53 protein-coding genes are annotated in these 54,104 nt (G+C 73.8%); 37 read left to right on the forward strand and 16 right to left on the reverse strand.

Annotated elements, in window-relative coordinates:
* Positions 1–70 precede the first annotated feature (70 nt).
* Positions 71–1,654 carry an ABC transporter substrate-binding protein gene (locus tag AAC134_RS14890; protein ID WP_339949897.1) on the reverse strand — a complete coding sequence of 528 codons (1,584 nt, stop codon included), beginning with the start codon at positions 1,652–1,654 and terminating at the stop codon, positions 71–73.
* A 396-nt stretch (positions 1,655–2,050) separates the two neighbouring features.
* On the opposite strand from AAC134_RS14890, the gene AAC134_RS14895 reads away from it, so the two are divergent.
* On the forward strand, positions 2,051–2,281 hold the full coding sequence (locus tag AAC134_RS14895; RefSeq protein ID WP_339949898.1) for a hypothetical protein: 231 nt from the start codon (positions 2,051–2,053) through the stop codon (positions 2,279–2,281).
* A gap of 4 nt (positions 2,282–2,285) precedes the next feature.
* Here AAC134_RS14895 and AAC134_RS14900 read toward each other — a convergent pair whose 3' ends face one another.
* Positions 2,286–3,053 carry a glycosyltransferase family 2 protein gene (locus AAC134_RS14900; protein ID WP_339949899.1) on the reverse strand — a complete coding sequence of 256 codons (768 nt, stop codon included), beginning with the start codon at positions 3,051–3,053 and terminating at the stop codon, positions 2,286–2,288.
* A 166-nt stretch (positions 3,054–3,219) separates the two neighbouring features.
* Here AAC134_RS14900 and AAC134_RS14905 point away from each other — a divergent pair, with 166 nt between their 5' ends.
* From AAC134_RS14905 to AAC134_RS14915, 3 genes are all read left to right on the forward strand, one after another.
* Positions 3,220–3,813 carry a VPLPA-CTERM sorting domain-containing protein gene (locus AAC134_RS14905; RefSeq protein WP_339949900.1) on the forward strand — a complete coding sequence of 198 codons (594 nt, stop codon included), beginning with the start codon at positions 3,220–3,222 and terminating at the stop codon, positions 3,811–3,813.
* 305 nt (positions 3,814–4,118) lie between these two features.
* A complete protein-coding gene (locus AAC134_RS14910) occupies positions 4,119–5,822 on the forward strand; it encodes a bifunctional sulfate adenylyltransferase/adenylylsulfate kinase (RefSeq protein WP_339949901.1) in 1,704 nt (567 codons plus the stop codon).
* A gap of 270 nt (positions 5,823–6,092) precedes the next feature.
* The gene (locus tag AAC134_RS14915; RefSeq protein WP_339949902.1) at positions 6,093–7,193 is read left to right on the forward strand and encodes a GGDEF domain-containing protein; all 1,101 of its coding nucleotides are present in this window, start codon (positions 6,093–6,095) and stop codon (positions 7,191–7,193) included.
* Between the two features lie 170 nt (positions 7,194–7,363).
* Here AAC134_RS14915 and AAC134_RS14920 read toward each other — a convergent pair whose 3' ends face one another.
* Together AAC134_RS14920 and AAC134_RS14925 are read right to left on the reverse strand one after the other, a co-directional pair.
* The gene (locus AAC134_RS14920; protein WP_339949903.1) at positions 7,364–8,257 is read right to left on the reverse strand and encodes a cytochrome c biogenesis protein CcdA; all 894 of its coding nucleotides are present in this window, start codon (positions 8,255–8,257) and stop codon (positions 7,364–7,366) included.
* Between the two features lie 103 nt (positions 8,258–8,360).
* Positions 8,361–9,572, reverse strand: coding sequence for a hypothetical protein (locus tag AAC134_RS14925; protein ID WP_339949904.1), 1,212 nt, complete (start codon positions 9,570–9,572; stop codon positions 8,361–8,363).
* 188 nt (positions 9,573–9,760) lie between these two features.
* Here AAC134_RS14925 and AAC134_RS14930 point away from each other — a divergent pair, with 188 nt between their 5' ends.
* Both AAC134_RS14930 and AAC134_RS14935 read left to right on the forward strand, forming a co-directional pair.
* Complete coding sequence (locus AAC134_RS14930; protein ID WP_339949905.1) at positions 9,761–9,991, forward strand: sulfurtransferase TusA family protein; 231 nt, start codon at positions 9,761–9,763, stop codon at positions 9,989–9,991.
* A 312-nt stretch (positions 9,992–10,303) separates the two neighbouring features.
* Complete coding sequence (locus AAC134_RS14935) at positions 10,304–12,658, forward strand: calcium-binding protein (RefSeq protein WP_339949906.1); 2,355 nt, start codon at positions 10,304–10,306, stop codon at positions 12,656–12,658.
* A 37-nt stretch (positions 12,659–12,695) separates the two neighbouring features.
* On the opposite strand, the gene AAC134_RS14940 is transcribed toward AAC134_RS14935, so the two are convergent.
* Complete coding sequence (locus AAC134_RS14940; RefSeq protein WP_339949907.1) at positions 12,696–13,733, reverse strand: ChaN family lipoprotein; 1,038 nt, start codon at positions 13,731–13,733, stop codon at positions 12,696–12,698.
* A gap of 260 nt (positions 13,734–13,993) precedes the next feature.
* On the opposite strand from AAC134_RS14940, the gene AAC134_RS14945 reads away from it, so the two are divergent.
* Both AAC134_RS14945 and AAC134_RS14950 read left to right on the forward strand, forming a co-directional pair.
* Positions 13,994–14,896, forward strand: a complete 903-nt coding sequence (locus tag AAC134_RS14945; RefSeq protein WP_339949908.1) for a DUF2927 domain-containing protein — start codon at positions 13,994–13,996, stop codon at positions 14,894–14,896.
* Positions 14,893–15,864: a DUF2927 domain-containing protein gene (locus tag AAC134_RS14950; protein WP_339949909.1), complete on the forward strand. Its 972-nt coding sequence runs from the start codon at positions 14,893–14,895 to the stop codon at positions 15,862–15,864. The genes AAC134_RS14945 and AAC134_RS14950 overlap by 4 nt, the downstream gene beginning before the upstream one ends.
* A gap of 21 nt (positions 15,865–15,885) precedes the next feature.
* Here AAC134_RS14950 and clpS read toward each other — a convergent pair whose 3' ends face one another.
* Positions 15,886–16,194 (reverse strand): ATP-dependent Clp protease adapter ClpS, encoded by a 309-nt coding sequence (clpS, locus tag AAC134_RS14955; RefSeq protein ID WP_339949910.1) that lies wholly within the window; start codon positions 16,192–16,194, stop codon positions 15,886–15,888.
* A gap of 241 nt (positions 16,195–16,435) precedes the next feature.
* Here clpS and xylB point away from each other — a divergent pair, with 241 nt between their 5' ends.
* A complete protein-coding gene (xylB, locus tag AAC134_RS14960; protein ID WP_339949911.1) occupies positions 16,436–17,905 on the forward strand; it encodes a xylulokinase in 1,470 nt (489 codons plus the stop codon).
* Positions 17,906–17,911: 6 nt separating this feature from the next.
* Here the strand turns inward: xylB and AAC134_RS14965 are convergent, their stop codons facing one another.
* Complete coding sequence (locus AAC134_RS14965; protein ID WP_339949912.1) at positions 17,912–19,117, reverse strand: MFS transporter; 1,206 nt, start codon at positions 19,115–19,117, stop codon at positions 17,912–17,914.
* A 337-nt stretch (positions 19,118–19,454) separates the two neighbouring features.
* Complete coding sequence (gene pepT, locus AAC134_RS14970) at positions 19,455–20,723, reverse strand: peptidase T (RefSeq protein ID WP_339949913.1); 1,269 nt, start codon at positions 20,721–20,723, stop codon at positions 19,455–19,457.
* A 205-nt stretch (positions 20,724–20,928) separates the two neighbouring features.
* Here pepT and AAC134_RS14975 point away from each other — a divergent pair, with 205 nt between their 5' ends.
* The 3 genes from AAC134_RS14975 to AAC134_RS14985 all read left to right on the forward strand — a co-directional run bounded on the left by AAC134_RS14975 (position 20,929) and on the right by AAC134_RS14985 (position 25,013).
* Complete coding sequence (locus AAC134_RS14975; protein WP_339949914.1) at positions 20,929–22,512, forward strand: AMP-binding protein; 1,584 nt, start codon at positions 20,929–20,931, stop codon at positions 22,510–22,512.
* 539 nt (positions 22,513–23,051) lie between these two features.
* Positions 23,052–23,813, forward strand: coding sequence for an SDR family NAD(P)-dependent oxidoreductase (locus AAC134_RS14980; RefSeq protein ID WP_339949915.1), 762 nt, complete (start codon positions 23,052–23,054; stop codon positions 23,811–23,813).
* A 66-nt stretch (positions 23,814–23,879) separates the two neighbouring features.
* Entirely contained in the window at positions 23,880–25,013 is a 1,134-nt protein-coding gene (locus tag AAC134_RS14985; RefSeq protein ID WP_339949916.1) for an acyl-CoA dehydrogenase family protein, read from the forward strand.
* Positions 25,014–25,158: 145 nt separating this feature from the next.
* On the opposite strand, the gene AAC134_RS14990 is transcribed toward AAC134_RS14985, so the two are convergent.
* A complete protein-coding gene (locus tag AAC134_RS14990; protein ID WP_339949917.1) occupies positions 25,159–26,118 on the reverse strand; it encodes an NAD(P)-dependent oxidoreductase in 960 nt (319 codons plus the stop codon).
* A gap of 156 nt (positions 26,119–26,274) precedes the next feature.
* On the opposite strand from AAC134_RS14990, the gene AAC134_RS14995 reads away from it, so the two are divergent.
* Positions 26,275–26,796 (forward strand): GNAT family N-acetyltransferase, encoded by a 522-nt coding sequence (locus AAC134_RS14995; protein ID WP_339949918.1) that lies wholly within the window; start codon positions 26,275–26,277, stop codon positions 26,794–26,796.
* A gap of 285 nt (positions 26,797–27,081) precedes the next feature.
* Here AAC134_RS14995 and phnF read toward each other — a convergent pair whose 3' ends face one another.
* Positions 27,082–27,876 (reverse strand): phosphonate metabolism transcriptional regulator PhnF, encoded by a 795-nt coding sequence (phnF, locus tag AAC134_RS15000; RefSeq protein WP_339949919.1) that lies wholly within the window; start codon positions 27,874–27,876, stop codon positions 27,082–27,084.
* A gap of 104 nt (positions 27,877–27,980) precedes the next feature.
* Here phnF and phnG point away from each other — a divergent pair, with 104 nt between their 5' ends.
* The 13 genes from phnG (at position 27,981) to AAC134_RS15065 (ending at position 38,450) form a co-directional block, all read left to right on the forward strand.
* A complete protein-coding gene (phnG, locus tag AAC134_RS15005) occupies positions 27,981–28,454 on the forward strand; it encodes a phosphonate C-P lyase system protein PhnG (protein ID WP_339949920.1) in 474 nt (157 codons plus the stop codon).
* Entirely contained in the window at positions 28,451–29,050 is a 600-nt protein-coding gene (gene phnH, locus AAC134_RS15010) for a phosphonate C-P lyase system protein PhnH (protein WP_339949921.1), read from the forward strand. The genes phnG and phnH overlap by 4 nt, the downstream gene beginning before the upstream one ends.
* Positions 29,051–29,053: 3 nt before the next feature.
* Positions 29,054–30,154, forward strand: coding sequence for a carbon-phosphorus lyase complex subunit PhnI (locus AAC134_RS15015; protein WP_339949922.1), 1,101 nt, complete (start codon positions 29,054–29,056; stop codon positions 30,152–30,154).
* A complete protein-coding gene (locus tag AAC134_RS15020; protein WP_339949923.1) occupies positions 30,151–31,062 on the forward strand; it encodes an alpha-D-ribose 1-methylphosphonate 5-phosphate C-P-lyase PhnJ in 912 nt (303 codons plus the stop codon). The genes AAC134_RS15015 and AAC134_RS15020 overlap by 4 nt, the downstream gene beginning before the upstream one ends.
* Positions 31,059–31,832, forward strand: a complete 774-nt coding sequence (gene phnK, locus AAC134_RS15025; protein WP_339949924.1) for a phosphonate C-P lyase system protein PhnK — start codon at positions 31,059–31,061, stop codon at positions 31,830–31,832. Before AAC134_RS15020 ends, phnK begins: the two co-directional genes overlap by 4 nt.
* A 226-nt stretch (positions 31,833–32,058) precedes the next feature.
* Positions 32,059–32,757 carry a phosphonate C-P lyase system protein PhnL gene (gene phnL, locus AAC134_RS15030; RefSeq protein WP_339949925.1) on the forward strand — a complete coding sequence of 233 codons (699 nt, stop codon included), beginning with the start codon at positions 32,059–32,061 and terminating at the stop codon, positions 32,755–32,757.
* Positions 32,757–33,317 (forward strand): phosphonate metabolism protein/1,5-bisphosphokinase (PRPP-forming) PhnN, encoded by a 561-nt coding sequence (gene phnN, locus AAC134_RS15035; RefSeq protein WP_339949926.1) that lies wholly within the window; start codon positions 32,757–32,759, stop codon positions 33,315–33,317. The genes phnL and phnN overlap by 1 nt, the downstream gene beginning before the upstream one ends.
* The gene (locus AAC134_RS15040) at positions 33,314–34,492 is read left to right on the forward strand and encodes an alpha-D-ribose 1-methylphosphonate 5-triphosphate diphosphatase (protein ID WP_339949927.1); all 1,179 of its coding nucleotides are present in this window, start codon (positions 33,314–33,316) and stop codon (positions 34,490–34,492) included. Before phnN ends, AAC134_RS15040 begins: the two co-directional genes overlap by 4 nt.
* 178 nt (positions 34,493–34,670) lie before the next feature.
* On the forward strand, positions 34,671–35,804 hold the full coding sequence (locus tag AAC134_RS15045; RefSeq protein WP_339949928.1) for an alpha-hydroxy acid oxidase: 1,134 nt from the start codon (positions 34,671–34,673) through the stop codon (positions 35,802–35,804).
* On the forward strand, positions 35,801–36,457 hold the full coding sequence (locus AAC134_RS15050; RefSeq protein ID WP_339949929.1) for a glutathione S-transferase family protein: 657 nt from the start codon (positions 35,801–35,803) through the stop codon (positions 36,455–36,457). Before AAC134_RS15045 ends, AAC134_RS15050 begins: the two co-directional genes overlap by 4 nt.
* A 32-nt stretch (positions 36,458–36,489) precedes the next feature.
* Positions 36,490–37,254, forward strand: coding sequence for a hypothetical protein (locus tag AAC134_RS15055; RefSeq protein ID WP_339949930.1), 765 nt, complete (start codon positions 36,490–36,492; stop codon positions 37,252–37,254).
* Positions 37,255–37,321: 67 nt separating this feature from the next.
* Positions 37,322–37,684, forward strand: coding sequence for a DMT family protein (locus tag AAC134_RS15060; RefSeq protein WP_339949931.1), 363 nt, complete (start codon positions 37,322–37,324; stop codon positions 37,682–37,684).
* 16 nt (positions 37,685–37,700) lie between these two features.
* Positions 37,701–38,450 carry a gamma-glutamylcyclotransferase gene (locus AAC134_RS15065; RefSeq protein ID WP_339949932.1) on the forward strand — a complete coding sequence of 250 codons (750 nt, stop codon included), beginning with the start codon at positions 37,701–37,703 and terminating at the stop codon, positions 38,448–38,450.
* A gap of 126 nt (positions 38,451–38,576) precedes the next feature.
* Here AAC134_RS15065 and AAC134_RS15070 read toward each other — a convergent pair whose 3' ends face one another.
* Complete coding sequence (locus AAC134_RS15070) at positions 38,577–39,275, reverse strand: type 1 glutamine amidotransferase (protein ID WP_339949933.1); 699 nt, start codon at positions 39,273–39,275, stop codon at positions 38,577–38,579.
* Positions 39,276–39,411: 136 nt separating this feature from the next.
* Between AAC134_RS15070 and AAC134_RS15075 the strand changes: the two genes are divergently transcribed.
* The 8 genes from AAC134_RS15075 to AAC134_RS15110 all read left to right on the forward strand — a co-directional run bounded on the left by AAC134_RS15075 (position 39,412) and on the right by AAC134_RS15110 (position 47,073).
* Positions 39,412–40,803, forward strand: coding sequence for a glutamine synthetase family protein (locus AAC134_RS15075; RefSeq protein WP_339949934.1), 1,392 nt, complete (start codon positions 39,412–39,414; stop codon positions 40,801–40,803).
* 354 nt (positions 40,804–41,157) lie between these two features.
* A complete protein-coding gene (locus AAC134_RS15080) occupies positions 41,158–42,447 on the forward strand; it encodes an FAD-binding oxidoreductase (RefSeq protein ID WP_339949935.1) in 1,290 nt (429 codons plus the stop codon).
* 138 nt (positions 42,448–42,585) lie between these two features.
* Complete coding sequence (locus tag AAC134_RS15085) at positions 42,586–43,782, forward strand: pyridoxal phosphate-dependent aminotransferase (protein ID WP_339949936.1); 1,197 nt, start codon at positions 42,586–42,588, stop codon at positions 43,780–43,782.
* Between the two features lie 162 nt (positions 43,783–43,944).
* Entirely contained in the window at positions 43,945–44,292 is a 348-nt protein-coding gene (locus AAC134_RS15090; RefSeq protein WP_339949937.1) for a hypothetical protein, read from the forward strand.
* Complete coding sequence (locus AAC134_RS15095; RefSeq protein ID WP_339949938.1) at positions 44,289–44,891, forward strand: glutathione S-transferase; 603 nt, start codon at positions 44,289–44,291, stop codon at positions 44,889–44,891. The genes AAC134_RS15090 and AAC134_RS15095 overlap by 4 nt, the downstream gene beginning before the upstream one ends.
* A 4-nt stretch (positions 44,892–44,895) precedes the next feature.
* Positions 44,896–45,618: a GNAT family protein gene (locus AAC134_RS15100; protein WP_339949939.1), complete on the forward strand. Its 723-nt coding sequence runs from the start codon at positions 44,896–44,898 to the stop codon at positions 45,616–45,618.
* A 176-nt stretch (positions 45,619–45,794) separates the two neighbouring features.
* Positions 45,795–46,373, forward strand: coding sequence for a nitroreductase (locus AAC134_RS15105; protein ID WP_339949949.1), 579 nt, complete (start codon positions 45,795–45,797; stop codon positions 46,371–46,373).
* A 4-nt stretch (positions 46,374–46,377) separates the two neighbouring features.
* Positions 46,378–47,073 (forward strand): EI24 domain-containing protein, encoded by a 696-nt coding sequence (locus AAC134_RS15110; protein WP_339949940.1) that lies wholly within the window; start codon positions 46,378–46,380, stop codon positions 47,071–47,073.
* 28 nt (positions 47,074–47,101) lie between these two features.
* Here the strand turns inward: AAC134_RS15110 and AAC134_RS15115 are convergent, their stop codons facing one another.
* The 5 genes from AAC134_RS15115 to AAC134_RS15135 all read right to left on the reverse strand — a co-directional run bounded on the left by AAC134_RS15115 (position 47,102) and on the right by AAC134_RS15135 (position 50,045).
* Positions 47,102–47,236: a hypothetical protein gene (locus AAC134_RS15115; protein ID WP_339949941.1), complete on the reverse strand. Its 135-nt coding sequence runs from the start codon at positions 47,234–47,236 to the stop codon at positions 47,102–47,104.
* A gap of 178 nt (positions 47,237–47,414) precedes the next feature.
* Positions 47,415–48,539 (reverse strand): TonB family protein, encoded by a 1,125-nt coding sequence (locus AAC134_RS15120; protein WP_339949942.1) that lies wholly within the window; start codon positions 48,537–48,539, stop codon positions 47,415–47,417.
* A 6-nt stretch (positions 48,540–48,545) separates the two neighbouring features.
* Positions 48,546–48,935 (reverse strand): biopolymer transporter ExbD, encoded by a 390-nt coding sequence (locus AAC134_RS15125; protein ID WP_339949943.1) that lies wholly within the window; start codon positions 48,933–48,935, stop codon positions 48,546–48,548.
* 5 nt (positions 48,936–48,940) lie between these two features.
* Positions 48,941–49,318 carry a biopolymer transporter ExbD gene (locus AAC134_RS15130; RefSeq protein WP_339949944.1) on the reverse strand — a complete coding sequence of 126 codons (378 nt, stop codon included), beginning with the start codon at positions 49,316–49,318 and terminating at the stop codon, positions 48,941–48,943.
* Positions 49,308–50,045: a MotA/TolQ/ExbB proton channel family protein gene (locus AAC134_RS15135; RefSeq protein WP_339949945.1), complete on the reverse strand. Its 738-nt coding sequence runs from the start codon at positions 50,043–50,045 to the stop codon at positions 49,308–49,310. The genes AAC134_RS15130 and AAC134_RS15135 overlap by 11 nt, the downstream gene beginning before the upstream one ends.
* A 667-nt stretch (positions 50,046–50,712) precedes the next feature.
* Here AAC134_RS15135 and AAC134_RS15140 point away from each other — a divergent pair.
* The 3 genes from AAC134_RS15140 (at position 50,713) to AAC134_RS15150 (ending at position 54,013) form a co-directional block, all read left to right on the forward strand.
* Positions 50,713–51,696: a hypothetical protein gene (locus AAC134_RS15140; RefSeq protein WP_339949946.1), complete on the forward strand. Its 984-nt coding sequence runs from the start codon at positions 50,713–50,715 to the stop codon at positions 51,694–51,696.
* A gap of 195 nt (positions 51,697–51,891) precedes the next feature.
* On the forward strand, positions 51,892–53,031 hold the full coding sequence (rodA, locus tag AAC134_RS15145; protein ID WP_339949947.1) for a rod shape-determining protein RodA: 1,140 nt from the start codon (positions 51,892–51,894) through the stop codon (positions 53,029–53,031).
* A gap of 28 nt (positions 53,032–53,059) precedes the next feature.
* Positions 53,060–54,013, forward strand: a complete 954-nt coding sequence (locus AAC134_RS15150) for a glyoxylate/hydroxypyruvate reductase A (protein WP_339949948.1) — start codon at positions 53,060–53,062, stop codon at positions 54,011–54,013.
* The last annotated feature ends 91 nt before the right edge of the window (positions 54,014–54,104 follow it).

Below are 54,104 nucleotides of genomic sequence, written 5' to 3' on the forward strand. Positions count from 1 at the left end.
ACGGGGGCGCCGGACCCGCGCGGGCGACGGGCCGGGACGCCTCGCGACCGGCGCCGCGGGCGGATCGAGCTCATTCGCCCATCACCACGAAGCGCGGGCGCAGGGCGTCGTCGGGGCAGATCGGCGCCTCGACCCGGTCGGAGGTCGCCCAGGCGATCACCTGGTGGTGGAGCGGGGCGTAGGGCGCCTGGTCGCGCACGATCTCCCAGGCCTCGGCGATCATCGCGTCGCGACGGGCGAGGTCGGTCTCGGTCGCCATCGCCGCCACCAGCTCGTTCAGGCGCAGGTTGTCGAAACCCGTGGCGTTCCAGGCGCCCCCGGCCTCGACCAGGTAGTCGAGCACGAAGGCGCTGTCCAAGGTCGGCGTGCCCCAGCCCAGCATGTAGAAATCGGTCTCGCGGTTCTGGATCCGGGGGAAGTGGCGGGTGCGCGGCTGCAGGTCGAGCGTGACCTCGATCCCCACGCGCGCCAGCATCGGGACCAGCGCCTGGCAGATCTCCTCGTCGTTGTTGTAGCGGTCGTTGGGGCAGTCGAGCCGGACCGAGAAGCCCTGCGCATAGCCGGCCTCGGCCAGCAGGGCGCGGGCGCGCTCGGGGTCGAACGGATAGGGGGCGTCGATATCGGGCGTGACGCCGTGCACGCCGGGGGGGGTCAGCAGGCCGGTGGGATAGCTCAGCCCCTCCATCACGTGGTCGCGGATCGCGAACCGGTCGATGGCGTGGTTGATCGCCAGGCGCACGCGCCGGTCGCCGAACGGGTTGCGCCCGACGACGTCCGAGCTGCGCAGCTCGGCCGAGGCCTGATCCATGCCCAGGAAGATGGTGCGGATCTGCGGCGCGCTGGTCACCTTCATGCCCTGCGCCGCGCGGATCCGCGCGAGGTCCTGCAGCGGCGGATCGAGCACCAGGTCCACGTCCCCCGCCAGCAGCGCGGCCACGCGGGTCGCGGGGTTGCGCATCGGGCGATACTCGATCCGCGCGAGGTTGCCGGGGAACAGGCCCCTGCCCCACCAGGCCTCGTGCGCGGTCAGCACCGTCAGCTCGTCGGGGCGTCGCTCCTCCAGCGCGAAGGGGCCGGTGCCGTTGGCCTGGCGGACGGCCGGCGTCTCCTGGCTGGCGGCGTAGTCCTGGGGGACGGCGGCGCCGATCGCCTCGGCCCAGCCGCTGTCCATGATGAAGACGTTGGTCAGCTGGTTGGGCAGGATCGGGTTGGGCCCCGAGGTGCGCAGGATCACGGTCAGGGGGTCGGGCGTCTCGACCTCGACGATCGAGGAGAGCTGCTCGCGCCAGTCCGAGCTCGGCGCCATCGCCCGGCGGATCGAGAAGGCGACGTCCTGCGCCTCGAAGCTCTCGCCGCCATGGAAGCTCACGCCCTCGCGCAGGCGGAAGCGCCAGCCGCCCTCAACCGGCTCCCATTGCGTGGCGAGTTCGGGCTGCAGGGTCATCGCGGGGTCGCGGGTGACCAGCGCCTCGTAGATCATGCCGGTCAGGGCGATCGTCGGCCCCTCGTTCTGGGCATGGGGGTCGAGGGTCAGGGCGTCGGCCTGGGAGCTCCAGCGCAGCGTCTGGGCGCTGGCCGGCGCGCCGAGCAGGCAGAGAGCCAGGATCGCGGCAAGGCTCCCGGCGGCGGCGCGGCGGGCGAGCGGGAACGGCATGGACCCCTCCTGGCGCGCCGGCGGGGATCTCCGCGAGGACGGGGGCGGGGACCCTCGTCGCGCGGACCGGCGCTTGAGACCGGCACGGTAGCCTGAACGCGCCTTCAGACTCAAGGCAGTGCGCCGGGCCGCGCCGGCTCCGAGGATGACCCGACCGCCGTGGCCGGGCAAGCGTCTCGACGCCTGTCGGGCGGCTGGGGCAACGCCGGGGCGAGGGGGGTTCGGCGGCCGGGTCCCGGCTGGCGGGGTCCCTGCTGGCGGCGTTTCGGCGGCGGGCTCCAGGGTTGCGGGCGGGCGGCGCGGCGTCGGCGCCCCTTGGCGACTCGGCGCGATTGGGCGACATGCGCCGGCGATGTCTGCCTGTGCTCCCCCTCCCGCCGCCGCGGCGCGCGCGTCATGCTGATCGAGGCGCTGACCGGCGCCCTGATCGGCGTGCTGTTCGCGGCCGGGTTCCTCGGCATCGTGCGGCTGGGACTGGACCGCCTGAACCAGGGGCTGGCGAGCTCGGCGGGGCTGGCGCTGCTGGTGGTCTGCTGTCTGGTGTTCGACGGCTGGATCCTGACCGCCATCCCCGGCTTCGCGCTGGGCGCGGCGGCGATGCTGGCGATCCGCTCGGCGCTGCGCTGAGAGCTCAGCGGCCCTTCCGGCGCGCCTCTTGCCGCTCGATCATCTTGGCGACCCGCAGGAAGCGGGCGAAGGCGATCGCGACCGAGAACACGAAGCCGTTCCATCCCCCCAGCACATGGCCACGCGCGAGCCAGGATTTCAGGAACACGAACGGCCCCTCGACCAGCAGCCGCAGGCGCAGCTTCCACAAGGCGCGGGGCCTGGCCGCCTGCGCCTGGAAGGAGGAGTAGGCGTTCTCCTTGGCCACCAGCCCGTGCCAGTCGAGGAAGGGGAAGTGGAAGATCGGCGCGCGCAGGCGACGCACCGGACCCTCGGTCTCGACTCTGTCGAACAGCGGATGGTCGCGGTAGCGCCCCACGCCCCGGTGATAGAGACGCACCACCGCGTAGTCGTTGGCCAGCGGCCGCGGCCGCTCGGCCCCCGGATAGACGTTGAGGATGCGGATCACATAGGCCCCGGGCGCAGGGTCGGCGGCGAGCGTGGCGCGGATCTCCTCGGCGAGCTCGGGCGTGACCACCTCGTCGGCGTCCACGTTCAGCAGCCAGTCGTGGCGGCACTGATCCTCCGCGAAGCGCTTCTGGGCGCCGTAGCCGGTCCAGTCGCGATGATGCGCCTCCGCCCCCGCGGCCTTCGCGATCTCCACCGTCGCGTCGGTCGAACCGCTGTCGACCACCACCACCTGATCCGCCAGCCCCTGCAGCGCGGCGAGCGTGCGCGGCAGACGGGCGGCCTCGTTCTTGACGATCAGGAAGGCGGAGAGGGGCGAGGTCACCGGGGCGGCATCCAGACCTGAAGGAGGAACATCGGCGGCGCGCCCGACCATAGGCCGCGGCGCCGGGCGTCGAAAGCCCCCCGGCGAACCGGCCGACCGACAAACAGTGGACGCCGCAGAAGATATTCACCTAGATGACAATCAGAGCAATTGAACGGAATCGTCTATGAAGACCCTGATCTTCGCTGCCGCCGCCGCGTCGCTGGCAGCGCCCGCCCTCGCCCTCCCCGTCCAGTGGGAGGTCGCCGACGGCGGCAACGGCCACTGGTACGAACTGGTGGAAAGCTCCCAGGTGTGGAGCGGGGCTCGGGACCTCGCGGCGGGCATGACCCATCTCGGGATGACCGGCTACCTTGCGACCATCACCTCGCAGGAGGAGCAGGATTTCCTCAGCGCCGAGGTCAACCCCGACGGCCTCGAGGCGTTCCTCGGCGGCTCGGACGCCGAGGTCGAGGGCGAATGGCGCTGGGTCGCGGGGCCCGAGGCGGGGACCCTGTTCTGGGTCGGCGCAGCCGCCGGCACGGCCTTCGGCTTCGAGGACTGGCATTCGGGCGAGCCCAACGACTCGACGGGCGAGGACAACCTCCTGGGCTGGTCCTTCGACTCCAACGACTGGATGGACTTGCGCTCCGACGCCGTGCGCGGCGCCTATCTGGTGGAATACAGCGGCGCCTCGCCCGTGCCGATCCCCGCCGCGGGCGGGCTGCTGGCCGCGGGCGTCGGCGCGCTGAGCCTGCTGCGCCGCCGCCGGCGCGCCTGACCTGCGGCCGTCGCGACGGTCGCGTCGCGGCGGCTCCACAGGACGCCCCGGCCGCTCGACGCCCCTCGCGCCGGCCGCTCCGTCCGGCGCGGAGCGCCTGGGCGGCGTTCCGCCGGAAACGCCTCCGAATTCGCAAGCATCCGCTGCAATTCCCCGACGCGCGGAGCCCGACGTTACGTCGAGCGCATTGTCGCGGTGCAGCATTTCGACCGTTGAGTTGTTGCTTTCCGCGCCTTGCCGGTTCAGAAGGCGCGCGGAACCGGCCCTGACCGTATGACCGCCGATCGAAGCGAGAAGCCGACAACATGACCACCGCGAACACCGCTCCCATCCCCGAGCTCTATGTTTCCTACGACAGCGCCGCGAAGCTGAAGCTGGAGGCGGGCGAGCTGCCGTCCTGGGACCTCACCGCGCGCCAGGTTTGCGACCTCGAGCTGCTGATGAACGGTGGCTTCAACCCGCTCAAGGGGTTCCTGACCGAGGCCGACTACGACGGCGTCGTCGAGAACATGCGCATGGCCGACGGCACGCTGTGGCCGATCCCGATCACGCTCGATGTCAACGAGAAGTTCGCTGACAAGGTTGCGCCCGGCCAGGACATCGCGCTGCGCGACGCCGAGGGCGTGATCCTCGCGATCATGTCGGTCACCGACAAGTGGGTCCCCAACAAGTCGCGCGAGGCCGAGAAGGTCTTCGGCGCCGACGACAAGGCCCACCCCGCGGTCAGCTACCTGCATGACACCGCCGGCAACGTCTACCTCGGCGGCCCGATCACCGGCATCCAGCAGCCGGTGCACTACGATTACCGCTCGCGCCGCGACACGCCCAACGAGATGCGCGCCTACTTCCGCAAGATGGGCTGGCGCAAGATCGTCGCCTTCCAGACGCGCAACCCCCTGCACCGCGCCCACCAGGAGCTGACCTTCCGCGCCGCGAAGGAGGCCCAGGCCAACCTGCTGATCCACCCCGTCGTGGGCATGACCAAGCCGGGCGACGTCGACCACTTCACCCGCGTGCGCTGCTACGAGGCGGTGCTCGACAAGTACCCCCAGGCGACCACCCACCTGTCGCTGCTGCCGCTGGCCATGCGCATGGCCGGCCCCCGCGAGGCGGTGTGGCACGGCCTGATCCGCCGCAACCACGGCGTCACCCACTTCATCGTGGGCCGCGACCACGCGGGCCCCGGCAAGAACTCGGCCGGCGAGGACTTCTACGGTCCCTACGACGCGCAGGAGCTGTTCCGCACGCACGAGGCCGAGATCGGCGTGACCATGGTCGACTTCAAGCACATGGTCTACGTGCAGGAGCGCGCCCAGTACGAGCCCGCCGACGAGATCGAGGAGGGCGTGACCGTCCTCAACATCTCGGGCACCGAGCTGCGTCGCCGCCTCCAGGAAGGCCTCGACATCCCCGAGTGGTTCTCCTTCCCCGAGGTGGTCAAGGAGCTGCGCCGCACCCGTCCGCCGCGGGCCCAGCAGGGCTTCACGGTGTTCCTGACCGGCCTCTCGGGCTCGGGCAAGTCGACGATCGCGAACGCGCTGATGGTCAAGCTGATGGAGCTGGGCGGCCGCCCGGTGACGCTGCTGGACGGCGACGTGGTGCGCAAGCACCTGTCCTCGGAGCTGGGCTTCTCCAAGGAGCACCGCGACATCAACATCAAGCGGATCGGCTACGTCGCCTCCGAGATCACCAAGAACGGCGGCATCGCCCTCTGCGCCCCGATCGCGCCCTACACGGCCACCCGTCGCGCCGTGCGCGAGATGATCGAGGCCTACGGCGCCTTCGTCGAGGTGCACGTCGCCACCAGCCTGGAAGAGTGCGAGCGGCGCGACCGCAAGGGCCTCTACAAGCTGGCGCGCGAGGGGAAGATCAAGGAGTTCACCGGCATCTCCGACCCCTACGAGGCGCCCGAGACCCCCGAGCTGCGGCTCGAGACCGAAGGCACCGACGTCGACAACTGCGCCCAGACCGTGCTGCTGAAGCTGGAGCAGATGGGCCTGATCGGCTGATCCCGGCGCTTCGTCTGACTGATTTCGGGGGGCGGTCCGCAGATGCGGGCCGCCCCCTTCGCTTTCGCCGCAGTCGCCGCGCCTGCGCGACGCTTTGCCCGCAGGCGCGCCGTGCCGTTCCGGGCCGGCCAATTCACTCTGTTGCACGCAGAATGGGGCCGCGAACTCGCCCGGCTTAAGACTTTGCCAATGCAACTCGCCTCTAACTCCCCCCATTCGCCGGAGGCCTTGCCCTGAGGTCGGCCGGCAGGGCCTGGGATGGAGCGGAGCGTGACCACCGAGCGGATGCAGCCGCTGCCTGCGGCGTCGGCCTCGACCTCGGCGTCGGGGACGCCCGGGACCGCCACGTCCCCGGCCCCGCCCGACCTCGCGGCGATCTCTCAACGCGCCCGTCGCGCGCTGGCCGAGGCCGAGCGGCGCGGCCTGCCCCCCGAACCCCGCGTTTTCGAAGTGTTCTACGTCTTTGTCGGCGCCGAGGACGCCCGCCTGGTCGGCGCCGTCGAGGCGCTGCTGCCCGAGGGTGGCGGCGCCAATCTCGACGCGCTCGAGCGGATTCACGAGGCGCACCTGTCACTGGACGGTCAGGCGGAGCGGTTCCTCGACGTCGGCCGGCAGGTGGAGCTCGAGCTCGCGCTGCTCTCCGAATCGCTCGCGCGTCGCTCGGCCACCAACGACGCCTTCCAGTACGACCTGACGCGCGCCCGCGACGGCATGTCGATTCTCGCGCGCCCCGGCACGGTGAAGCAGACGATCCGCGACCTGATCGACCTGACCGGCCGCCACGCCCAGCAGATCGAGGGGCATGACGCCGAGCTCGCCGCCGCCCGCTCCCAGATCTCGGACCTGCAGGATGAACTGCTCGAGCTGCGCGAGAGCGCGTTCCTCGACCACCTCACCGGGCTGGCCAACCGCCGGCGCTTCGACTCCGCGCTCGAGCTTGCGGTCCACGAGGGGCATGAGCGGGGACCGCTGAGCCTGGTGATCTGCGACCTGGACCATTTCAAGCGGATCAACGACGGGTTCGGCCATGCGGTCGGCGACTCGGTCCTCAAGCAGTTCGCCCGACTGCTGCGCCAGAACGTGCAGGGCAAGGACACCGCCGCCCGTTTCGGCGGCGAGGAGTTCGCGCTGATCCTGCCCCGGACCGAGCGGCTGGGCGCCCGCCACGTGGCCGAGCGGGTGCGCCAGGAGCTTGCGGCCCGCGCCTTCGTCGTCTCCGGCTCGCGCAAGCGCCTGGGGACGGTCACCGCCTCGCTGGGCGTGGCCGAATGGCGGCGCGGGGAGACTGGCGCGGACCTGATCGCCCGCGCCGACGCCGCCCTCTACAAGGCCAAGAACTCCGGGCGAAACCGCGTGATCGTGGCCGATTGAGCGAAGCTGGCGACGCGTCGCCGGCCGCGGAGCGGGGCCGCGGGTCCGTCGGCCGGACACGGCGCGTTCTCCGCCCCCCGCCGCGGCCGCGAGGCCGGACCCCGTCCCCCATCGGAGACCTGGCGGACAGGAGCCGGCCAGGATCTGCCGAGGCCCCTCCCCGAAAAACCTCAGCCGATGGTGGCGAGCGCGGGGAACGTCTCCAGCAGCCAGAAGGCCAGTGTCTCGAAGGCGCCGGTCATCATCAGCACGCCGACCCCCACCAGCAGCGCGCCCATCGCCATCTCGACCCGGCCGAGGTGCCGACGGAAGCCGCGCATCCAGCGCATGAACGGGCGCACGAAGGCCGCGGCCAGGATGAAGGGCACGCCCAGGCCCAGGGCGTAGACCGCGAGCATGCCCACGCCCTCGCCGATGGTCTCGCGCTGGGCGGCGAGGAACAGGATCGAGCCCAGCACCGGCCCGATGCACGGCGTCCAGCCGAAGGCGAAGGCGAGGCCGATCACGTAGGCCCCCGCGAAGGTGCCCGCCGAGCCGCCGGCGTCAAAGCGCGCCTCCTGCATCAGGAGGGGGATCCGCTCGGCCCCCGAGAGGCGCAGGGCCGCCGCCAGCAGGGCCAGCGCGACCAGCGCCGGCCAGTGGGCCTGCGCCTGTTCGACCAGGTTCTCCCCCCCGCCCGACAGCGCCAGAAGGGCCGCGAGCGCGATCGCGATCGCGACCGTCACGGGCGCGCGGCGAAAGCCGATGAAGTGCTGGCCCAGCAGATAGATGACAAAGCCCGCGACGATGCCGAACTCGTAGCGCCAAGCCTGCAAGGTCTGGCCCACCAGGCTCGCGCCCGCGCCAAGCGCCACGAACACCGTCGCCAGCCCCGCCACGAAGAACAGCGAGGAGACGAACACCCGCCGCGCCAGCGCGGCGTCGGGCTCCTCCTCTCCGGTCAGCTTGTCGAGGGTCGAGCCGGCCATGAACGCAAGATAGGGCGGCGCCAGGGGCAGCACGCAGGGCGACAGGAAGCTGAGGAGGCCGCCGAAGAAGGCGGCGAGCAGTCCGATGTCGGTCATGCGGCGCGCGGGGCTCCCTGTGCCGGATTTCGTCTGGGGGCGGGCGAGAGGTCTTCTGAACCCTCGCGCCCGGCGCGTCGACCGGGCGCCGCGTCGCCCCCGCTCAATTTGCCGTGTCGCCCGGGGAGGCGTCGGTCGCCTCGGGCGGAGCGGCCGGCCCGCTCGCCTCACCCGCAGGGGGGGATCCGCCGGTCCCCGGCGAGGTCGAAGCGTCGCCGGTTTCGGGGGCAGCAGGCGCATCGCCCGCTTCGGGGGAGACCGCGGGATCGCTCGCCTCCGGCGCCGGCGCCTCGGCGGGCGGCGCGCCGCCCGGCGCCCCCTCTGGCCCGGCGGCGGGCGTCGGCGACGCCGCCTCGCCCGGGCGAGCGTCGGGGTCCGGTTCATCGGGGTCAGGTTCGTCGGGGTTCGGGCCGTCGGGCGAAGGCTCGTTCTCCGGCGCCGCGTCGGCGGCTCCGTCGGGCCTCGTCGGGTCGGCGACGGGCGAAGCGTCCTCGCCGTCGAGGGTCGCAAGATAGGCCACCACGTCCTCGACCTCCTGCGCCGACAGCCAGGGCTGGCGCAGCGCGGGGGTCAGCGCCGCCTGGGCGAGCGAGACGTTGTGGTAGGCCGGCATCCGCGAGGCCTCGCGCGCGATGCGCGGGTTGATCACGCTCAGGCGCAGCTCGCCGATCTCGCGGCGCGCGGCGACGCCGGCGAGGTCTGGTCCCTGCGGCAACGGCAGCAGCGCCGCGGCGGCCGCGACCGCGTCGGGATCTTCGCCGGAGGGATCGGCGGAGTCGTCGCCTGCGGTTTCCTCGGACTGCGCCTCCGGATCGGGGCGGGCGGGCGGCGGGGCCGCGATCTCGGGCGCGAGGCGGCTGTTGGACTCCGCTACCGGCTCGGCGTTCGGCTCCAGCCCGTCGGCGGAGGGGTCGTCGAGGGCGGGGGGCAGCTCGGGCTCGGGCTCGGGCGTCGGCGCGCGCTCGGCCAGCACGTGGGGCACGAAGATCGCCCGCGGCAGGCCCGGCGCGGCGTGGCAGGCGCTGCACCCGCCCAGCGCCGGATCCGCATAGATCGCCCGGCCGCGGGCGGCCTCCCCGACCGCGCCGCCCAGAGGGCGCGGGACCGAGCGGCCGTCGAGCACCGTGTAGGCGTGTGGTTGCGGCCGGGGGTCGCGTTCGGCGGGGGCGGAGGCGCCAGCCTCGGGATCGGCGCTCTCCTGCCCGCCCGCCGGCGCCGCGCCCCAGGCAAGCAGCGCGATGAGCGAGACCGCCGACAGCCGCAGGACGGCTGGCGAGCGCGGGGAGGGGCGGCGGACAGGCGGAAAGGGCGTCATGGCGTCGAGGGCTGGTCTCGGGCCCCGGACCCTAGGGTCGCGGCCTCGGCGGCGCAAGCGCGGGCGGCGACTTGCCCCGGCCGGCGCGGGAGGCTAGCCGTGGGGCCAGCCCCGGAGCCCGCCCGATGACCCGCCCCCCTCGATCCCAGCCAGACCCCGCTCGCGCCGCCGCCTCCGGGACCGGCCCCGTGGCCGACGTCGAAGTCGACGCGATCGGGCTGATCTGCCCCCTGCCCGTTCTGAAGGCGCGCAAGCGCCTTGCGGGGCTGTCGGGCGGGGCGGTGCTGGCGATCGTCGCCGACGATCCGATGGCCGCGATCGACCTGCCGCACTTCTGCGCCGAGGCGGGGCACGCCCTGCTCTCGGCCGAGCCGGCGCCCGGCGGCGGGCGTCGCTTCGTGATCCGCAAGGGCGACTGAGCCCGGCGCCTCGGCTGCCCCCGGCCCGTCCTCGCGGCGGGGGCGGCGCGCCTCCACCTTCCGGAAACCGTTTTTCCCAACCGTCCGCCAACCGGTTTTGCACATCTGCGCCTAACCGATTTTCACAACGACCAAGTAACCACCCCTCGTTACGGGCCATAAACTCTGGCCATCAAACCTTTGATCACCAGTATACCCTTTATCAGCAAATAAAAATCCGACTTAACCAGCCCGCTTCACTTAGCGAATACTCGCGTTCGCCTATCCCTTCTCGCGGGGAATGTTCCCCGGCTTCCAGGGGTGGGGGCGAGAATGGGCGCGAAGATCACAGGCCGGACTCTGTTCGGCGGCAATGGCTCGCAGACGCTTCAGGGCGGCGAGGGCGACGACACCATCTACGGAGACGGGCGCGAGGCCGGCGGCTTCGAACTGCGGACCGAGGACCGCGACGGCGGCGCCCAGGCCAAGGGGCCGGGCGAGATCGCCATGGTCACGGTGAACGGCAAGGTCCACGCCTATGCCGCCGCCTCCGGGCGCGGCGCGGGCGGGGCCCAGGCCTGGACCGTCGAGGGCGAGGAGACGGGTCTGCGCCAGGTCTGGTCGCAGGACGCCATGTGGTACGGGACGCAGGACATGCTGACCGGCGCGCCGGCCATCGCCTCGATCGACTTCGGCGGCCAGACCTGCCTGATCACCGCGGGCATCGGCGTCAGCCTGGCGCGGCTCGACGCCTCGGGCGCGCCGGTGCTGCTCTCCAGCCTCGACTGGGACTGGGGCAACGGCCTGCTGCGTCCCGGCGCCCTCGTCCCCTTCGAGATCGGCGGCGAGCTGCGCATCCTGGTCGCCGGCGGCGAGGAGGGCGGGGTCACCGTGCTGCGCTACCGCGCCGGGGCGCTCGAGGTGGCCCAGCGCACCGAAGACACCGGCCGGCTCGAGGTCGGCGACGTCTCGGCGATGGAGATCGCGACGGTGAACGGCCAGCGCTACGCGGTGATCGCGGCGCGCGACGAGAGCGAGGTCTCGGTCTGGCGCTTCGGCGGCGCCAACCCCGAGCGGGCGACCCTGCGCCGCGCCGGCGACGGCGAGAGCCGCTTCGACCTGACCGACGTCGAGGACCTCGAGATCGTCCACCAGGGCGGCGAGGCCTATGTCTACGCCGCGGGCCCCGCCAAGCTCGTCATCTATCGGCTGACCGGCTCGGGCGACCTGGTGCGCGTCGGCTCGGCCGAGGGCGCGCTGGCGCTGGAGACGGCCGAGCTCGACGGGCGCACCCTGATGTTCGCCGCCGACGAGGACCGCGTCCGCGTCTACGAGATCGCCGGGAACGGCCGCCTGGACCTGGTCGAGACCTACAAGGCCGGCTGGGGCGCCGAGATCACCGACCTCGCCGCGACCACCCAGGGCGACCAGGTGCTGCTGATGGCCTCCCGCTCGGACGCCAACGGCCACGACCTGCTCAGCTTCGGCGCGCCGGGCGACGACCTGATCGAGGCCGGCGGGGGCGACGACTCGGTGCGCGGCGGCGGCGGCGACGACCGCATCTACGGCGGCGAGGGCGACGACCGGATTCTGGGCGAGGACGGCGCGGACTTCATCAGCGGCGACGCCGGCGTCGACGCGATCGGCGGCGGCAATGGCGCCGACGCGCTCCATGGCGGCGAGGGCAACGACCGGATCTACGGCGGCGAGGGCGACGACACCGCCCGCGGCGACGCCGGCAACGACCGGATCGAGGGCGGCGAGGGGGCCGACAGTCTGAATGGCGGCCTGGGCGACGACAGCCTCGCGGGCGGCGCGGGGAACGACCGGATCTTCTGCGAGAGCGGCAACGATGTCGCCAACGGCGACGCGGGCGTCGACGCGATCGCCGGCGGCGAGGGCGACGACCGTCTCTACGGCGGCGAGGGCAACGACGTCGTCGCCGGCGACGAGGGGGCCGACCTGATCGAGGGCGGCGCGGGCCACGACAGCCTGCGCGGCGGCGAGGGCGAGGACCGCATCCTGGCCGGCGAGGGCGACGATTTCGCCCGCGGCGACGCCGGCGCCGACGTGATCGAGGGCGGCGCGGGGAACGACGTGCTCGAGGGCGGCGGGGGCCTCGACTCGCTGCTGGGCGGCGAGGGCGACGACGTTCTCTCGCTCGAGGGCGCCGAGGCCGGCCGCATGTGGGGCGGCGCGGGCGCCGACAGGCTGGTCGGCGCCGCGGGCAAGGACTGGCTGTGGGGCGAGGACGACGCCGACATCCTGTTCGGCGGCGCCGGCGCCGACGAGCTGCGCGGGGGCGCGGGCAAGGACCGGCTCGACGCCGGCGCGGACACGGACAAGCTGTGGGGCGAGGGCGGCGGCGACGCCCTGGCCGGCGGCGCGGGCAAGGACAAGCTCTATGGCGGCGCCGGCGGCGACACGCTCGCGGGCGGCGAGGACGCCGACAAGCTGTGGGGCGGCAAGGGCAAGGACGTGTTCGTCTTCGCCAAGGGCGGGGGCAAGGACAAGGTGATGGATTTCGCCGGCCAGGACCGCCTGCACTTCGAGGACGTGGCCCGCTTCAAGCAGCTCGACATCTCGGGGCGCAAGGGCGACGCGATCATCAAGCACGACGGCGGGATCGTGAAGCTCGACGACGTCGACCACCGGGATCTCGACGCCGGCGACTTCCTGTTCGGCTGATCTCTGCGCCCGGCTCCAGGCCCAAACGGGCCGGCCCTCACCCCTGCTTGCGGAACCGGGCGCAGGGATCCTCGCGACCAGGCGCGGGCGCGATCACGGCGAGGTCGTAGGGAAGACCGCCGTCCGCCCGCCGCCAGGGCGCAAGCGCCGCGGCGACGTCGCCGGGCGCGTCGGGCGACCACTCGGCCTGCAGGATCGAGAGGACCCGCAGTTCGGGCGCGGCGAAGGTCAGGACGAAGGGCGCGCCACGGTCGCGGCGCGCGTGGCCGTTGCCGGTGACCAGCATCGCGCGCGCCGGGCCGGCCGACGCCCCCGCCCCCGCACCTGCCCCTTGCCGCGCGCGCAGCAGCGCCTGGGCGAAGCGGGCGTCGCGCAGGCGCTGGGCCTCGACCATCGGGGCCAGCATCTCGGCGGGCAGCGCCCCGCAGTGGGAGGCGTCGAGCTCGGCCTCGAGCGCCCCCTGCTCGCCGGCCGGCAGCGGCGCGTCGAGCCCGTAGCGCGCGGCGTCCGCGCCGAAGGCCGCCGCCGCGCCCTCGGTCATCGCCTGGCGCAGGTCGGCGCGAGGAACGCCTCCGCCTGTGACCTGCGCCTGGGGCACCGCCTCGATCACCCCGTGCCAGGGGGCGTAGTCGTCCCAGTCCGCGGCTGCGCGCAGGCTTTCGGTCTCCGGCGCGGCGCGCGTCTCGGGATCCGGCGCTGCGGCGCGCAGTTCGGCCAGCGCGGGTTCCGCGGCCTGCGGAACCATCTCCAGCGCCAGCGCCCGGATCCCCAGCGTCCGGGCCAGCACCACCTGCAATTCCTGGTGGCTGGGGTTGTCATGCACCTCGCCGACCACCAGCAGATCGGCCTCGCGGGCACGGGCGGCCAGCGCCGGCAGGCCGTCCAGCGCGCGGCCCGAGGGCAGCTCGACCACCCGCGTCCCTTCGGGCAGGCGCGCGTCGGAGGGCGCATCGGGGCCCGCGCAGGCCGCCAGAAGCGCCAGCCCGGCTGCGGCGAGCCCCGCGCGCAGGCCGCGGCGCGGCGCGCGGGGAACCGGGGAGCGGGCGGAGGCGGGGCGCGGCCGGAACAAGGTCATGTCGCCGAGCCTAGCGTCGCGGCGCCGGCGGGCAAGCGCAGGATCGCCCGCGCGCCCCCCGCGACCGCCGATCTCCGCCGCGCCGCCCGGCGCCGGGGCCGGCGCCGCGCCCCCTGCCCCTGCGGCGCCTGTCGCCCCGCCGCCTCGCTTGCCCTCTCCCGGCCGTGATGCGCGTCTGCGCGGCATGGCGGCGCGGGACGGAGCGCGATAGAACGAAGCAAGTCCTCGTCGCGAACGCCCGACGCAAAGGAGCCGAGCGCATGCCGCGACTTGCCGCCATTCCCGGTGTCGCCTCCATCCTGTCAGTCCGCCCTCGCCTGAGCGCGCTGGCCGCCCTTGCCGCCGGGGCGCTCGTCGCCGGCTGCGCGCTGACCACCGATCAGCTCTACTCCCAGGCGCTCGAGCGCTATGCCGCCGCCGGCCTGATGCGCACCGAGTACGATCCCGCCGACGCCCCGTTCACCAACGCCGACCTCGCCCGTGACTTCGAGCGGATCGCCTTCCACATGGAGTTCGAGGAGGGCGAGGATCTGGTGCAGAACTCGACCCCCGTGACGCTGGTCAAGTGGGACGGCCCGGTGCGCTGGCAGCTGACCGGCGACGGCGCCACGCCCCAGGACTTCGCCGCCTACCGCGACTACACCGGCCGCCTGTCGCGGCTGACCGGCCTCGACTTCATCGAGACCGACGTCGAGCCCGACATCCTGGTGATGATCGCCACCCCCATCCTGCGCGCCGCCTTCGTCGAGAAGATCGACGCCGACGGCTCGGGCGCGCGGATGCCGCTGATGCGCGAATGGGCGCGCAACGACCTCTATCCCTGCGTCGGCCAGGTCGGCCGCTCGCGCGAGGGGGGCAAGTGGCGCAACAAGGCCACCATCGTGATCAAGTCCGAGACCAAGGGCGTGCTGCGCGACAGCTGCATCCACGAGGAGATGGCCCAGACCCTGGGCCTGCTGAACGACGACGGCGACTCGCGCCCCTCGATCTTCAACGACGATCAGGAGTTCGCGCTGCTGACCCGGCATGACGAGCTTCTGCTGCAGATCCTCTACGATCCGCGGCTGAAGGCGGGCATGTCGGCCGCGCAGGGGATGCCGATCGTGCGCCGGATCATCGACGAGATCGGACCGGGCCCGAGGCTGGAGGGCGCCTCGGGATGAGGGCGGCGCTGCGACCGGCGACGGCCGCGGGGCTGGCGCTGCTGGCGGCCGGATGCGCGCGACCCTCGGCCCAGGAGCATTTCGCCGCGCTGCAGTCCTCGCTGCTGGCCAAGGGCGGTCTGCGCACCGAGATCGCGCCCGCCGACGCCCCCTACGACCGCGCCGACCTCGAGCGGAACTTCCGCCTGGTGGCGTTCCGGACCGAGTTTCCCGCCCCCGGCGACATCATCGACGAGCGGCCGCTGACCAAGTGGCGCGGTGCGCTGACCTGGCGGATGCTGGGCGAGGAGCGTCCCTCGGACCGCGCCCGGATGCAGGCGCTGGGCGCGCGCATCGCCGAGGCGACCGGCCTCGAGGTGCGCGAGGCCCAGGGCGAGGAGGTCGCCCGGATGCTGATCATGTATCTCGGCCCCGAGTCGCGGCCCCGGATGCGGGCGGCGCTGGGGGCGCGGTTCTCCGACGACTCGCTGCAGATGTTCGACCTGTGGGCCTCGCGGCTGTGGGTGGTCTGCTACGCCACGACCTTCCAGGGCGGAGACGGCAAGTGGACCTCGGGCGCGATGATCGGGATCCGCGACGAGCTGCCCGACCTGCTGCGCGACTCCTGCCTCGACGAGGAGGTGGCCCAGGCGATGGGCCTGCCCAACGACGACGACTCGGTGCGGCCCTCGATCTTCAACGACGACGAGGAGTTCGCCTTCATGACCGAGCATGACGCGGACCTCTTGCGCATCCTCTACGACCCCCGCCTGAAGCCCGGCATGACCGAGGCCGAGGCCGCGCCCATTGTGCGCCGCATCGTGCAGGAGATGACCGAGGTCCCCGCCCGCCTGCCCGCGCGCGCAGGCCGGCCGGCCGCGACGCGGTCCGGCGGGCCGGCCCGCGCCCTGCCCTCCGGCCGGCCGCCCGACCCGCTCGCCCCGCACCGGGCCGAGACCGAGCGCGGCGTGATCGCGCCCGCCTCCTGAGGCGCGGCGCAGGCGGGCGTCTCAGTCCTCGGGTTCGGTGGTGAAGCGCAGCGGGAAGCCGTTGGCGCGCCCGGCGTCGTTGGCGTCGGCGGACTTGGTCTCGGCGACCTCGCGGGTGTAGACGGCGACCACGCAGACGCCCCTCTGATGCGCGGTGATCATCACCCGCCAGGCCTGGTCCTCGGTCAGGCGGAACACGCTTTTCAGCACCGCGGTGACGAACTCGCGCGGGGTGAAATCGTCGTTCAGCAGGATCACTTTCCAGAGGCGCGGTCGCTGCGCCCTGGGTTTGACCTTCGCCTCGAGATCTGAGTCGGCGGTCCCGCTCATGGGCCCCTCCCGTGACCTGTCCCGGGCATCGGCCCGGGGGTCCCAATCCGGCCGCAGGGACCGACCCGCCAAACGTGGCACGCCGCGCGGGCGGCGTCCATGCCCCAGCGCTCCGCCGGGGCCCGTGCGCGCGCTGCGGGCCCGCGCGCGCTGGTCCTGCGGCCTTGACGCCGCGGGCCCGAGCGGGGAGAGGAGGAGCCCCGCGCCGGCGCAGCCCGGCCCCCTGACCGGAGATCCCGCGATGACCTACCTCGGCCTCGACCTCGGCACCTCCTCGGCCAAGGCGGCGCTGATGGACGCGGAGGGGGCGGTGATCGCCTCGCGCTCGGCGCCGCTCGCGGTCTCGCGCCCCGCGCCGGGTTGGTCCGAGCAGGCGCCGCAGGACTGGATCGAGGCGTGCTGGGCCGCGCTCGACGCGCTGGCCGCCGACCGCCCCGCCGAGATGGCGGCGGTCGAGGGGATCGGCCTCTCGGGCCAGATGCACGGGGCGACGTTCCTGGGCGCCGACGACCGGCCGCTGCGCCCGGCGATCCTGTGGAACGACATGCGCTCGGCCCCCGACTGCGCGGCGCTGGACGCGGCCGCCGACTTTCGCGGCATCGGCGGCAACCTGGTGATGCCGGGCTTCACCGCCCCCAAGGCCCGCTGGCTGGCGCGCGAGGAGCCGGCGCTGTTCGAGGCGACGAAGCGCATCCTGCTGCCCAAGGACTACGTGCGCCTGGCGCTGACCGGCGAGGCGGTCTCGGACATGTCCGACGCTTCGGGCACGCTGTGGCTCGACGTGGGGGCGCGGGACTGGTCGGACGCGCTGCTGGCCGCGACCGGGCTCGACCGCTCCCACATGCCGGCGCTGGTCGAGGGGTCGGCCCCCTCCGGCCGCCTGCGGGCCGAGCTTTGCGCCCGCTGGGGGATGGCGAAGGCGCCCGTGGTGGCGGGCGGGGGCGGCGACAACGCGGCCGCAGCCTGCGGGGTGGGGGCGCTGGCGGCGGGGACGGCCTTCGTCTCGCTGGGCACCTCGGGGGTGCTGTTCGTGGCGGGCGACGCGTTTCGCCCCAACACGGCCGGCGCCGTCCACGCCTTCTGCCACGCGGCCCCGGGCCTGTGGCACCAGATGGGGGTGATCCTGGCGGCCGCCGACGCGCTGGAGTGGCTCTCGACCCTCGCCGGCGCCCCGGCCGCCGAACTGATCGCCGAGGCGGAGGCCGCCGACCTCGCCGGCGAGGTCGCGACCGAGGCGATGTTCCTGCCCTACCTCTCGGGCGAGCGCACGCCCCACAACGATCCCGCCGCCCGCGGGGCCTTCGCGGGGCTGGGCCGGGCCGACTCGCGGGCCGAGCTGACCCGCGCGGTGCTCGAGGGGGTGGCCCTGGCCTTCGCCGACTGCCAGGCGGCGCTGGGGGCGGCGGGGTCGGATTTCGACAGCGCCTGGGCGGTGGGCGGAGGGGCGCGCTCGCGCCTGTGGCTGCGGATCGTGGCCGCGGCGCTGGATCGGCCTCTGACCCTGCCGCCGGCCGGCGACTACGGCGCCGCGCTGGGCGCCGCGCGGCTGGGCCTGTGTGCGGCCACCGGCGCCGAGGCGACCGCCGTCTGCGCCCCGCCCGAGCCCGCCGAGGTCGTCTCCCCCGAGCCCGCCCTGGTCGAGCGCATGGCCGCCAAGCGCGCGCGCTTCCGCGCCCTGCACCCCGCGATCTCGGGTGCGCTCAGGGCCTGAGCGCGCTCAGGCCACCCTGCCCTGCCAGCGCCGGCGCGAAGCCTCGTCGAGCAGCGCCAGCGCCAGGAACACACCGCCCCCGGCCGCCAGCCCCGCGCCGACCAGTCCGACCGAGCTCCATCCCCAGCCCGCGGCCAGCGCCAGCCCGCCCAGCCACGGACCCAGCGCGTTGGCGACGTTGAAGGCCGAGTGGTTCAGCGCCGCCGCCAGCATCTGCGCGTCGCCCGCCACGTTCATCAGCCGCGTCTGCAGGATCGGCGACAGCGCGCACCCGAGCCCCACCGCGAACACCGCCGGCAGCATCAGCATCACGTCGTCCGAGACCCGCGCGAAGACCAGCATCGACACCGTGCTGACCGCCAGCGTCGCAAAGATCGCCGGCGTCATCGCCCGGTCCGCGGCCCAGCCGCCGGCCATCGAGCCCGCCGTCATCCCCGCCCCGAACACCGCCAGCAGCCCCGGCAGCCACGAGGCAGGAGCCCTGGCATGCTCGATCACGATCGAGCCGAGGTAGGTGTAGACGCAGAACATGCCCGCAAAGCCGATCGCCCCCATGCCCAGCGTCAGCCAGACCTGCCGGCGGCCCAGGGCGCCGAGCTCGCGCAGCGGGCTGGCGCTCGCGTCGGGCCTCTGCACGGGCGCGAGCCAGGCCAGCAGCCCCGCCGAGGCCGCCGCCAGCGCCGCCACCATCGCAAAGGCCCAGCGCCAGCCGAATCCCTGGCCCAGCGCGTTGGCCAGCGGCACGCCCACGATGGTGGCGATGGCGAGCCCCAGCAGCACCCGCGCCACCGCCTGCCCCCGCCGGTTCGGCGCGGCCAGCGAAGCCGCCATCAGCGCCGCCGCGCCCAGATAGGCCCCGTGCGGAAGCCCGGCGACAAAGCGCGAGGCGACGAAGGCCGAGTAGCCCTCGACCAGCCCCGAGAGCCCGTTGGCGAGCGCGAACAGCGCCATCAGCCCCACCAGGATCGTGCGCCGGGCGATGCGCGCGGCCAGCACCGTGATCACCGGCGCGCCGACGCACACGCCCAGCGCATAGGCGCTGATCGCGTGGCCGGCCTGGGTCTCGCGGATGCCGAAGTCGGCCGAGAAGAAGGGGACGAGGCTCATCGAGGCGAACTCGGCGACGCCGATCGCGAACCCGCCAAGGGCGAGCGCGAGCATCACCAGGCCGCCGCGCTCGACGCGGGGGGCGACTTGGGGTTGGGGGGCCACGGGGCGACCTTTCGTGCTGCGGCGCAAGGCGGGGGGCGGCGCCGCGGAAACGGATGCGGCCGGAGCGGTCGCGACTCGCGCGCCCGGCCCCGCCGTTTGGCGCAGTCTGCCTCCGCCAAACCCTTGGTGCACGTAACGAATGCGTCCTGGCGCGCAGGGCCGCCATGCGAATGCTGCATGGCAGCATCGTCGGGCCCGCGCGGCCGCAGCCGACCCGCCGCCCGCGGCGCCTCGGCCCCCGCGGGGCCTGCCCGCGGCGCCCCGGTCTTCGCGCGGCTTGCCGGAGGGCCTCAGCCTCGCACGGCTTGCCCGCCGCCCCTCACCGCCGCGCGGCGCCTCAGCCCCCGCGAGGCTTGCCGGCGGCGAGCTCGGCCAGCCGCAGGCAGACGCCGGTGGCGGCGGCCATGTCCTGCACGCTGATCCACTCCAGCGGCCCGTGGATCTCGGTCATGCCGGTGAATAGGTTGGGCGTGGGCACCCCCATCTCGGTCAGGCGCGAGCCGTCGGTGCCGCCGCGGATCGGGGTCGAGACCGGCTCGATCCCCGCCGCCCGGCAGGCCTCGCGCGCCAGCTCCACCGGGGTCATGTCGTTCTCCAGCCAGTAGCGCATGTTGCGGTACTGGGGGCGGATCTCGCAGGTCACGCGCGCGCGCGGCTCGCCCGCCTGCACCGCCGCGCAGACCGAGCGCAGCAGCGCGCCGTGGCTCTCCAGCCCCTCCAGCTCGAAGTCGCGCAGGATGACGCCGATCTCGGCCTCGGCCGCCGTGCCCTCCAGCTTGTAGACATGCAGGAAGCCCTCGCGGTCCGAGGTGGTCTCGGGCGTGCGGGTGGCCTGCGGCAGGGTCTGCACGATCTTGGCGGCGAGATGCAGGGCGTTGACCAGCTTGTCCTTGGCCCAGCCGGGATGGACCGAGACGCCCTCGATCCGCACCAGGGCGGCGTCGGCCGAGAAGCTCTCGAATTCGATCTCGCCCTTGCGGGCGCCGTCGAAGGTGAAGGCGAAATCCGCGCCCAGGTCCTTGGGCAGGCGCGCGTCGACGCCGCGCCCGATCTCCTCGTCGGGCGTGAAGGCGATGCGGATGCGCGGACGCGGCAGCGCGGGATCGGCCAGCAGCGCCCGCGCGGCGGTCATGATGATCGCCACCCCCGCCTTGTCGTCCGCGCCCAGCAGCGTGGTCCCCGAGGCGACGACGATGTCCTGCCCCTCCTTCCCCGCCAGATAGGGCGAGACCTCGGGCGACAGCGCCAGGTCGGGCGCGTCGGGATAGGTGATCGGCCCGCCGTTCCAGTTGCGGATCACCCGCGGCTTGACCCCCTTGGCATTGAACGCCGGCGCCGTGTCGACATGGGCGAGCAGGCCCAGCACCGGCGCCTCGACCCCCTCCGAGGCGGGGATCGTCGCCAGCACCGCGCCGTAGGAGGTCAGCGTCACCTCCTGGGCCCCGATCTCCTCCAGCTCGGCGACCAGCATCCGCTGCATGTCGAGCTGGATATCGGTCGAGGGCGAGGTCGCCGAGGTCTCGTCGCTCTGGCTGTCGACGGCGGCGTAGCGGACCAGGCGCTCTTCGAGCTCACGGTCGAAGTCGCGGGCGAGATCGGCGGTCATCGCAGGCTCCGGGTGGGGGAACGGGAGCCATGGTGATCGCAGAGCCGGGCGGGCGCGTCCAGCGGGCGCGGTCGTCGCAACGGACGTCGCGCCGGCGCGCGCGAGGCGCCATAAGGGAGGCGAATGGAGCGGACGACGCATCGGCGCGGCGCGTCCCCTCCCGGGCCTCCGGGCCGCCAGAACACGACGCGCCGGGAGGAAACCGATGACGACGCCCGAGCCCGCGGCCGTGCCTGTCGCCGCGCACGACACGCCCACCGACTCGACCCTGGTGCTGCGGGCGCTGGCCCGCCACCCGGAGCGGACGGCGTTCCGCTCCGAGCATCTCGACCTGACCTACGCGCAGACCGCCGGCCTGATCGCGCGCCTCCAGCGGGTGCTCGCGCGGCACGGCGTGGGCCCCGGGGCGCGGGTGGCGATCCTGTCGGCGAACCGGCCCGAGTCCTGGTGCTCGAGCGTCGCGACCATCGCGCTGGGCGGGGCCACCACGATGCTGCATCCGCTGGGCGCGCGCGAGGGCCAGACCGCCCAGATCGAGGAGCTCGGCGCCCAGGTGGTGATCGTCGACGCCGCCAACCACGCGCCGCGCGGCGCGGAGCTGCAGTCCGATCATCCGGACGCGACCTTCCTGACGCTGGGCCCGGCCGACTACGGAACCGACCTGCTGGCCGCCGCGGCGGCGGAGGCCGACTGCGCGCCGCTCAACCGCTCCGATCCTCGGCAGCCGGCGCACTACAACTTCACCGGCGGCACCACCGGCCGGCCCAAGGGGGTGATGCGCACCGCCGGCGGCGCGGGCAAGATCACGCTGGCGGTGATGGCCGACTTCGACCTGCCCAAGGCGCCCCGCTATCTCGCGGTCGCCCCGATCTCCCACGTGGCGGGAACCAAGGTCACGCCCACCCTGCTCAAGGGCGGCACGGTCCACCTGATGAACGGGTTCGATCCCGCGAAGGTGCTGGCGACCATCGAGGCCGAGAAGATCTCGATGACCCTGCTGGTGCCCACGATGATCTACGCGCTGCTCGACCACCCCGACATGGCCGCCCGCGACGTCTCGAGCCTCGAGATGGTGCTCTACGGCGCGGCGCCCATGTCCCCCACGCGGCTGGGCGAGGCCATCGCCCGGTTCGGCCCGGTCTTCGCCCAGCTTTACGGCCAGACCGAGTGCTATCCGATCGCCGTCCTGCCCGTGGCCGACCATGACGTGAGCCGGCCCGAGCTGCTCTCGGCCTGCGGCTTCGCGGTGTCCTCGGCGACCGTGCGCCTGCTGGATGCCGACGGGAACGACGTCCCCCAGGGCATGCCGGGCGAGATCTCGGTGCAGGCGCCCCAGGTGATGGAGGGCTACTACCAGCGCCCCGACCTGACGCAGGAGGCGCTCGGCGACGGCTGGCTGCGCACCGGCGACGTGGCGGTGAGGGACGCCGAGGGGCGGCTCTACATCGTCGACCGGCGCAAGGACATGATCGTCTCGGGCGGCTTCAACGTCTACCCGCGCGAGGTCGAGGACGCGCTGGCCGCGCATCCCGACGTGGCGATGGCCGCGGTGATCGGCATCCCCGACGAGAAATGGGGCGAGGCGGTCTGCGCCTACGTGGTCCCGAAGGCCGGCGCGACGCTCGACCCCGAGGCGCTGGCGGCGATGGTCAAGGCCAGCAAGGGCGGCGTGCACACGCCCAAGTCCTTCCACATGGTCGACGCCCTGCCCCAGACCGCGCTAGGCAAGATCGACAAGGTCGCGCTCCGCGCCCCGCACTGGGAGGGCCGCGCCCGCAAGGTCGGCTGACCCTCCCCCGCCGCCGGCGGCGCCCCCGATCCCCTCCGGGCCCGCCGGCGCCCCCGCTCCCGCGCGCCACACGCGCCCCCGGGAAGCGCCTGTTCTCCGGAGCCGTCTCTCGCGGATGCCGCCCGGAGCGACTCGCCCCGAGGGGTCAGGGATCGCGCAGCGACCGCGCCCTGCGCGGCTTGTCCTTGACCCCTCGGGGCGAGTCGCTCAGGCATCGCTGGCGAGAGACGGATCCGGAGAACAGGCGCGGGCGTCTTGTTCTTGGGTGAGTCAGGAGCCCGCCGGAGGCTCCGACGCCCGCCCTCTCCAGGCCTGCCCCCCCCAACCGGCGCCCGGCAGCCAGGCCCGCCCGCAGGGCGCCTGCAGTCCGCTCCCCCGCTTTCCGCGCCGTCTCGCCTCCTCGCCGCTCCCGCGCTAGTGTCCGACACTCTTGCGCCCCGACCCGCCGCCCTTTACCGATCCTGTCGAACCCGGCGGGCGCGTCGCGGCCCCTCTCGCAGCGGCCGCTTGCCCGCGACCACGAGAGGAGACGCAGCGAGATGCAGATCGACGGACTGGCCGCCATCGTCACGGGCGGGGCCTCGGGGCTCGGCGGGGCGACGGCGGAGATGCTGGCCGCCAAGGGCGCCAGGGTCGCCATCTTCGACCTCAACGAGGAACTGGGGACGCAGAAGGCCAAGGCCATCGGCGGCAGCTTCCACAAGGTGAACGTCACCGACGAGGACGAGGTGACCAAGGCCATCGAGGAGGCCGCGGGCCTGCACGGCAAGGCCCGGATCCTGGTCAACTGCGCCGGCATCGGCCCGCCCGCCAAGGTCATCGACCGTGACGGCAACCCGCTGCCGCTGGCCAAGTTCGCGGCCATCGTCAACGTGAACCTGATCGGCACGTTCAACGTGCTCTCCAAGTTCGCCGCCCGCATCCAGGCCGAGGATCCGGTGGGCGAGGAGCGGGGCGTGATCATCAACACCGCCTCCGTCGCCGCCTACGAGGGCCAGATCGGCCAGGCCGCCTACGCCGCCTCCAAGGGGGGGATCGTGGGCATGACCATCCCCATCGCGCGCGAGTTCGCCCGCTCGGGCATCCGGGTGTGCACCATCGCGCCGGGCCTGTTCCTGACCCCTCTGCTCGCCTCGCTGCCCGAGGAGGCGCAGAAGTCGCTGGGCGCGCAGGTGCCGTTCCCCTCCCGCCTCGGCGACCCGTCCGAATATGCCAAGATGGCGCTGTCGATCATCGACAACCCGATGCTCAACGGCGAGACGATCCGGCTCGACGGCGCGATCCGCATGGCGCCGAAGTAAGATCCTCCGCCTCCCCGGGATGCCCGGGGAGGCGGCCCCGATACGCCCCCAGGGAGGAGAGGCGCGATGCTGCCCACCGAAGATCAGGCGATGGTCCGCGACATGGCGCGCCGCTTCGCCGCGCAGAAGCTGGCCCCCAACGCCGCCCGCTGGGACGAGACCGGGGAATTCCCCAGGGACGTGATCGCCGAGATGGGCGGCCTTGGCCTGATGGGCATGCTGACGCCCGAGGACTACGACGGCGCCTTCACCGACACCATCGCCTACGCCCTGGCGCTGGAGGCGATCGCGGCGGGCGACGGCGCGATCTCGACGGTGATGTCGGTCCACAACTCCGTCGGCTGCGTCCCGATCCTGCGCTACGGCACCGAGGCGCAGAAGGAGCAGTGGCTGCGCCCCATGGCCCGCGGCGAGACGCTGGGCGCCTTCGCCTTGACCGAGCCGCACGCGGGCTCGGACGCCTCCGCCCTGAAGACGAAGGCCGTGCGCACCGATGCGGGCTACGTGCTCAACGGGGTGAAGCAGTTCATCACCTCGGGCGCGAACGCCGACGTCGCCATCGTCTTCGCCGTCACCGACCCCGAGGCCGGCAAGAAGGGCATCTCGGCCTTCATCGTGCCCACCGACGCCCCCGGCTGGCGGGTCGCCTCGCTGGAGAAGAAGCTGGGCCAGACCCTCTCGGACACCGCCCAGATCGCGCTCGAGGACCTCGAGATCCCGGCCGAGAACCTGCTGGGCGAGGAGGGCGAGGGCTATCGCATCGCGCTTTCGAACCTCGAGGGCGGGCGCATCGGCATCGCGGCGCAAGCGGTGGGCATGGCCCAGGCCGCGCTCGACTATGCGGTGGGCTACGCGAAGGAGCGGGTCTCGATGGGCAAGCCGATCATCGAGCATCAGGCGGTGGGCTTCCGCCTCGCCGACATGGCGACCCAGCTCGAGGCGGGCCGGCAGATGGTCCTCCACGCCGCCGCGGTGAAGGACGCGGGGCTTCCGGCCCTGCAGGCGGCATCCATGGCCAAGCTCTTCACGTCCGAGATGGCCGAGCGGGTCTGCTCCGCCGCGATCCAGACGCTGGGCGGCTACGGTTACACGCGCGATTTTCCCGTCGAGCGGATCTATCGCGACGTGCGGGTGTGCCAGATCTACGAGGGCGCCTCGGACATCCAGCGGATGCTGATCGCGCGCGGCCTCGCAGCCTGAGCCCCGCTCCCCCCGCGCCGGGCGCAAGCCGTCCGGCGCGGCGGCGCCCAGCGGCGCGCGCCCCGGGCCTGACCCGGGGCCTCCTGCGCAACGCCGTCAACCGGCGCGCCGCCCGAGGCTTGCGAGGGTCGGCGCCTGCCCCCTCTCAGCCCCCGGCGGCGCCTGCCCGGATCGTCTCTACCGGCTGCCCCAACCCTGCCAGCGCCTCGCCCGTCTCCCTCAGCGTCCCGGACCGGGCGAGCGCCGCCACCCGCCCCCCCTCGCCCAGCGCGGCGGCGATGGCCTCGAGGTCCAGCGGGTCGGCGCCCGAGCGCTCGGCGTCGCGGCGGGCGAGTTCCAGCGCGGCGGCGGGCGCATCGGTGGGATGGGCCACAAGATCCGCCTCCTGCATCCGACGCACCGCGCGCAGCGCCATCAGGTCAACGTCGGCGGGCAGCTCCAGCAGGCTTAGACGGGCGGCGACCGAGACCGGCGCGGCCCCGGCCTCGACGGCTGCGCGGACCTCGTCGAGCGCGCCCTCGATGTCGCCGGCCTCGGCGCGCAGGCGAGGGCCGTCCATGATCCAGTTCCAGAACGCCCGCGGGGTCGGCTGCAGGGGGATCTGCATCATTCGCGGGCGCAGCTCGGCGAGGCCGGCGAGGAACGGGCCGGTGGCCGAGGACAGGAAGCTCTCGGTCAGGGTCTTCACCCGTTGGGCGAGCACGGGGGCCACGCCCTCGGTGCCGATGGCGACCACCAGCGGGTCGCGGTCGACGATGGCGGGCGTGATCGCGGTGCACAGCTCCGGGCGGTCGACGATGTTGACCACCCGGCCCCAGCGGCGGACCTTCGCGGCCATCTCGGCGTCGCCCTCGGGGTCGACGTCGCTGGCGCCGATGGCGAGATAGGCGCCGGCCACCGCGGCGCGGTCGTCGCGCGCGGCCAGGTGCAGCAGGCGGCCCTGGGCCGCGAGCGCCGCGAGCTCCTCGTTCAGCTCGGGCCACATCACCGTCACCTCGGCCTCGGTGCGCAGGAACAGGCGGGCCTTCTGGGCCGCGGTCTCGCCGCCGCCGCGGATCACCACGCTGCGGCCGCGCAGGTCGAGGAACAGGGGGAAATAGCGCATGTCGGTCTCGCGGGGCGGCTGGATCGGCGGGCGGGCGGGGGGGAGGGGTCCCGCGCGCGACAATGGGGCGCCGCGCGCGGGTGGCAACCCCCCGCTTGACGCCCTGCGCGCGGCCGGGACTGATGGGCGAGCCCCCCGAGCCCTGCAGGAGCCGCCATGACCGCCCCCGATCCCGCCGCCGCCCCCGCACCGGGGCCCGCCTCAGCCCCTCTCGCGGACGTGCCGGCGCTCGAGGTGCGGGCCACGCCGGTCACCGCCCCCGAGGCGCTGGAGCTGATCGCGGGGAGCGAGGCGGAGCTGGCCTCGATCTACCCGCCCGACGTGCGCTTCGCCTTCTCCCCGCAGGAACTGGTCGAGGCGCAGGTGCATTTCGTCGTGGCCTGGGCGGAGGGCGAGCCCGCGGCCTGCGGCGGGTTCGCCCCGCTCGCGGGCTATGGAGAGCTGAAGCGGATGTTCACCCGCCCCGACCGCCGCGGCCGGCGCCTGGCGGGCGCCGTGCTGGCGGTCCTGGAGGCCGAGGCGCGGGCCCGCGGCCTGCCGGTCATGCGGCTCGAGACCGGCGAGGCCAGCCCGGAGGCGATCCGCGCCTATGAGCGCGCCGGCTACGCCCGCCGCGGCCCGTTCGGCGCCTATGAGGAGAACGGGTCGAGCGTGTTCATGGAGAAGCCCCTGCGCTGACGGCGCGCCCCCCGGCCCCGCCTGTCGGCGGGGGCGCCGCGTCAGAGGTCGCGCCCGGCCGAACCGTCCCGCCCGCGGCGCGGTGCGGGCGAGGCGCCCGCTGCGAACGGGCGCCCGGGGCGGCGCATCCGCCCCATGCGCGCCGCCGGACCCTGGCCCACGGCCAGCGACCGGCGCCGGTCGCAACGCGTCGCCTCGCCCGCAACGCGCCGCGCGCGCTCCGCGCGGAACCGGCGCTCGGCCCGACGCGGCGCTTCCGAGAGCCGAGCGCGCGCCCGCCGGTCCTCAGCCCTCGCGTTGCTCGGGCGCGGCGCCGGGCTCCTCGATCAGCAGAGGCATCCGGTCGGTGCAGAACCAGGTCAGGCCGTATTCGACCGGGCGCCCTTCGGCGTCGACGCTCAGGCTCTCGGCCCGCAGCAGGGGCGTCGTCTCGGGGATCATCAGGTGGCGAGCGATTAGCACCCCGGGCCGGCAGGCGGTCATCCGCGTCCAGCGGCGGGTGTAGTCGGCCACCCCGCAGGCGGCCAGCGCCGCGGTGATCGAGCCGCTCTCGCGCAGCGCCTCGGGCAGTCCCGGCAAGGCCGCGGCCGGGAACACCGTGCGCGCAAAGGCCATCGGCACGCCGTCGGCAAGCGTCAGCCCCTCGTAGACATGCACCGCCTGCCCGCGCGCGATCTCGAGCGCCACCGCCTCCTCCCGACCCGCGGACCGGGAGTCGAGCGCCAGGATCCGCCGCGCGGGCAACCGCCCGGCCTTGCGCAGGTTCTCGGTGAACCGCGTGCGGCGCGAGATCGGATAATCGGTCGTGGCGTGGGTCACCGTCGCCCCCGCCCCGCGACGCACATGCACCAGCCCCGCCTCGGCCAGCGCCGCCATCGCCCGGCGCAGGGTGTGACGGTTGACCCCGAAGCGCGCGGCCAGCGCGCTCTCGGAGGGAAGACGCTCCCCCGTCGCCCAGCGCCCGTCGCGGATCTCGTCGCCAAGCGCGTCCCTTATCCGCGCCCAGATCGGCCCGGCGCCCTCGCCCCGGTCGCGCGGCGCAGGCGCCTGCGCCCGGCGCTCCTCCCCTGCCTGCGGCATCGGTCGCTCCCCGTCGTCATGCAGATGTCATCAATCGCGCGTTGCCTTCGCGCGCCGAGTCGGCGATACCATACTTGTGCAGTTGTCGAGTTGGCTAGACAGAAATGCAACCTGTGACCTCTTCCGATCCCACCGCCGCCCGCAAGGGCTGGATGAGCACCCTGGCCAAGGCCCCGGCCGAGCGGCTGGCAGCCTTGTGGGGGGCCTCGGGCCTCGCCGCGCAAGCGCAAGGGTTCGAGTGGCTGCGCCGCCCCGAGAGCGGGGCGGTGATGCTGCGCGGCCGGGCCGGGGCCGTCGGCGCGCCCTTCAACCTGGGCGAGATGACCGTGACCCGCGGCGCGCTTCGGCTCGCCTCGGGCGAGGTCGGACACGCCTGGGTGCAGGGCCGCGACAAGGGCAAGGCGACGGCCGCCGCGCTCGCAGACGCGCTGATGCAGACCGACGCCGCCCCGCGGGTGGAGGCCGAGATCCTCGCCCCCCTGCGCGCCGAGGCGACAGCCCGCGCCGCGGCCCGCGCCGCCCGGGCCGCGGCCACGAAGGTCGAGTTCTTCACCATGGTTCGAGGGGACGTCGAATGAGCGCGATCGCCGCAGACGCGCTCGAGGGCGCTTTCGCCGACTCCCCCGCGGAGGCCGCGCGCGCCTTCCGCGCGGCGCTCGAGGCGATGTCGCGTCCCGGAACGCTCCAGCCGACCGTCGGCGCCCGCCCCCCCGCGCCCCTCTCGCCCGCCGCCGGCGCGCTGGCCCTGACGCTGGTCGACGCCGAGACGCCGGTCTGGCTCGCCCCCGACCTCCGCGGCGGCCCGGCCGCGGGCTGGCTGCGCTTCCACTGCAACGCGCCGCTGACCGAAACGGCGCAGGAGGCGGCCTTCGCCATCGGCTCGCCCGCCGCCCTGCGCGCCGAACTCGACCGTTTCGCGATCGGCGCGCCCGACTACCCCGACCGCTCCACGACGCTCGTCGCGCTGCTGGAGGGGTTCGCGGGCGCCGAGGCCGAGTTGACCGGCCCCGGCATCCGGACGACCGCGCGCCTCGCGCTCGGCCCCGCGCGCGCCGACGTGCTGGCGCTCTGCGCCCCCAACGCCGCCCTGTTCCCCCAGGGCCGCGACCTGTTCCTGGCGGCGGAGGGGCGGCTCGCCGCCCTCCCCCGCTCCACCCGTCTGCGGGAGGTCTGAGCGATGTATGTGGCCGTGAAGGGCGGCGAGCGGGCGATCGACAACGCCCACGCCTGGCTCGCCGAGGCGCGCCGCGGCGACGTCTCGGTCCCCGAGCTCTCGCTCGCCCAGATCCGCGAGCAGATGACGCTCGCCGTCAACCGGGTGATGGCCGAGGGCTCGCTGCACGACCCCGACCTCGCGGCGCTCGCGATCAAGCAGGCGCGCGGCGACCTGATCGAGGCGATCTTTCTCATTCGCGCCTACCGCACGACGCTGCCGAGGTTCGGGCACTCGGTCCCGCTGGAGACCGCCGAGATGGCCGTCTCCCGCCGCGTCTCCGCCACCTTCAAGGACGCGCCCGGCGGCCAGGTCCTGGGCCCGACCTTCGACTACACCCACCGCCTGATCGATTTCGCCTTGGCCGCCGAGGGCGAGGCCCCCGAGGCGCCCCAGGCCACCCCCCTGGCGGACCGCACGCCCCACATCGCCGAGTTCCTCGACGCCGAGGGCCTGCTGCAGTCCGAGCCCGAGGGCGCCCCCACGCCCCCCGACCTCACCCGCCAGCCGCTGGCCTTCCCCGCCGACCGCGCCCTGCGCCTGCAGGCGCTGGCCCGCGCCGACGAGGGGTTCACCTTGTCGCTCGCCTACTCCACCCAGCGCGGCTACGGCCGCAACCACCCCTTCGTGGGCGAGCTGCGCGTGGGCGTGGTCTCGGTCGAGGCGGAGATCCCCGAGCTCGGCTTCACGGTCGAGATCGGCGAGGTCGAGCTGACCGAATGCGAGACGGTCAACCAGTTCGCAGGATCCCGCACCGAGCCCCCGCAGTTCACCCGCGGCTACGGCCTCACGCTGGGCCATTGCGAGCGCAAGGCGATCTCGATGGCGCTGGTCGACCGGGCGATGCGCTGGAAGGAGCTCGGCGAGGACGACGTCGGCGCTCCCGCCCAGGACGAGGAATTCGTCCTAAGCCACTGCGACAACATCCAGGCCACCGGCTTCCTGGAGCACATCAAGCTGCCCCACTACGTCGACTTCCAGGCCGAGCTCGAACTCATCCGCCAGCTCCGCCGCGAGGCCGAAGCCGCCGCGCAGGCCCAGGCCGCCAAGGAGGCCGCGGAATGACCGCCCAGACCGCCACGCAGGCCCCCACCCGGGCCGACCCCGACTACAACTTCGCCTATCTCGACGAGCAGACCAAGCGGATGATCCGCCGGGCCCTGCTGAAAGCGGTGGCGATCCCCGGCTACCAGGTGCCCTTCGCCAGCCGCGAGATGCCCATGCCCTACGGCTGGGGCACCGGCGGCGTGCAGGTGACGGCTGCGGCGCTGACGCCCGAGGATACGCTGAAGGTCATCGACCAGGGCGCCGACGACACCACCAACGCCGTCTCCATCCGAAAATTCTTCCAGCGGGTCGCTGGCGTGGCGGTCACCGAGGCGACCGCCGAGGCGACCCTGATCCAGACCCGCCACCGGATCCCCGAGACGCCCCTGACCGAGGGCCAGATCCTCGTCTACCAGGTGCCGATCCCCGAACCGCTGCGGTTTCTCGAGCCGCGCGAGACCGAAACCCGCAAGATGCACGCGCTCGAGGAATACGGGCTGATGCATGTGAAGCTCTACGAGGACATCGCCCGCCACGGCCATATCGCCACCGCCTACGCCTACCCGGTCAAGGTCGAGGGGCGCTATGTGATGGACCCCTCGCCGATCCCGAAGTTCGACAATCCCAAGATGTCGAACTCGCCGGCCCTGCAGCTCTTCGGCGCGGGGCGCGAGCAGCGGATCTATGCGATCCCGCCCTGGACGGAGGTGGTCAGCCTCGACTTCGAGGATCACCCGTTCGATCCCGGCGGGGCGAACGCCGCCTGCGCGCTGTGCGACGCGCACGGCGTCTACCTCGACGAGGTGATCGTGGACGACGCGGGCGGGCGGATGTTCGTGTGCTCGGACACCGACCATTGCCGCACGCGGCGCGAGGCGGGCCATGTCGGCGCCGAGGGCCCGGCCGCAGAAGGAGCCCTGGCATGAGCGCGCCCTTGTTCTCCGTCCAGGGGCTGACCCGGCGCTACGGCGCGCGGATCGGCTGCGCGGACGTCTCCTTCGACCTCTGGCCCGGGGAGGTGCTGGGGATCGTGGGCGAATCCGGCTCCGGCAAGTCGACGCTGCTGTCCTGCATCTCGGGCCAGATGGACCCCGACGAGGGTCGGGTGCGCTACGCGACCCGGGATCTGGGACCGGTGGACGTGCGCGAGCTCTCGGAGCCCCGCCGCCGGATGCTGATGCGCACCGACTGGGCCTTCGTCCACCAGAACCCGCGCGACGGGCTGCGGATGACGGTCTCGGCCGGCGCCAATGTCGGCGAGCGGCTGATGGCCGTGGGCGCGCGCCGCTACGGCGCGATCCGCGAGAGCGCGACCGACTGGCTGGGCAAGGTCGAGATCGCGGCCGAACGGATCGACGACCGCCCCGCGGCTTTCTCCGGCGGCATGCAGCAGCGCCTGCAGATCGCGCGCAACCTGGTGACGGGCCCGCGGCTGGTGTTCATGGACGAGCCGACGGGGGGGCTGGACGTCTCGGTCCAGGCGCGCCTGCTGGATCTGATCCGGGGGCTGGTGCGGGAGCTGGGGCTGTCCGCGATCATCGTCACCCACGACCTGGCGGTGGTGCGGCTGCTCGCCGACCGGCTGATGGTGATGAAGGACGGCGGCGTGGTCGAGACGGGTCTGACCGACCAGGTCCTCGACGATCCCCAGCACCCCTACACGCAGCTTCTGGTCAGTTCGGTGCTCCAGGCATGAGCACTACCCGGAAGATAGCTTGCTGTTCCATAAGGACTCCTGGCGTCTCGCCCCTGGCCGGGGTCGGTCGGGACGGCGCTTGCCGAGCGCTTCGCGCCGGCGCCGCCCGCCCGCCGACCCCGCTCCGGCCGCCCCAAGCGCTCTGGCTGCGGCGGGGTCGGCGGGCGGGCGAGAGCGGCGCGCAGCGCCGCGCGAGTCCCGTCCCGACCGACCCGAGGACCCTGCGATGATCGAGCTCGACAACGTCTCCAAGACCTTCACCCTCCACCAGCAGGGCGGCCAGATCCTGCCGGTGATCGTCGACGCCGCCTTCCGCGTGGATCCAGGCGAATGCGTCGCGCTGGCCGGTCCATCGGGCGCGGGCAAGTCCACGCTCCTGCGCATGGTCTGGGGCAACTACCTCGCCGCGACCGGCTCAATCCGGGTGGGCGGCCTCGACGTCGCCCGCGCCAGCCCGCGCGAGATCATCGCCCTGCGCCGCGAGACGCTGGGCTATGTCTCCCAGTTCCTGCGCGTGGTCCCCCGCGTGCCCGCCCTCGAAGTCGTCGCCGACCCGCTTCTCGCCCTCGGCCGTGCCCGGGCCGAGGCGGAAGCGCGCGCGGCCGACCTCCTGACCCGCCTCAACGTGCCCGAGCGGCTCTGGACCCTCTCGCCGATGACCTTCTCGGGCGGAGAGCAGCAGCGGGTGAACATCGCCCGCGGCTTCGCCCATCCCTGCCCCGCGCTGCTGCTGGACGAGCCGACCGCCTCGCTCGATCCGGTCAACCGGGCCGTCGTGCTCGACCTGATCGGCGAAGCGAAGGCCCGCGGCGCCGCGATCCTGGGCATATTCCACGACGCCGCCGCCCGGGCCGAGGTCTGCGACCGGGAGATCGACGTCTCGGCCTTCGCCCCGCGCCCCGATCCCGCCGCCGAGGCCGCCTGATGCGCGGAACCCTGCACCTGGTCGTGGGGCCCTCGGGCGTGGGCAAGGACACGCTGATCGCGGCCGCCCGGGCCGCGCGTCCCGACCTCGCGTTTCCCACCCGCGTCATCACCCGCCCCGCCGGCCCCGGCGAGAACCATGAGCCGGTCTCGGAGGCCGAGTTCGCCCGCCGACTGGCGTTGGGCGAGTTCGCCCTGCACTGGCGCGCCCATGGCCTCGCCTACGGCATTCCCGCGGCGGTCGAGACCGCGCTGTCGGCCTGTCGCGGGGGGGTGATCAACGTCTCTCGCGCCGCCGTGGCCGAGGCGCGCGCGCGCTTCGCGCCGGTCCGCATCCTCGCCCTCACCGCGGCGCCGGAGGTCCGGGCCCGCCGCATCGCCGGCCGCGGCCGCGAGACCGAGGCCCAGATCGCCGCGCGCCTGCGCCGCACGCCCCCCGCCCTTCCCCAAGGGCCCGACGTCCGCATCATCGACAACGGCGGCGCGCTCGAAGACGCCACCGCGGCGTTCCTGGCCGCCCTCGCGCCCGCGCCCGCGCCCCTGACCCGGAGCCCCTCATGACCCTCGCCGACGCCAAAGCCCCCCTCCGGGCCGCCGCCCCCGCCGGAGAGATCGCGCTGACCAACGCCCGCCTGGTGCTGGCCGACGAGGAGGTGACCGGTTCGGTCCTGATCCGCGACGGCCGCATCGCCTCGGTCGACCCCGGCCGGACGCGGACCGGCGAGGACCTCGAGGGCGACCTCCTCGCCCCCGGCCTGATCGAGCTGCACACCGACAACCTCGAGCGTCATTGCCAGCCCCGCCCCGGCGTCGACTGGCCGCGCGAGGCCGCCGTGATCGCCCATGACGCAGAACTCGCCTCGACCGGCATCGCGACCGTCTTCGACGCGATCCGCGTGGGCTCGGTCGCCAGTTTCGAGAAGGCCGCCTATGGAAAATACGCCCGCGAGGCGACCGACGCGATCAACGCGCTGAAACGCCAGGGGGCGCTGCGCATCTCGCACCTGCTGCACCTGCGCGCCGAGATCTGCTCGGAGACGCTGGTCGAGGAACTGGCCGAGTTCACCGCCCATGACGACGTGCGCATCGTCTCGCTGATGGACCACACGCCGGGCTTCCGCCAGTTCCGCGACATCGACCAGCTGAAGAAATACCACATGGGCAAGCACGGCCGCACCCAGGCCGAGTTCGACGAGTACATGCAGTTCCTGGCCGAGCTGTCGCTGCGCGTCTCGACCTCCCACGAGGCCGAGGCCGTCGCCGCCGCCCGCGCCTGGGGGGCGGCCATCGCCAGCCACGACGACACCGATGTGGCCCACGTGCAGGCCTCGGCCGCCCACGGCGCCCGCATCGCCGAGTTCCCCACCACCATCGAGGCCGCCCGCGCCTGCCGCGACCACGGCATCGCCGTGATGATGGGCGCGCCGAACCTGCTGCGCGGGGGGTCGCACTCGGGCAACGTCGCCGCGGCGGATCTGGCGGCCGAAGGGCTGCTCGACATCCTCAGCTCGGACTATGTCCCCGCCTCGCTGCTGATGGCCGCGGTGAAGCTGGGCGAGATGACCGGGGACATGGCCAAGGGCTTCGCCACCGTGACCCGCGCCCCTGCCCGCGCCACGGGTCTTTCGGACCGCGGAGAAATCGCGCCGGGCCTGCGCGCCGATCTGGTGCGGGTGCGAACCGCCCATGCCGCCCCGGTCGTCCGGGGCCTGTGGGTGGAGGGTCGCCGGGTCTGACGCCCGCCCCCGACCCTGACGCCCCGCCCCCGGCCCTGACACCCGGGCCGTGTCAGGACGCCGGGTCCGTCCGGCCCGCGACGGCGGGGGGCTCGACGCCTCCCTCAGGCGCCGCCCTGCCTGCCGACCGGCTTGACGGCGCCCGCCGCGCCGGGCTTGCTGCGCGCGGGAGGACACCATGGCAAACCTGGAAAAACTGGTCTCGATGGAAGACCTGCGTCGCCGTGCGCGCAGGAGGATGCCCCGCGTGGCGTGGGAGTTCCTGGACAGCGGCACCGGCGCCGAGACCGCGCTGATCCGCAACCGCGAGCGGATGGACGCCGTCACCATGGTCCCGCGGATGATGCGCGCGGCCCGCGTCCCCGACACCTCGGCCCCCCTGCTGGGCCGCACCTGGCAAGCGCCCATCGGCGTCGCCCCCGTGGGTCTGCAAAGCCTGATGTGGCCGGGGATCGAGCAAGCGCTCGCCGCGATGGCCGCCCGGCAGGGCATCCCCTACTGCCTTTCGACCGTGGCGGGCGAGAGCCTCGAGGACATCGCCCGGGTCAATCCCGACTTCTGGTTCCAGCTCTACCCGCCGACCGATGCCGAGGCCCGCCGCGATCTGATCCGTCGCGCCCATGACGCCGGCGCAAAGGCGCTGGTGCTGACGCTCGACATTCCCCGCTCGTCCCGGCGCGAGCGGCAGCGGCGCGCGGGCGTGGGGATGCCGCCCAAGACCACCGCGCGGCTGGTGGCCGACGTGCTCTCCCACCCGTCCTGGGCGCTCGCCACCTGGCGGCGTGGCGTGCCGACGATGCGCTCGCTGGCGCCCTACATCCCCTCGACCGACATGAAGAAGATGGCGGAGTTCACCGCCAGGAATCTCGCCTTCGACCTGACGCCCGAGGGCGTGGCCGAGATCCGCGACCTCTGGCCCGGGCAGTTCATCGTCAAGGGCGTGCTGCACCCCGAGGACGCCGAGAAGCTGATCGGGATCGGGGCCGACGCGATCTGGGTCTCCAACCACGGCGGGCGCCAGGTCGACATCGGGGTGGCGGCCATCGACGCCCTGCCCGGCATCGTGCAGGCGGTGGGCGACCGCGCCGGGATCATCTATGACTCAGGCATCGCCTCGGGCGCGGACGTCGCCCGGGCGGTGGCTCTGGGCGCGCAGATGTGCTTTGTCGGCCGGGGCTTCGTGTGGGGCGTCGCGGCGCTTGGCGCGCCGGGCGCGGCCCATGCCGAGGCGATCCTGCGCGACGAGCTGTCCAACGTCATGTCCCAGCTCGGCTGCCATCGCCTTGATGAGCTGAAGGAGCGGCTGGCTTGAAGATCGTCCTCTACGGCATCGGCGTGTCGGCCTTCGTGGCCAAGGTGCGCATCGTGCTCGACCACAAGGGCCTGCCCTTCGAGGAGGTCCCCCCGCCGGGCGGCTACGGCTCGGCCGAATACCGCGTGCGGGTGCCTGCGGGCTCGGTGCCGGGCATGACGGTCGACGGGACGCCGCTCCACGATTCCAACGCGATGATGGAGTTCCTCGACGAGGTCGCCCCCGAACCGCCGCTGATGCCGGTCGAGCCGCTGGCCCGCGCCCGGATCCGCGCGCTGCTCGGCTTCCACGACACCCGCGTCGAGGCCGCCGTGCGCGCCCTGTTCCCGCTTGTGAAGCGCGACTGGCGGGGCGAGCCCGAGGCGCTCGAGGCCGCCTGCGCGGGGATCGAGGCGGCGCTCGAGCGGCTCGACGAGATCGACGCGCCGGCGCGGGTGCTGGCGGGCGAGGGGCCCACGCTGGCCGATCTCGCCTATCCCTGCACGTTGCAGATGGGGGCGATGCTGGGCGCGGAGATGGGCCGCCCCCTGGTCCTTCCTCCGCGCATCGAGGACTGGGCGGCGCAGGTCTCGACCCTGCCCGCCGTCGCCCGTTCGCTCGCCATCCACGCGCAGGCGATGGAGGGCTGGATGGCCGGCTTCCGCCGCGCCTGACACCCCCTCGCCGCCCCAACGGAGACCCTCAGATGACCGACCAAGCCGCCCGCATCGCCGACGCGATCATGGCCCGCGCGCCCTTCGACGACCTGGGCGCCGCCGCGCCCGGCACGCTGGTCGAGGCCTATGCCCTGCAGGCGCAGGTGGTCGAGAAGCTCGCCGCCGCCCATGGCGGGATCGGCGGGCGCAAGATCGCCTGGAACACCGCCGTGCAGATGGACGCGATGGGCCTTTCCGAGCCCGGCGCCGCCTGCATCTGCGCGGACCTCGTGCGCCGCTCTCCCGCCACGCTCGCGGCCGCCGACTTCCACACCTTCGCCATCGAGCCCGAGATCTGCGCCGTGCTGAAGGCCGACCTCGCCCCGCGGCCCAACGGCCACGACCGCTCGACCGTGATCGAGGCGGTGGAGCGACTGGCACCGGCGTTCGAGCTGCTGGACCCCCGCGGCATGGGCAAGGCGGCGCCGTTCTCGGTCCTGGCGCAGAACATCAACAACCGGGGCATCGTCGTCGGCGGGCCGGGTCTGGCGCCCCATGACCTCGACGCCGAGGCGCTGCGCTCGGTGGTGACCTGCAACGGGGAGACGATGCTCGACAAAGCCGGCGCGGCGCCGATGGACCCGCTGAGCGCGGTGGCGTTTCTCGCCAACCGCTTCAACGCGCTGGGCCAGACCATCCGGGCGGGCGAGGTGATGCTGCTGGGCGCCCACCTGCCGCCCACGCCGATCGCCGCCCCCGCGACGATGCGTTTCGAACTTGGCGCCCTTGGCGCGGTGGAATTCACGATAGCCTGAGCGCTCCCCGTCGCGGGTCGCGGCGCGTGCGGCGGGGGCGCGCCTCCCGCCGCCGGTTCGGATTGCGATGCTTGCCGCCTCCCCCTCGATCTGGCCTTACGTGCTGCCGCCCGTGATGCTGGTCGCCTCCAACGTGTTCATGACGTTCGCCTGGTACGGGCATCTGAAGTTCGCCTCGGCGCCGCTGTGGGGGGTGATCCTGGTCAGTTGGGGGATCGCCTTCTTCGAATACTGCCTCGCGGTCCCGGCCAACCGGATCGGGCACACGGTCTATTCGGCCGCCCAGCTCAAGACGATGCAGGAGGTGATTACCTTCGCGGTGTTCGTGGCGGTCTCGAGCGCCTATCTGAAAGAGGCGCTCGCCCCCTCGCAGTTGCTCGGCTTCGCCCTGATGGCGGGCGGGGCGGCGCTTGTATTCCTCAAGCCGTGAAGGCAGGTTCCGGCCGATGAGCATTCCCGACGACGCCTACCGCCACATGCCCGACCTGCTGGGCCGGGTTCAGGATCCGATGACCTCGCGATTCCGGCAGATGGAGCAGTGGATCGCCGAGCTTGACGCCGTCGAGGCCGAGGCCGGGCGCGATCCCGCCGCCTGGCGCTGGACCGAGGCCGAGCGGGAGGCGTGTCGGCGCGACCTGCTGCGCGGGCGCGAGGGCGAGGACCTGTGGGTGTTCGGCTACGGCTCGTTGATCTGGGACCCGGCGGTGAAGGTGGCCGAGTTCCGCCGCGCCCGCCTCGAAGGCTTCCGCCGCAGCTTCTGCATGCACCTCGAGGGCGGGCGCGGCAGCCCCGAATGCCCCGGCCTGATGGCCGCGCTCGACGCCGATCCGGGCCATGCCTGCGAGGGGGTGGCGATGCGCCTGCCCGCGGAGATCGCCGACGAGGAGACGCGCATCATGTGGATGCGCGAGATGATCACCGGCGCCTACATTCCGGCCTTCCTGCCCGTGCAGACGCCGCAGGGCGAGGTCGAGGCGATCTGCTTTCTCGCCGACCGGGCCAACGACCGTTTCGTGTTCCTGCCCCGGCCCGAGCGCGCCCAGCGCATCGCCACCGCAGAGGGCCGGCTGGGCACCAACCGCGAATACCTCGAGAACCTGCTCGAGAGTCTCCACGCCCTGGGAATCGAGGATCCCGAGATGGTGGAGCTGCTGGCGATGGTGCGCGAGGCCGCGCCGGAGGCCGCGACTCCGTAGGGCGCATTTCAATGCGCCGCGCCTCACGCCGCCCTCCGCGCCGCCCGACATCGCGGTCGGGCGATGGCGGCGAGGCGCGCGCGGCGCATTGAAATGCGCCCTACGGGACGCGGGCTGAGGTTTCGCTCAGGCCTCGACCTTCGCGTTCTCCTCGAAGAAACGCGCGATCCGCTGGCCCAGAGCCGGCGAGGTCAGGGGCTCGGTCATCCGGCCCAGGGCCGCGTCGGCGAGCGCATCGTCGTAGGTCAGTCCGCGGCGCATCTCGATCAGGCCGGTGGTGAAGGCGGGGCTCATCTCGGGGTGAGGCTGCCAGGAGATCGCGGGCGTGTCCTCCCACGCCAGGCCGGCGATCGGGCAGAAGTCGTTCTCGGCGATGATCCGAGTGCGGGGCGGCTGCTCGAGCACCTGGTCCTGGTGGACGGCGATGATCCGCATGGTCTCGCCGCTCTCGAGGTCGCGGTAGTCGACCGGACCGAGGCCCCAGCCCTTGTCGGACTTGGCCGCCCGCCCGCCCAGCGCATGGGCCATCAGCTGGTGGCCAAAGCAGATGCCCACCAGCGGAACCTTCGCCGCCGCGATCTCGCGCACCAGATCCATGGCGCGCGAGATCCAGGGCTCGTCGTCGTAGACCCCGAAGCGCGAGCCGGTGATCAGCCAGCCGTCGGCGTCGTGGGGGCCCTGAGGGAACACGTCCTTGAGCACGGGCCAGGCCTGGAACTCGAACCCGTGGCCTCCCAGAAGCTTCGCGAACATGTCGGGATAGGTCCCGTGGGCCTCCTGCAATTCGCGCGGGGGGAAGCCGGTCTCGAGGATGCCGATGCGCATGAGAAGTCCTGTCCGCTTTCCTTCGCCGTCAGGGCAGGCAATATAGGGGTTCGACGCGCCCGCGAAAGCCCCGGACGAACCGGGGGACGTCCCGGGCGCCGCCTTCTCGCGGACCCGAACCCTCGGACCGGATTTCATGACCAAGCTCACGCCCGAGATCTCGCTCTCGGTCTCGCCCTCCCTCGCCACGCCGGACCTCGAGTCGCTGCGCGACTGGATCCGCGCCCACCGGGTCGAGGAGATCGAGTGCGTCACCCCCGACTTCGCCGGCATCGCGCGCGGCAAGGTCATGCCCGCGGCCAAGTTCCTGCGCGAAAGCGAGATCCGGCTGCCGGTCTCGATCTTTTTCGCGGGCATCACCGGCGAATACGCCGACGTCGACCACCCCGAGCTCTACTCGGACGGCGACATCACGCTGGTTCCCGACCTGACCACGGCGCGCGCAGTGCCCTGGGCGGGCGAGGCCAGCCTGCAGATCATCCACGACGTGGTCGACCGCCACGGAGAGCCGATCGCCTTCGCCCCGCGCGAGGTGCTGCGCCGGGTGCTGCGGGCCTATGAGCAGAAGGGCTGGACGCCGGTGGTGGCGCCCGAGCTGGAGTTCTACCTCACCAAGCCCAACACCGATCCCGACTACCCGCTCGAGCCGCCGGTCGGCCGCTCGGGCCGGCAGTCGACGGGCAGCCAGGCGTTCTCGCTCTCGGCCGTGGACGAATACGATTCGGTGATCGAGCACATCTACGACTACGCCGAGGCGCAGGGGCTGGAGATCGACACGATCATCCAGGAGGCCGGGGCCGCGCAGCTCGAGATCAACATGATGCACGGGGACGCGATGAAGCTCGCGGACCAGGTGTTCCTGTTCAAGCGGCTGATCCGCGAGGCGGCGCTGCGCTGCGGCTCCTACGCCACGTTCATGGCCAAGCCGATGGCCCGTCAGCCGGGATCGGCGATGCATGTGCACCAGTCGGTGCTGGACGGCGAGGGGCGCAACATCTTCACTGCCGAGGACGGCGAGCCGACCCCGCTGTTCGGGCATTTCATCGGCGGGCAGCAGAAGTACCTGCCAGCGTGCTCGGCGCTGAGCGCGCCCTACGTGAACTCCTACCGGCGGCTGGTGAAGTACATGTCGGCGCCGGTGAACCTGGAGTGGGGCTACGACAACCGCTCGACCGGGCTGCGCGCGCCCCGGGCGGATCCGCGCGCGAGGCGGGTCGAGAACCGGGTGACGGGGGCGGACGCCAACCCCTATCTGGCGCTGGCCGGCTCGCTGGCCGCGGGGTTCCTCGGGATGGTCGAGGAGACGACGCCGCGCCCGGCGGTAAGCGGCGGCGCCTACGACAACGAGCGGGATCTGCCCTACTCGCTGCTCGAGGCCGTGGACCTGCTGACCGAGTGCGCGCCGCTGACTGCGCTGCTGGGCGAGGATTTCGTGAAGATCTACGGGACGCTGAAGCAGTTCGAGTACGATCAGTTCATGACCGTGATCAGCCCGTGGGAGCGCGAGCACCTGCTGTTGAACGTCTGAGCCTGCGGTCGACGGCGGCCGCCCGCGCGCGCCCGCCGACGACCGCGCCCCACCCGCCCACCCCGGCACGGCCGCCAACGGGCGCGCGCGGGCGGCCTTCTCGGGCAGCCTTGCGAAGCGCCGCGGGAGGCTGAACGCGGGGGCCTGCCGACCCCGGCTGACGCGACCCGCGCGGGCCACGCGCTTGCCGCGGGGCGGGCCTGAGGCGGGCGCGGCCTGCGGGTTTCGCGCCCCGCCCCCCTGTCCGGCGGCGGGGTGGGCGGGCGGGAGCCGCCGGACAGGGGGGCGGCCGGGCCCCCGGCCCGGACCTGCGCCGACCCTGACGCCACGCCCCGACCTTCGACGGACCCACCCATGAACCTCCTCTACGCAAACGAGACCCCCGGCGCCCTGCCCCCGAGCTGGTACGCCCACAGCGCCGCCCCCTTCCCCCCCCAGCCGCCGCTGGAGGGCGAGGTCCGCGCCGACGTCTGCGTGATCGGGGGGGGCTACACCGGCCTCTCGACCGCGCTGCACCTGGCCGAGCGCGGGGTGCGCGTGATCCTGCTCGAGGCGCACCGGGTGGGCTGGGGCGCCTCGGGGCGCAACGGCGGCCAGATCGGCGTCGGCCAGCGGGTCGACCCCGAGACCATCGCGAGGCTGGCCGACGAGGGGCTCGCGCGCGACGCCTTCGTCCTGGGCCGCGACGCCGCCCTCTATGTGCGCGAACTGGTCGAGCGCCACGCCATCGACTGCGCCCTGAAACCGGGCGTGATGTATGTCAACCACCGCGCCCGCTTCGACGCGGCGACCCGCGCCCATGCCGAACACCTGGCGAAGGCCTACGACCACGACGCCGTCTACCTCTCGCCGAAGGAGGTCTCGGACCGGCTCGGCGCCGTCGAGGTCTCGGGCGGGATGCTCGAGCCCTCGGGCGGACATCTGCACCCGCTCGCCTACGCCCGGGGGCTCGCCCGCGCGGCGCTGGCCGCGGGCGCGACGCTCCACGAGATGACCGAGGCGACGGCGATCGAGGGCACGACCGTGCAGACCGCCCGAGGCCGGGTGCTCGCCGACCGGGTGGTCGTCGCCTGCAACGGCTACCTGGGCAAGCTGCTGCCCGAGGTCGCGGCGAAGGTCATGCCGATCAACAACTTCGTGCTGGCGACCGAGCCGCTGGGCGAGCGTCGCGCCGCCGCCCTGATCCGCGACGACCTCGCCGTCGCCGACAGCCGCTTCGTGGTCAACTACTACCGCCTGTCGGAGGACCGGCGGATGCTGTTCGGGGGCGGCGAAAGCTATGGCTGGATCTTCCCCAGGGACCTCAAGGGCTTCGTGCGCAAGCGGATGCTGGCGGTGTTCCCCCAGCTCGCCGACGTGAAGGTCACCCACGCCTGGGGCGGCACGCTCGCGATCACCCCCACCCGGCTGCCGGTGTGGGGGGAGCTGCGGCCGGGCGTGTTCAACGCTTCGGGCTATTCCGGCTCGGGCGTGGCGCTGGCCACGATGGCGGGCGCGGTGCTGGCCGAGGCGATCGGGGGCGACCGCCGCCGGCTTGAGACCATGGCCCGGCTGCCGGTCCCCGCGTTTCCCGGCGGCGCCCGTCTGCGCCAGCCAATCCTGGTGGCCGCAATGTTGCTCGCGCGGATGCGCGACGCGCTGTAGGGCCGGGCCGTCGCCCCTCCCCGCGACGCCTGCGCCCGCCCGCGCGCGGCGGGTTGACCGGCCGGCCCGGCGCGGCCAGAAGGGCGCGGGCCTCGCGCGGGCCCGTCCCCCGACCGCCAAGCTGACCGGAGCCCCGCCATGGAACCCTCGTCCCGCATCCGCGCGATCCTCGGCGGCGGCGCCTCGGGCTGGGAGGTGGTGCACCGCGCCCGCCGGATGCAGCGCCAGGGCGTGCGGATCAGCGACCTGACCGTCGGCCAGCACGAGGACCCGACCCCCGCCCCGATCCTCGAGGCGATGCACACCTCGGCGATGGCGGGCAACACCCGATACTCCGACGTCGCCGGCTCTCCCGAGCTGCGGGCGGCGATCGCCGAGCGGGCGGCGGCCGCCACGGGCGCGCCCGCGGGGCCCGCCAACGTGGTGGTCACCGCGGGCGGCCAGGCGGCGCTGCTGCACACGTTCATGGCGACGCTGGACGCGGGCGACGCGGCGGTGATGATCGACCCCTATTACGTGACCTATCCCGGCACCATCCGCGCCACCGGCGGCGTGCCCCGGATCACGCCGGCCCGGGCCGAGGCCGGCTTCCAGCCCGACCTCGACGCGCTCGAGGCCGCCTGCACGGGCGCGCGGGCGCTGCTGATCAACTCGCCCAACAACCCCACCGGCGCGATCTATTCCGACGAGACGCTCGACGGCGTCGCCGAGATCTGCCGCCGCCACGATCTGTGGCTGATCTCGGACGAGGTCTACGACGGCATGGCCTGGGACGGGCCCCACCGCTCGCCCCGCGCGCTGCCGGGGATGGCCGAGCGGACGGTGGTGATCGGCTCGCTGTCCAAGAGCCACGGCATGACCGGCTCGCGCCTCGGCTGGACGCTGGCGCCCGAGGAACTGAGCCGCTTCATCGAGATCTACGCGCTGAACGCCACCTACGGCATTCCCGGCTTCATCCAGGACGCGGGCCTGTGGTGCCTGCGCGAGGGGGCCGGGATCGAGGCCGGGCTCGCCGCCACCTTCCGCCGCCGCCGCGACGTCGCGCTGAACACGCTGGCGGGACGGCAGTCGGTGCGCCTGTCGCCGCCGCAGGGGGCGATGTACGTGATGCTGGACGTGCGGGCGACGGGGCTTTCGGGCCTCGCGTTTGCCGAGCGGCTGCTCGAGGAGGCGCATATCGCCGTGATGCCGGGCGAGAGCTTCGGCGCCTCGGCCGCCGGCCACCTGCGCGTGGCGCTGACCGTGGACGACGCCGAGCTGGCCCGCGCGCTGGGCCGCCTCGCCGACTTCGCCGAGACGCTGGTCGCCGAGCGGGCCGAAGCCGGGACCGCCTGAGCGCCCGGCCGGGTGCGGCCCGCGCCGAGCGGGCCGAGGCCGGGCCCGGTTTCCGCCCCTCTTCGCGCCCCGTATCGGCGATCTGCCATTGCCCCCCGGCGTGCGTCCTCCCTATGTTCTGCGCAGAGTCCGCCCCCGCGGGCCCCACGCAGGAGTGTTCCGATGCCATTGCCCGTCGCGCTCGCGCCGCTGGCCAGCCCCTGGGCGCTGAAGGCCGCCACCGGGGCCGCCGCGGCGTTCGCCCTCTACCAGGCGACCCGCCGCGCCCGCTGGTCCGACGCCCGCCCCGCCGCCTCCGAGGCGGTGCTCGACGACGTCCCCGAGGGGCTCGAGTGGGGCTGGTCGCGCGACGCCGACCGCGCCCGCGCCGACGCCCGCGCCGGCCTGCGCGGCCACCTGCGCTGGGGCGAGGACGGGCCGGGGGTCGCGATGGACCTCTCGGCCCTCGCCCGCCTGCGGCTCGGCCTTCTCAAGGCCCGCTCGAAACCGTTCCGGGAACCCGCGCGATGATGAAGCTCCGCCACGCCGCCGCCTCGCCCTTCGTGCGCAAGGTCATGGTCCTGCTGCACGAGACCGGCCAGCTCGAGAAGGTGGAGCTCGAGAACGGCTCCACCTCGCCGCTCGACCCCAACCCGGGGAACCTCGCGGTGAACCCGCTGGGCAAGATCCCCTGCCTGGTCACCGAGGCCGGCGCGCCGATCTACGACAGCCGGGTGATCACCCGCTATCTCGACACCCTCCACGAGGGGACCCGCCTTTATCCCGAGGGCGAGGCGCTGTGGCCCGCCCTGGTGATGGAGGCCACCGGCGACGCGATGATGGAGGCCGGCGTCGGCATCATCTACGAGCGTCGCCTGCGCGAGGAGGCCAAGCGGTCGGAGGCCTGGATGGCCGCCCAGCGGGGCAAGATCGCCCAGGCGATGGACAAGCTCGAGAGCGCGCGCTTCCCCGAGGCGCTGGACATGGGCCAGGTCTCGGTCGCCTGCGCGCTGGGCTACCTCGATTTCCGCTTCCCCGAGTGGGACTGGCGCAGCGGGCGCGGCTCGCTCGCCGCCTGGGCCAAGCGGATGGAGCGGCGGGCCTCCTTCCAGTCCACCGCGCCGGCGTAAGGCCATGACCCGTCTCAACGACCTGGGTCAGCCGATCGGCGAGGCCCTGCCCGACTGGACCCCGCCCCCGGTCCCCGCCCGCGCGCCCCTGACCGGCCGCTGGGCGAGCCTCGAGCCGCTGGACCCCGCCGCCCACGGCGACGACCTGTGGGAGGCCGCGCAGCTCGACCCCGAGGGGCGGACCTGGACCTGGCTCGGCGACGGTCCCTTCGCCGAGCGGGCCGAGTTCGACGCCCTGCTCGCCCGCAACGCCGCGAGCGCGGACCCGATGTTCTTCGCCCTGCGCTCGGCGGCCACCGGCCGGGCCGAGGGCTGGTGCTCGCTGATGCGCATCACGCCGGGCGCCGGGACCATCGAGGTCGGCTGGATCTGGTGGGGCCCGCGAATGCAACGCACCCCTGCGGCGACCGAGGCGATCTTCCTGCTGATGCGGGAGGTGTTCGGCCTCGGCTACCGGCGGTTCGAGTGGAAGTGCGACACGCTCAACGCCGCCTCGCGCGCCGCGGCGATGCGCTTTGGCTTCAGCTATGAGGGGGTGTTCCGCCAGGCCGTGGTCTACAAGGGCCGCAGCCGCGACACCGCCTGGTACGCGATGATCGACAAGGAGGCGCCGGCGCTCGAGCGCGCCTACGCCGCCTGGCTCGACCCCGCCAACTTCGACGAGGCCGACGCCCAGAAGCGGCGCCTCGCCGACCTCACCGCGCCCGTGCTCGTCGCCCGCGGCTGAGCGCGCCGCGGCGCGGCCGGGCCGGAGGGGGCTCGACGCTCCCTTCGGGCCGACCCGCCCGCCCGGGCGCAAACCTTGACTTGCCAGGCCCGCGGTCCGATGTCCGGAGCCGCCCCCAGCGCTCCTCTCGCTGTCCGGAGACAGTTTTGACCGACACGACCGACCAGACCGCCCCCCTGATCGCGCCCGACGCCGCGGCGCTGGCGTTCCTGCTGACGCGCCGCTCGCGCATCGCCAAGACGCTGACCTTCCCCGGCCCCGACCGCGCCACCGTCGAGACAATGCTCAAGGCCGCCGCCCGCTCTCCTGACCATGGCAAGATGGAGCCCTGGCGCTTCGTGGTGCTGGCCGGGCCGGAGGCCGCCAGGCTGGGCGCGCTGACCCGCGAGCTGGGCCCCGCCCGCGGCATCGACCCCGACCGGATCGAGAAGCACGCCGAACCGTTCGAGCTGACCCCCCTGACCGTCGCCGTGATCGCCGCCCCGAAGTCCACCGAGAAGGTGCCCGAGGTCGAGCAGACCCTCTCGGCCGGCGCGGTGTGCCTGGCGCTGCTCAACGCCTCGCTCGCCTCGGGCTGGGGCGCGAACTGGCTGACCGCCTGGATGGCCCAGGACCGCGAGTTCCTGGAGACCGGCCTCGGCCTCGCCCCGCATGAGTGGGTGGCGGGCTTCATCCACATCGGCACGCCCACCCGGCCGGTCAGCGAGCGGCCGCGCCCGGACATGGACGCCAAGGTGGAATGGCGGGGGATCTGAGGCGATGATCGGCGACTTCCTGCGCGCCGTCGGACAGATCGGGGACCCGCGGTTTCGCCGCGTGTTCCTGCTGTCGCTGGGCCTGACCGTGGCGCTGCTGGCCGCGGCCATGTTCGGCTGGGGCCAGCTGGTGGCGATGATCCCCGACAGCGGCCTGACCGCGTTCGGCTACGACCTGTCGTTCCTCGACTGGGCGGTGGATTTCCTCGCCTGGACGGCGGGGGCGCTGGGGGCCGTGTTCCTGATGTTCCCGGTCGCCGCCCTCTTCATCGGCCTGTTCCTCGAGGAGATCGCCGAGGCGGTGGAGGCGCGCTTCTACCCCCACCTGCCCCCGGCGCGGAGCATGACCTGGCTCGAGATCCTGGCCGACGGGCTGATCTTCACCGCCGCCCTGATCGGCCTCAACCTCGTGGGCCTCGTGATCTACTTCGCCGTGCCCCCCGCGGCGCCCTTCGTCTTCGTGATCATCAACGGCTGGCTGCTGGGACGGCAGTATTTCGAGCTCGCCGCCGCCCGGCGCGTGGGCGCGAAGGAGGCGCGGCTCATGCGCAAGCGCATGGGCGGGCGGATCTTCGGGGCCGGCGTGCTGATGGCGCTGGCCCTCTCGATCCCCTTTGTCGCGCTGGCGATCCCGGTGCTGGCGGTGGCCACGTTCACCCACATGTTCCACCGCGCCCACGGGGAGGTCCCCGCAGGCTGACCGGCAGGCGGGCCGGCGGCCCCTGGCTTCAGGAGCCGACGGTCGGGGACGGCTTCTCGCCGGCGGAACTGCAGCCGCCCTCTGCCGCGGCAGGCGCGGCCGAGAAGGCGGCGACGCCCAGGACAAGCGTGGCGAGGACGGCGAGGAAGCGAAGCTGGGTCATATCGGGTCTCCCTGGACCAGAGCACGGTTGGCCCGAGCCTAGCATGACGCCGCGTCGCCGACGCATCACGCACGCGTGACGAAGGAGGGGCGCAGGCGCGCCCCGGGCGGCCCCTCGCCGGCTCAGGCGAGGCGCGCCGGCTCGGACGCGCGCGGGGTCAGTTGAACCGCACGGGCAGTCAGTTGAAGCGCACCGGCAGCAGGAAGCTGCGCCGCTCGCCGCCCAGCTCGGCGGGGGCCGAGGGGAAGGGCGCCGCGGCCGCCACCGCGCGCATCGCCGCCCGGTCGAGCCGGGCGCCCGCGCTGCGCCGGATCGCATGGGACAGAAGGTCCCCGTTGGGCGAGACCACCAGCATCACCAGCGCCTCGCCCCGCCCGTCGCCGCGGTCGAGCTCGCGCCGCTGCTGCACCTGGCTGCGGATCTTCGCGCCCCACTCGAGCACCAGCCGGCGCGCGGCGTCGGGATCTGCGCCCGCGGCGTCCGGGCTCGACGCGGCGCCGGCCTCGGCCCCGCCGCCGGCGCCGGCGGCGCGCGCCTCGTTGCGCGCCGGTCCGTCCTCGGCGGCCTCGGCGACCTGCCCGGCGGCGGGAGCGGCCTTGGCGGCGGTCGTGGACGGCGCCGGAGCCGGAGCCGCGGGCTCGCGGGCCGGTTCGGGGCGCGCCTCGGCCACCTCGCGGCGGGCCGGGCGGGGGGGCGACTCGGGGCGGGCCGGGGGCGCCGGCAGGGCGGACGAGTCTGCGTCGGCCTGCACCTGACGGATCGCCTCGCGGTCGGGCGGCGGCGGCGCGACCGGGGCCTGCGTGGCGGGGGGCGCCGGGGGGGCGGCCGCCTGGGGCGCCTCGGGCCGCAGGGTCGGGGCCTCGGGCGCCGTGGCGGGCTCCGGCAGGTCCGTGGGCAGGCTGGGCGCGAGGCTCGGCGGCGCGGTGGGCGAGGGGACGGCGGCGCGCGCGGGGACCTCCGCGACCGCCGGCGCCTCGGCCGCCTGCGGCGCGGCGGCGGGCGGCTGCGGGGCCGCCTGGGAGGCCGCCGCGTCAGGGGCCGCGTCGGGGGCGGTCGCATCCGGCGGCGTCTCGGAGGCCAGCGTCGGGGCCTGCGCCCGCGGCGCCTCGGCGGCTTCGGGGGGGCGGTCCCAGGCCTCGACCAGGGCGGCGAGTTCGGGCGAGGCGGCGGCCACGCTCAGCGCCTGCGTTCCCCCCGCGCCCGAGGCGGACGAGGCGCCGCCCTCCGGCCAGCTCAGGAACGCCGCCAGGTGCAGCGCGGCGGCCAGCGCCAGGAACACCGCGAAGGAAAAGATCCGTCGCATCGCCGCTCAGCGCCCCGAGACGACGATGTCGGCGCGCGCGACGCCCCGCTCGCCCAGGCGCGTCAGCACGCGGGCGAGCGCGGCGGCCTCGATCGCGCCATCGGCGCGCAGGGCGAGCGGGGTCTGCGCGTCCCGGCCGGCCTCTGCCGCGGCGTGCAGCGCGGCCTCGCCCCGGGCGTCGCCGAAGGCCATGCGGCCGTCGGCGGCGAGATGCAGCGTGCGCGGGGTCTCGGCGGCGCCCGGCTCGGCCTCGGCGGCGGGGAGCTCGACCTCGAAGGGCGCCGGCGGGGCGATGGTGGCGGTCATCAGGAAGAAGATCAGCAGCAGGAACACCACGTTGATCATCGGCGTGACGCTCTCGACCGGCGGCCTGGGCTGGGGGGCGTCGAGGCGCATCGGGCTCACTCCGCCAGGATCACGGGGCGCAGGCCGCCGCCCGAGGCCGCGCGCGCCACGTCGGCCAGCCGCTGCAGCGTCGCGCCCTCGCGCCCGCGCAGCACCACCGGATCGGAGGGGCTCTCGGACAGCCGCGCAAGCTCGGCGGCGAGCGCCGCGGGGGCGATGGGTGCGCCGTTCAGGCTGAGGCTGTCGGGGCGCACGTCGACCAGGCGGGGCGGGCCGCTCCAGGTTCCGCCGCCGCCGGCGGCGACCACGGGCATCACCCCCTCGACCCCGAATCGGGCCGCGAGCATGAAGAACACCAGCAGCAGGAACACCACGTCGATCATCGGCGTCAGGCTGATGCGTCGGGCGCGGCGCGGAGCCTCGTCAAGCAGCATCGGCGCGGGCCTCCGCCCCCTGCGCAGGGGGCCAGGACTGGGCGGCCGAGCTCGGGTCCGGGGCCGCGGCCGCGGCGAGGAACAGGCGGGCGCCGAGGTCCTCCATGTCCTGGCGGGCGCGGTCGGCGACGCTCTCGAACCAGGTCAGGGCGGCCGAGGCGGGGATCGCCACAGCCATGCCCGCGGCGGTGGTCAGCAGCGCCTCCCAGATGCCGCCCGCCAGCATCGCGGGGTCGGCGCGCCCGCCGGCCTCCTGCAGGGTGCGGAAGGCCGCGATCATGCCCAGCACGGTGCCCAGCAGGCCCAGCAGGGGGGCGGCGGTGGCGATCAGCTCCAGCGCCCGCAGGCCGGTGCGGGCGTCGGCGAGCTCCCGTTTGGCGACGCGGGCGGTCTCCTCCCGCGCGGCGGCCAGGGGAAGGGCGGCGAGCGCGGCGAAGCCCGCGCGCAGCATCCGCCCGCGCAGGCCGGGGCGGCGGCGTAGGGCGGCGAGGCCGGCCTCGGGTCCGCCGTGCAGGTAGGCCGCCAGCGCCCGCTCCGAGCGCGCCCGCGACCAGGCGCCCAGGCGCATCAGCGTCCAGGTCTTCCACAGGATCAGCGCCACGGTGACGACCGAGAGCGCCGCGATCGCCCAGACCGCCGGCCCGCCGTCGTTGAGCATGCGCAGCGCCGAATCCAGCGCGCCGTCGATGGCTCCGACCGCGGGCGCGGCCACGCCGTCGGCCGTCATGCCGCCCGTCGCCGCCGAGGGATCGAGCGCTGAGGGGTCGAGCGCCGAGGGATCCAGCCCCGGCGTCGCGGCCGCGTCTGGAGGCGGGGACCCCGCGGCCGGCGCGGGCGCAGGCGCGCCCTGCCCCGCCTCGGTCCCGCCCGTCGGCGCAGGCGGATCCTGGACGGGCCCGGTCTGCAGCGGCGCGTCCTGTCCAGGCGCCGCGGGCGCAGCGCCGGGCGCAGGCGCAGCCGGCGCGCCGCCCGCCTCCGCCGGCGCGGAGGGGGCCGCGGGGGGCGGAGCCGCGGGCGTCTCGGGGGCCTCGGCGGACGGCGCCGCGGGGGCCTGGGCCAGAGTCGTCTCGGGGACGCCGGTCATCGGGGGATCCTCCCCGCCGGCCCGCCGAACGACGCCTCGCGCGGGTGGCGCGCGTCCGGGGCGCGAGGGCAGGAGAGGCTGCGGGCGAGGCGCGGGGCGAGCATGCGGACCTCATGGCCGGGGAATGTCACGGGTGGCTCGCGGCATCGCCGCTGGCTGGTTGGCCCGGAGATCGCTTCTCCGACGAAACTTGTCAAGCATTGCGCGGCAACCCGCGCCGCGCGGTCGCGCGTGTGAACCGTTCCGGGACGCCTCCGCTCGGGTTATGGTGCCCCGGCGTGACCGTGTGCGAGGATGAGGAAGGCGAGCGATGCGTGCAGGACCGGTACGGCTGGCGCTGGCTTTGCTTGCGGGGCTGTGCGCCGCCGGCGGGGCGCAGGCGGGCGAGGGCGGCGGCAAGACCTCGGGCAAGCTCGGCAAGGCCGCGCTGAGGCTGATCAACGCCGATGTCAGCGACCGCGCCACCGGGGCGCTGGCGATGCTGGGCGTGACCGCGGTGCCCTCGGAGACGGCAAGCACCCTGCATCTCGATTCGAACGCCGGCGAGGGCAACCAGTTCTTCGCCTCGCAGCTGGGCGGGGCGTTCACGATCTCCGAGTCCTTCCCCCTCTACCTCGAGGGGTTCGTGGGCTACTCGCGCTACGATCCGGTCTTCGTGTTCTCCGACGGGACCAGCCGCTCCCGCCTGCCGACGAAGTGGACGACGGTGGGGGCCGAGGGCGGCGTCGGCTGGGATTTCCAGCTGAGCGACACGCTGGTGTTCCGCCCGATCTTCAACGTGGCGCTGGGTCATGTCGAAAGCGACGCCGCCCTGCTTGGCCGCATCGTCAACCGGCGCTACGGGCTGGACCTGCAGTTCCTCGAGGACGGGCGGCTGACGGCGGGGGGCTTTGGCGCCTCGCTGATGCTGGACTACGAGTATCACTCCGAGGCCTACGACGCCGACGTCGAGCTGCGCTACACCCACCTCCACCTCGAGCCGATCGCGGGATCGAAGGCGATCGAGGCGAGCTCGACGGCCGCGACGCTGGGCATGTGGTCGCGGCTGCGGGTGCCCACGGGGGTGGACCTGTTCGGCGGCCCGCTTCGCGCGGTGATCGAGGCTTCGGGCTCGTGGCTGCCGGGCGACCAGGGCCAGGTGCTGCAGACCCGCTGGCTGGCGCAGGCGGGCCTGGGGATCGAGTTCGACACCGAGCAGACCTTCATCCCCCTCAGCCGGGTGCGGATCGTCGCCCGCCAAACCATCGGCGACAACCTCAGCGGCTACTCCCTGGGCCTCTCGGCGAGCTTCTGAGCGCCTCCGCGAGAGGTCCCGGGCGCATCGGGCCGCCGACGCGACGCCGCCGCCCGGCGCCGCCGCCTGGGAAGCGGGGTCGGCGGGCGGGCGTCCCGGCCGCGCAGCGGACGGCAGAGCCGTCCCGCCGACCGCCTCCCCCCAGGCGACGCCTGCGCACTTGCATCGCGCGCAAGGCTGCGCCATGCCCGACGCATGGCCCGCCTCGCCCCTCCCGAAGCCCCGCTCTCCCCGCTCCAGAAAGTGCTGCGCTTTCACTGGGGCCTGGCGCTGCTGATCGCGGCGGTCGCCTGCGTGGGCTTCCTGATGCTCTACTCGGTGGCCGGCGGCGACCTCGACCCCTGGGCCTCGCGCCAGATGGTGCGCTTCGGCGCCGGCATGGCGATCATGTTCGGCGTGGCGATGATCCACGTGCGCTACTGGCGCACGCTCGCCCCGCTGACCTATCTCGGATCCCTCGCGCTGCTCGTGGCCGTCGAGGTCGCCGGCGAGACCGGCATGGGCGCCACCCGCTGGATCGCCGTCGGCCCGCTGCAACTCCAACCCTCCGAGGTGATGAAGATCGCCGTCGTGCTGGCGCTCGCGCGCTACTACGACTGGCTGGGAGAGCCCCGCGTCTCCCGCCCGCTGTGGCTTCTCCCGCCGCTGCTGCTGATCCTGCTGCCCATGGCGCTGGTGCTCAAGCAGCCCGACCTCGGCACCGCCCTGTTGCTGGCGCTCGGCGGCGCCGCGGTGATGTGGCTTGCCGGCGTGCATTGGGGCTATTTCCTCGCCGCCATCGCGCTGGGCGTCGGCCTGGTCACCGCGGTGCTCGAGAGCAGGGGCACGGACTGGCAGCTGCTCAAGGACTACCAGTACCGCCGGATCGAGACCTTCCTGAACCCCGAGTCGGACCCCCTCGGCGCGGGCTACCACATCACCCAGTCCAAGATCGCCTTCGGCTCGGGCGGCCTCTCGGGGCGGGGCTTCATGCAGGGCACCCAGACCCGGCTGAACTTCCTGCCCGAGAAGCACACCGACTTCATCTTCACCACGCTCGCCGAGGAGTTCGGCTTCGTCGGCGCGGTCTCGCTGCTGATCCTCTACGGCCTGATCACACTGTTCTGCATCGTCTCGGCGATGGCCAACCGCGATCGCTTCGGCGCGCTGCTCACGGGCGGAATCGGCGCCACCTTCTTCCTGTTCTTCTCCGTGAACATGGCGATGGTCACCGGCCTCGCCCCGGTGGTTGGCGTGCCGTTGCCGCTGGTCTCCTACGGCGGCTCTGCCATGCTGGTGCTGCTGATGGCCTTCGGGCTCGCGCAATCGGCCCACGTCCACCGTCCCCGCGGCTGAGCCCGCGCCCCCCCTGCCAGGAGGCTCCATGACCGCCATTCCCCGTCCCGTGATCCTGTTCGGCGGCCGCCCGGCCCAGCGCGAGGAGTGGGGCGCCGCGATCCGCGCCGGCGCGCGGGCGAGCGGCGTCGCGATGGACCTGCGCATGGCGCCCGAGGACGTCGACCCCGCCGAGGTCGACGCGGTGGTCTACAACCCCGAGGGCCCGATCCAGGACTTCGCCCCCTTCACGAACCTCAGGGCCGCGCTGAACATGTGGGCCGGCGTCGAGAAGGTGGTCGGCAACCAGACCCTCAAGGCGCCCCTCACCCGCATGGTCGAGCCCGGCCTGACCGAGGGCATGACCGACTGGGTCGTGGCCCACGCCACCCGTCTCCACGCCGGCATCGACCGGCATCTGCACCTTGCGCCCGGCCAGTGGCCGCAATGGCACCCCCCGCTCGCGCGCGAGCGTCGGGTGGGCGTGCTGGGCCTGGGCGAGCTCGGCGCCGACGCCGCCCGCATGCTCGCGGCCCTGCGTTTCGACGTCGCCGGCTGGTCGCGCCGCCCTAAGACGGTCGAGGGCGTGACCTGTCTGCATGGCGAGGACGGCCTGCGCGAGATCCTTTCGCGCTCCGAGATCCTGGTCCTGCTGCTCCCCTCGACGCCCGCCACGGAAAACCTTCTGGACGCCGAGACCCTGGCCCTGCTCCCGAAGGGCGCGGCGATCCTCAACCCCGGCCGCGGCCCGCTGATCGACGAAGCCGCCCTGATCGCGGCGCTGGACAGCGGCCAGCTTTCCCACGCCACGCTCGACGTCTTCCGGATCGAGCCGCTGCCCGAGGATCACCCGTTCTGGGCGCATCCGCGCGTCACGATCACCCCTCACATCGCCTCGGTGACCCGGTCCTCGACCGCCGCGACCGCGCTGGTCGAGCAGATCGGCCGCCTCTCCCGCGGCGAGCCCCTGCTCCACGTCGTCGACCGCGCCCAGGGCTACTGACCCCCCCGCCCGCGCGCGCCAGGCGCCCTGGCGACCCGCCAGACACCCGGCGCGAGCGCCTGTTCTCCGGAGCCGTCCGTCGCTGATGCCG

This window comes from uncultured Albimonas sp. (assembly GCF_963977235.1).
GTDB lineage: Bacteria > Pseudomonadota > Alphaproteobacteria > Rhodobacterales > Rhodobacteraceae > Albimonas.

Excerpts from the sequence above, each read along its gene's own strand:
- AAC134_RS14890 (WP_339949897.1), bottom strand. The coding sequence starts at position 1,654 with ATGCCGTTCCCGCTCGCCCGCCGCGCCGCCGCCGGGAGCCTTGCCGCG.
- AAC134_RS14895 (WP_339949898.1), top strand. The coding sequence starts at position 2,051 with ATGCTGATCGAGGCGCTGACCGGCGCCCTGATCGGCGTGCTGTTCGCG.
- AAC134_RS14905 (WP_339949900.1), top strand. The coding sequence starts at position 3,220 with ATGAAGACCCTGATCTTCGCTGCCGCCGCCGCGTCGCTGGCAGCGCCC.
- AAC134_RS14910 (WP_339949901.1), top strand. The coding sequence starts at position 4,119 with ATGACCACCGCGAACACCGCTCCCATCCCCGAGCTCTATGTTTCCTAC.
- AAC134_RS14920 (WP_339949903.1), bottom strand. The coding sequence starts at position 8,257 with ATGACCGACATCGGACTGCTCGCCGCCTTCTTCGGCGGCCTCCTCAGC.
- AAC134_RS14925 (WP_339949904.1), bottom strand. The coding sequence starts at position 9,572 with ATGACGCCCTTTCCGCCTGTCCGCCGCCCCTCCCCGCGCTCGCCAGCC.
- AAC134_RS14935 (WP_339949906.1), top strand. The coding sequence starts at position 10,304 with ATGGGCGCGAAGATCACAGGCCGGACTCTGTTCGGCGGCAATGGCTCG.
- AAC134_RS14940 (WP_339949907.1), bottom strand. The coding sequence starts at position 13,733 with ATGACCTTGTTCCGGCCGCGCCCCGCCTCCGCCCGCTCCCCGGTTCCC.
- AAC134_RS14945 (WP_339949908.1), top strand. The coding sequence starts at position 13,994 with ATGCCGCGACTTGCCGCCATTCCCGGTGTCGCCTCCATCCTGTCAGTC.
- AAC134_RS14950 (WP_339949909.1), top strand. The coding sequence starts at position 14,893 with ATGAGGGCGGCGCTGCGACCGGCGACGGCCGCGGGGCTGGCGCTGCTG.
- clpS (WP_339949910.1), bottom strand. The coding sequence starts at position 16,194 with ATGAGCGGGACCGCCGACTCAGATCTCGAGGCGAAGGTCAAACCCAGG.
- xylB (WP_339949911.1), top strand. The coding sequence starts at position 16,436 with ATGACCTACCTCGGCCTCGACCTCGGCACCTCCTCGGCCAAGGCGGCG.
- pepT (WP_339949913.1), bottom strand. The coding sequence starts at position 20,723 with ATGACCGCCGATCTCGCCCGCGACTTCGACCGTGAGCTCGAAGAGCGC.
- AAC134_RS14975 (WP_339949914.1), top strand. The coding sequence starts at position 20,929 with ATGACGACGCCCGAGCCCGCGGCCGTGCCTGTCGCCGCGCACGACACG.
- AAC134_RS14980 (WP_339949915.1), top strand. The coding sequence starts at position 23,052 with ATGCAGATCGACGGACTGGCCGCCATCGTCACGGGCGGGGCCTCGGGG.
- AAC134_RS14985 (WP_339949916.1), top strand. The coding sequence starts at position 23,880 with ATGCTGCCCACCGAAGATCAGGCGATGGTCCGCGACATGGCGCGCCGC.
- AAC134_RS14990 (WP_339949917.1), bottom strand. The coding sequence starts at position 26,118 with ATGCGCTATTTCCCCCTGTTCCTCGACCTGCGCGGCCGCAGCGTGGTG.
- AAC134_RS14995 (WP_339949918.1), top strand. The coding sequence starts at position 26,275 with ATGACCGCCCCCGATCCCGCCGCCGCCCCCGCACCGGGGCCCGCCTCA.
- phnF (WP_339949919.1), bottom strand. The coding sequence starts at position 27,876 with ATGCCGCAGGCAGGGGAGGAGCGCCGGGCGCAGGCGCCTGCGCCGCGC.
- phnG (WP_339949920.1), top strand. The coding sequence starts at position 27,981 with ATGCAACCTGTGACCTCTTCCGATCCCACCGCCGCCCGCAAGGGCTGG.
- phnH (WP_339949921.1), top strand. The coding sequence starts at position 28,451 with ATGAGCGCGATCGCCGCAGACGCGCTCGAGGGCGCTTTCGCCGACTCC.
- AAC134_RS15015 (WP_339949922.1), top strand. The coding sequence starts at position 29,054 with ATGTATGTGGCCGTGAAGGGCGGCGAGCGGGCGATCGACAACGCCCAC.
- AAC134_RS15020 (WP_339949923.1), top strand. The coding sequence starts at position 30,151 with ATGACCGCCCAGACCGCCACGCAGGCCCCCACCCGGGCCGACCCCGAC.
- phnK (WP_339949924.1), top strand. The coding sequence starts at position 31,059 with ATGAGCGCGCCCTTGTTCTCCGTCCAGGGGCTGACCCGGCGCTACGGC.
- phnL (WP_339949925.1), top strand. The coding sequence starts at position 32,059 with ATGATCGAGCTCGACAACGTCTCCAAGACCTTCACCCTCCACCAGCAG.
- phnN (WP_339949926.1), top strand. The coding sequence starts at position 32,757 with ATGCGCGGAACCCTGCACCTGGTCGTGGGGCCCTCGGGCGTGGGCAAG.
- AAC134_RS15040 (WP_339949927.1), top strand. The coding sequence starts at position 33,314 with ATGACCCTCGCCGACGCCAAAGCCCCCCTCCGGGCCGCCGCCCCCGCC.
- AAC134_RS15045 (WP_339949928.1), top strand. The coding sequence starts at position 34,671 with ATGGCAAACCTGGAAAAACTGGTCTCGATGGAAGACCTGCGTCGCCGT.
- AAC134_RS15055 (WP_339949930.1), top strand. The coding sequence starts at position 36,490 with ATGACCGACCAAGCCGCCCGCATCGCCGACGCGATCATGGCCCGCGCG.
- AAC134_RS15060 (WP_339949931.1), top strand. The coding sequence starts at position 37,322 with ATGCTTGCCGCCTCCCCCTCGATCTGGCCTTACGTGCTGCCGCCCGTG.
- AAC134_RS15065 (WP_339949932.1), top strand. The coding sequence starts at position 37,701 with ATGAGCATTCCCGACGACGCCTACCGCCACATGCCCGACCTGCTGGGC.
- AAC134_RS15070 (WP_339949933.1), bottom strand. The coding sequence starts at position 39,275 with ATGCGCATCGGCATCCTCGAGACCGGCTTCCCCCCGCGCGAATTGCAG.
- AAC134_RS15075 (WP_339949934.1), top strand. The coding sequence starts at position 39,412 with ATGACCAAGCTCACGCCCGAGATCTCGCTCTCGGTCTCGCCCTCCCTC.
- AAC134_RS15080 (WP_339949935.1), top strand. The coding sequence starts at position 41,158 with ATGAACCTCCTCTACGCAAACGAGACCCCCGGCGCCCTGCCCCCGAGC.
- AAC134_RS15085 (WP_339949936.1), top strand. The coding sequence starts at position 42,586 with ATGGAACCCTCGTCCCGCATCCGCGCGATCCTCGGCGGCGGCGCCTCG.
- AAC134_RS15090 (WP_339949937.1), top strand. The coding sequence starts at position 43,945 with ATGCCATTGCCCGTCGCGCTCGCGCCGCTGGCCAGCCCCTGGGCGCTG.
- AAC134_RS15095 (WP_339949938.1), top strand. The coding sequence starts at position 44,289 with ATGATGAAGCTCCGCCACGCCGCCGCCTCGCCCTTCGTGCGCAAGGTC.
- AAC134_RS15100 (WP_339949939.1), top strand. The coding sequence starts at position 44,896 with ATGACCCGTCTCAACGACCTGGGTCAGCCGATCGGCGAGGCCCTGCCC.
- AAC134_RS15110 (WP_339949940.1), top strand. The coding sequence starts at position 46,378 with ATGATCGGCGACTTCCTGCGCGCCGTCGGACAGATCGGGGACCCGCGG.
- AAC134_RS15115 (WP_339949941.1), bottom strand. The coding sequence starts at position 47,236 with ATGACCCAGCTTCGCTTCCTCGCCGTCCTCGCCACGCTTGTCCTGGGC.
- AAC134_RS15120 (WP_339949942.1), bottom strand. The coding sequence starts at position 48,539 with ATGCGACGGATCTTTTCCTTCGCGGTGTTCCTGGCGCTGGCCGCCGCG.
- AAC134_RS15125 (WP_339949943.1), bottom strand. The coding sequence starts at position 48,935 with ATGCGCCTCGACGCCCCCCAGCCCAGGCCGCCGGTCGAGAGCGTCACG.
- AAC134_RS15130 (WP_339949944.1), bottom strand. The coding sequence starts at position 49,318 with ATGCTGCTTGACGAGGCTCCGCGCCGCGCCCGACGCATCAGCCTGACG.
- AAC134_RS15135 (WP_339949945.1), bottom strand. The coding sequence starts at position 50,045 with ATGACGGCCGACGGCGTGGCCGCGCCCGCGGTCGGAGCCATCGACGGC.
- AAC134_RS15140 (WP_339949946.1), top strand. The coding sequence starts at position 50,713 with ATGCGTGCAGGACCGGTACGGCTGGCGCTGGCTTTGCTTGCGGGGCTG.
- rodA (WP_339949947.1), top strand. The coding sequence starts at position 51,892 with ATGGCCCGCCTCGCCCCTCCCGAAGCCCCGCTCTCCCCGCTCCAGAAA.
- AAC134_RS15150 (WP_339949948.1), top strand. The coding sequence starts at position 53,060 with ATGACCGCCATTCCCCGTCCCGTGATCCTGTTCGGCGGCCGCCCGGCC.